Origin of the sequence: Intrasporangium sp. (assembly GCF_040414665.1) — a bacterium.
Lineage (GTDB): Bacteria > Actinomycetota > Actinomycetes > Actinomycetales > Dermatophilaceae > Intrasporangium.
Genome location: NZ_JBEDUL010000078.1, coordinates 1 through 56976 on the forward strand (window position 1 = coordinate 1; position 56976 = coordinate 56976).

The 56976-nt window shown below is 70.2% G+C and carries 54 protein-coding genes, 2 rRNA genes and 1 riboswitch (1 of these 57 only partly in view); of the genes, 33 read left to right on the plus strand and 23 right to left on the minus strand.

Annotated features, from left to right (window positions below; genetic code table 11):
• The 4 genes from ABF401_RS08815 to ABF401_RS08830 form a co-directional block, all read left to right on the plus strand.
• Nucleotides 1-385, plus strand: a 23S ribosomal RNA gene (locus ABF401_RS08815); the annotation flags it as partial.
• A gap of 72 nt (nt 386-457) precedes the next feature.
• Nucleotides 458-574, plus strand: a 5S ribosomal RNA gene (gene rrf, locus ABF401_RS08820).
• 90 nt (nt 575-664) lie between these two features.
• Complete coding sequence (locus ABF401_RS08825) at nt 665-1036, plus strand: cupin domain-containing protein (RefSeq protein WP_353509173.1); 372 nt, start codon at nt 665-667, stop codon at nt 1034-1036.
• Entirely contained in the window at nt 1033-2178 is a 1146-nt protein-coding gene (locus tag ABF401_RS08830) for an adenosine deaminase (protein ID WP_353509174.1), read from the plus strand. Before ABF401_RS08825 ends, ABF401_RS08830 begins: the two co-directional genes overlap by 4 nt.
• Before the next feature lie 7 nt (nt 2179-2185).
• On the opposite strand, the gene ABF401_RS08835 is transcribed toward ABF401_RS08830, so the two are convergent.
• The 7 genes from ABF401_RS08835 to ABF401_RS08865 all read right to left on the minus strand — a co-directional run bounded on the left by ABF401_RS08835 (nt 2186) and on the right by ABF401_RS08865 (nt 9631).
• The gene (locus tag ABF401_RS08835) at nt 2186-2857 is read right to left on the minus strand and encodes an aspartate/glutamate racemase family protein (RefSeq protein WP_353509223.1); all 672 of its coding nucleotides are present in this window, start codon (nt 2855-2857) and stop codon (nt 2186-2188) included.
• Between the two features lie 11 nt (nt 2858-2868).
• Entirely contained in the window at nt 2869-3624 is a 756-nt protein-coding gene (locus tag ABF401_RS08840; RefSeq protein ID WP_353509175.1) for a uridine kinase family protein, read from the minus strand.
• Nucleotides 3603-4490 carry an aldehyde dehydrogenase family protein gene (locus ABF401_RS08845; protein ID WP_353509176.1) on the minus strand — a complete coding sequence of 296 codons (888 nt, stop codon included), beginning with the start codon at nt 4488-4490 and terminating at the stop codon, nt 3603-3605. Before ABF401_RS08845 ends, ABF401_RS08840 begins: the two co-directional genes overlap by 22 nt.
• Nucleotides 4487-5962, minus strand: a complete 1476-nt coding sequence (locus tag ABF401_RS08850; protein WP_353509177.1) for an aldehyde dehydrogenase family protein — start codon at nt 5960-5962, stop codon at nt 4487-4489. The genes ABF401_RS08845 and ABF401_RS08850 overlap by 4 nt, the downstream gene beginning before the upstream one ends.
• A 16-nt stretch (nt 5963-5978) precedes the next feature.
• On the minus strand, nt 5979-6965 hold the full coding sequence (deoC, locus tag ABF401_RS08855) for a deoxyribose-phosphate aldolase (RefSeq protein WP_502908209.1): 987 nt from the start codon (nt 6963-6965) through the stop codon (nt 5979-5981).
• Nucleotides 6966-7109: 144 nt separating this feature from the next.
• Nucleotides 7110-8798 (minus strand): phospho-sugar mutase, encoded by a 1689-nt coding sequence (locus tag ABF401_RS08860; RefSeq protein ID WP_353509178.1) that lies wholly within the window; start codon nt 8796-8798, stop codon nt 7110-7112.
• A complete protein-coding gene (locus ABF401_RS08865; protein ID WP_353509179.1) occupies nt 8798-9631 on the minus strand; it encodes a purine-nucleoside phosphorylase in 834 nt (277 codons plus the stop codon). Before ABF401_RS08865 ends, ABF401_RS08860 begins: the two co-directional genes overlap by 1 nt.
• Nucleotides 9632-9738: 107 nt before the next feature.
• Between ABF401_RS08865 and ABF401_RS08870 the strand changes: the two genes are divergently transcribed.
• Nucleotides 9739-11139, plus strand: coding sequence for an NAD(P)H-quinone dehydrogenase (locus ABF401_RS08870; RefSeq protein WP_353509180.1), 1401 nt, complete (start codon nt 9739-9741; stop codon nt 11137-11139).
• A gap of 103 nt (nt 11140-11242) precedes the next feature.
• The gene (locus ABF401_RS08875) at nt 11243-11566 is read left to right on the plus strand and encodes an antitoxin (RefSeq protein ID WP_353509181.1); all 324 of its coding nucleotides are present in this window, start codon (nt 11243-11245) and stop codon (nt 11564-11566) included.
• Between the two features lie 48 nt (nt 11567-11614).
• Here the strand turns inward: ABF401_RS08875 and ABF401_RS08880 are convergent, their stop codons facing one another.
• Complete coding sequence (locus ABF401_RS08880; protein WP_353509182.1) at nt 11615-13411, minus strand: acetyl/propionyl/methylcrotonyl-CoA carboxylase subunit alpha; 1797 nt, start codon at nt 13409-13411, stop codon at nt 11615-11617.
• A gap of 105 nt (nt 13412-13516) precedes the next feature.
• On the opposite strand from ABF401_RS08880, the gene ABF401_RS08885 reads away from it, so the two are divergent.
• Nucleotides 13517-14044 (plus strand): DUF3806 domain-containing protein, encoded by a 528-nt coding sequence (locus ABF401_RS08885; RefSeq protein WP_353509183.1) that lies wholly within the window; start codon nt 13517-13519, stop codon nt 14042-14044.
• A 10-nt stretch (nt 14045-14054) separates the two neighbouring features.
• Nucleotides 14055-14921, plus strand: a complete 867-nt coding sequence (locus ABF401_RS08890; RefSeq protein ID WP_353509184.1) for a tryptophan 2,3-dioxygenase — start codon at nt 14055-14057, stop codon at nt 14919-14921.
• Between the two features lie 187 nt (nt 14922-15108).
• On the opposite strand, the gene ABF401_RS08895 is transcribed toward ABF401_RS08890, so the two are convergent.
• Genes ABF401_RS08895 through ABF401_RS08905 form a run of 3 tightly spaced genes read right to left on the minus strand, consistent with a single transcriptional unit; the run spans nt 15109 to nt 16901 of the window.
• Nucleotides 15109-15570, minus strand: coding sequence for a SufE family protein (locus ABF401_RS08895; RefSeq protein ID WP_353509185.1), 462 nt, complete (start codon nt 15568-15570; stop codon nt 15109-15111).
• The gene (locus ABF401_RS08900) at nt 15567-16457 is read right to left on the minus strand and encodes a sulfurtransferase (RefSeq protein WP_353509186.1); all 891 of its coding nucleotides are present in this window, start codon (nt 16455-16457) and stop codon (nt 15567-15569) included. Before ABF401_RS08900 ends, ABF401_RS08895 begins: the two co-directional genes overlap by 4 nt.
• Before the next feature lie 45 nt (nt 16458-16502).
• Entirely contained in the window at nt 16503-16901 is a 399-nt protein-coding gene (locus ABF401_RS08905) for a MerR family transcriptional regulator (RefSeq protein WP_353509187.1), read from the minus strand.
• A 105-nt stretch (nt 16902-17006) separates the two neighbouring features.
• On the opposite strand from ABF401_RS08905, the gene ABF401_RS08910 reads away from it, so the two are divergent.
• The 3 genes from ABF401_RS08910 to ABF401_RS08920 are packed head-to-tail and all read left to right on the plus strand — an operon-like array spanning nt 17007 to nt 21101.
• On the plus strand, nt 17007-18194 hold the full coding sequence (locus ABF401_RS08910) for an acyl-CoA dehydrogenase family protein (RefSeq protein ID WP_353509188.1): 1188 nt from the start codon (nt 17007-17009) through the stop codon (nt 18192-18194).
• 32 nt (nt 18195-18226) lie between these two features.
• The gene (locus ABF401_RS08915; RefSeq protein ID WP_353509189.1) at nt 18227-19840 is read left to right on the plus strand and encodes an acyl-CoA carboxylase subunit beta; all 1614 of its coding nucleotides are present in this window, start codon (nt 18227-18229) and stop codon (nt 19838-19840) included.
• Nucleotides 19794-21101, plus strand: a complete 1308-nt coding sequence (locus ABF401_RS08920) for a hypothetical protein (protein ID WP_353509190.1) — start codon at nt 19794-19796, stop codon at nt 21099-21101. The genes ABF401_RS08915 and ABF401_RS08920 overlap by 47 nt, the downstream gene beginning before the upstream one ends.
• 108 nt (nt 21102-21209) lie before the next feature.
• Here ABF401_RS08920 and ABF401_RS08925 read toward each other — a convergent pair whose 3' ends face one another.
• The 5 genes from ABF401_RS08925 to ABF401_RS08945 form a co-directional block, all read right to left on the minus strand.
• Nucleotides 21210-21863, minus strand: coding sequence for a nucleoside triphosphate pyrophosphatase (locus ABF401_RS08925; protein ID WP_353509191.1), 654 nt, complete (start codon nt 21861-21863; stop codon nt 21210-21212).
• A gap of 75 nt (nt 21864-21938) precedes the next feature.
• The gene (locus ABF401_RS08930; protein WP_353509225.1) at nt 21939-23561 is read right to left on the minus strand and encodes a DUF885 domain-containing protein; all 1623 of its coding nucleotides are present in this window, start codon (nt 23559-23561) and stop codon (nt 21939-21941) included.
• A gap of 146 nt (nt 23562-23707) precedes the next feature.
• Nucleotides 23708-25375, minus strand: coding sequence for a Stk1 family PASTA domain-containing Ser/Thr kinase (gene pknB, locus ABF401_RS08935; RefSeq protein WP_353509192.1), 1668 nt, complete (start codon nt 25373-25375; stop codon nt 23708-23710).
• A 129-nt stretch (nt 25376-25504) separates the two neighbouring features.
• Nucleotides 25505-25729 carry an acyl-CoA carboxylase subunit epsilon gene (locus ABF401_RS08940; protein WP_353509193.1) on the minus strand — a complete coding sequence of 75 codons (225 nt, stop codon included), beginning with the start codon at nt 25727-25729 and terminating at the stop codon, nt 25505-25507.
• A complete protein-coding gene (locus tag ABF401_RS08945; RefSeq protein WP_353509194.1) occupies nt 25726-27345 on the minus strand; it encodes an acyl-CoA carboxylase subunit beta in 1620 nt (539 codons plus the stop codon). The genes ABF401_RS08940 and ABF401_RS08945 overlap by 4 nt, the downstream gene beginning before the upstream one ends.
• A gap of 174 nt (nt 27346-27519) precedes the next feature.
• On the opposite strand from ABF401_RS08945, the gene ABF401_RS08950 reads away from it, so the two are divergent.
• From ABF401_RS08950 to purE, 8 genes are all read left to right on the plus strand, one after another.
• On the plus strand, nt 27520-28260 hold the full coding sequence (locus tag ABF401_RS08950) for a biotin--[acetyl-CoA-carboxylase] ligase (RefSeq protein WP_353509195.1): 741 nt from the start codon (nt 27520-27522) through the stop codon (nt 28258-28260).
• Nucleotides 28257-29390: an adenylate/guanylate cyclase domain-containing protein gene (locus ABF401_RS08955; protein ID WP_353509196.1), complete on the plus strand. Its 1134-nt coding sequence runs from the start codon at nt 28257-28259 to the stop codon at nt 29388-29390. The genes ABF401_RS08950 and ABF401_RS08955 overlap by 4 nt, the downstream gene beginning before the upstream one ends.
• Before the next feature lie 39 nt (nt 29391-29429).
• Nucleotides 29430-30254, plus strand: a complete 825-nt coding sequence (locus ABF401_RS08960; RefSeq protein WP_353509197.1) for an enoyl-CoA hydratase/isomerase family protein — start codon at nt 29430-29432, stop codon at nt 30252-30254.
• Nucleotides 30255-30689: 435 nt separating this feature from the next.
• Nucleotides 30690-31370 (plus strand): response regulator transcription factor, encoded by a 681-nt coding sequence (locus ABF401_RS08965; RefSeq protein WP_353509198.1) that lies wholly within the window; start codon nt 30690-30692, stop codon nt 31368-31370.
• Nucleotides 31371-31372: 2 nt separating this feature from the next.
• Nucleotides 31373-32401 carry a sensor histidine kinase gene (locus tag ABF401_RS08970; protein ID WP_353509199.1) on the plus strand — a complete coding sequence of 343 codons (1029 nt, stop codon included), beginning with the start codon at nt 31373-31375 and terminating at the stop codon, nt 32399-32401.
• A gap of 39 nt (nt 32402-32440) precedes the next feature.
• Complete coding sequence (locus ABF401_RS08975) at nt 32441-33064, plus strand: GtrA family protein (protein ID WP_353509200.1); 624 nt, start codon at nt 32441-32443, stop codon at nt 33062-33064.
• Between the two features lie 11 nt (nt 33065-33075).
• On the plus strand, nt 33076-34269 hold the full coding sequence (locus ABF401_RS08980) for a 5-(carboxyamino)imidazole ribonucleotide synthase (RefSeq protein WP_353509201.1): 1194 nt from the start codon (nt 33076-33078) through the stop codon (nt 34267-34269).
• A 37-nt stretch (nt 34270-34306) separates the two neighbouring features.
• Nucleotides 34307-34837: a 5-(carboxyamino)imidazole ribonucleotide mutase gene (gene purE / locus ABF401_RS08985; RefSeq protein ID WP_353509202.1), complete on the plus strand. Its 531-nt coding sequence runs from the start codon at nt 34307-34309 to the stop codon at nt 34835-34837.
• A 1-nt stretch (nt 34838) separates the two neighbouring features.
• On the opposite strand, the gene ABF401_RS08990 is transcribed toward purE, so the two are convergent.
• Nucleotides 34839-35297 carry a CoA-binding protein gene (locus ABF401_RS08990; RefSeq protein ID WP_353509203.1) on the minus strand — a complete coding sequence of 153 codons (459 nt, stop codon included), beginning with the start codon at nt 35295-35297 and terminating at the stop codon, nt 34839-34841.
• Nucleotides 35298-35357: 60 nt separating this feature from the next.
• On the opposite strand from ABF401_RS08990, the gene ABF401_RS08995 reads away from it, so the two are divergent.
• A complete protein-coding gene (locus ABF401_RS08995) occupies nt 35358-36392 on the plus strand; it encodes an LLM class F420-dependent oxidoreductase (protein WP_353509204.1) in 1035 nt (344 codons plus the stop codon).
• Between the two features lie 3 nt (nt 36393-36395).
• Here ABF401_RS08995 and ABF401_RS09000 read toward each other — a convergent pair whose 3' ends face one another.
• The 4 genes from ABF401_RS09000 to ABF401_RS09015 are packed head-to-tail and all read right to left on the minus strand — an operon-like array spanning nt 36396 to nt 39206.
• On the minus strand, nt 36396-37217 hold the full coding sequence (locus tag ABF401_RS09000; protein WP_353509205.1) for an SDR family oxidoreductase: 822 nt from the start codon (nt 37215-37217) through the stop codon (nt 36396-36398).
• A gap of 3 nt (nt 37218-37220) precedes the next feature.
• Entirely contained in the window at nt 37221-37967 is a 747-nt protein-coding gene (locus tag ABF401_RS09005) for an acylneuraminate cytidylyltransferase family protein (RefSeq protein ID WP_353509206.1), read from the minus strand.
• A complete protein-coding gene (locus ABF401_RS09010; RefSeq protein ID WP_353509207.1) occupies nt 37964-38980 on the minus strand; it encodes a Gfo/Idh/MocA family protein in 1017 nt (338 codons plus the stop codon). The genes ABF401_RS09005 and ABF401_RS09010 overlap by 4 nt, the downstream gene beginning before the upstream one ends.
• Before the next feature lie 52 nt (nt 38981-39032).
• Nucleotides 39033-39206, minus strand: coding sequence for a hypothetical protein (locus ABF401_RS09015; protein WP_353509208.1), 174 nt, complete (start codon nt 39204-39206; stop codon nt 39033-39035).
• A gap of 95 nt (nt 39207-39301) precedes the next feature.
• Between ABF401_RS09015 and ABF401_RS09020 the strand changes: the two genes are divergently transcribed.
• Nucleotides 39302-39919, plus strand: coding sequence for a TetR/AcrR family transcriptional regulator (locus tag ABF401_RS09020; protein WP_353509209.1), 618 nt, complete (start codon nt 39302-39304; stop codon nt 39917-39919).
• Here the strand turns inward: ABF401_RS09020 and ABF401_RS09025 are convergent.
• Nucleotides 39861-40703 (minus strand): alpha/beta hydrolase, encoded by an 843-nt coding sequence (locus tag ABF401_RS09025; protein WP_353509210.1) that lies wholly within the window; start codon nt 40701-40703, stop codon nt 39861-39863. The two genes, ABF401_RS09020 and ABF401_RS09025, sit on opposite strands and share 59 nt — an antisense overlap.
• 103 nt (nt 40704-40806) lie before the next feature.
• Here ABF401_RS09025 and ABF401_RS09030 point away from each other — a divergent pair, with 103 nt between their 5' ends.
• The 10 genes from ABF401_RS09030 (at nt 40807) to ABF401_RS09075 (ending at nt 53222) form a co-directional block, all read left to right on the plus strand.
• Nucleotides 40807-42234, plus strand: a complete 1428-nt coding sequence (locus tag ABF401_RS09030; RefSeq protein ID WP_353509211.1) for a lipopolysaccharide biosynthesis protein — start codon at nt 40807-40809, stop codon at nt 42232-42234.
• Between the two features lie 106 nt (nt 42235-42340).
• Complete coding sequence (locus ABF401_RS09035; RefSeq protein ID WP_353509212.1) at nt 42341-43756, plus strand: hypothetical protein; 1416 nt, start codon at nt 42341-42343, stop codon at nt 43754-43756.
• A complete protein-coding gene (locus ABF401_RS09040) occupies nt 43749-44540 on the plus strand; it encodes a PglD-related sugar-binding protein (RefSeq protein WP_353509226.1) in 792 nt (263 codons plus the stop codon). The genes ABF401_RS09035 and ABF401_RS09040 overlap by 8 nt, the downstream gene beginning before the upstream one ends.
• A complete protein-coding gene (locus tag ABF401_RS09045; protein WP_353509213.1) occupies nt 44537-45574 on the plus strand; it encodes an N-acetylneuraminate synthase family protein in 1038 nt (345 codons plus the stop codon). Before ABF401_RS09040 ends, ABF401_RS09045 begins: the two co-directional genes overlap by 4 nt.
• Nucleotides 45574-46770, plus strand: coding sequence for a UDP-N-acetylglucosamine 2-epimerase (neuC, locus tag ABF401_RS09050; protein ID WP_353509214.1), 1197 nt, complete (start codon nt 45574-45576; stop codon nt 46768-46770). The genes ABF401_RS09045 and neuC overlap by 1 nt, the downstream gene beginning before the upstream one ends.
• Nucleotides 46767-47822: a sugar phosphate nucleotidyltransferase gene (locus tag ABF401_RS09055; RefSeq protein ID WP_353509215.1), complete on the plus strand. Its 1056-nt coding sequence runs from the start codon at nt 46767-46769 to the stop codon at nt 47820-47822. Before neuC ends, ABF401_RS09055 begins: the two co-directional genes overlap by 4 nt.
• Before the next feature lie 63 nt (nt 47823-47885).
• Nucleotides 47886-48923: an SDR family NAD(P)-dependent oxidoreductase gene (locus tag ABF401_RS09060; RefSeq protein WP_353509216.1), complete on the plus strand. Its 1038-nt coding sequence runs from the start codon at nt 47886-47888 to the stop codon at nt 48921-48923.
• Entirely contained in the window at nt 48920-50143 is a 1224-nt protein-coding gene (locus ABF401_RS09065) for a DegT/DnrJ/EryC1/StrS family aminotransferase (RefSeq protein ID WP_353509217.1), read from the plus strand. The genes ABF401_RS09060 and ABF401_RS09065 overlap by 4 nt, the downstream gene beginning before the upstream one ends.
• Nucleotides 50144-50182: 39 nt before the next feature.
• Complete coding sequence (locus tag ABF401_RS09070; RefSeq protein ID WP_353509218.1) at nt 50183-52057, plus strand: Na+/H+ antiporter; 1875 nt, start codon at nt 50183-50185, stop codon at nt 52055-52057.
• Between the two features lie 31 nt (nt 52058-52088).
• Entirely contained in the window at nt 52089-53222 is a 1134-nt protein-coding gene (locus ABF401_RS09075; RefSeq protein ID WP_353509219.1) for a pyridoxal-phosphate-dependent aminotransferase family protein, read from the plus strand.
• 187 nt (nt 53223-53409) lie between these two features.
• On the opposite strand, the gene ABF401_RS09080 is transcribed toward ABF401_RS09075, so the two are convergent.
• Complete coding sequence (locus tag ABF401_RS09080; RefSeq protein WP_353509220.1) at nt 53410-54732, minus strand: bifunctional o-acetylhomoserine/o-acetylserine sulfhydrylase; 1323 nt, start codon at nt 54730-54732, stop codon at nt 53410-53412.
• Between the two features lie 15 nt (nt 54733-54747).
• Nucleotides 54748-54863: riboswitch (SAM riboswitch) on the minus strand.
• Between the two features lie 146 nt (nt 54864-55009).
• Between ABF401_RS09080 and ABF401_RS09085 the strand changes: the two genes are divergently transcribed.
• Nucleotides 55010-56173, plus strand: a complete 1164-nt coding sequence (locus ABF401_RS09085; RefSeq protein WP_353509221.1) for an acyl-CoA dehydrogenase family protein — start codon at nt 55010-55012, stop codon at nt 56171-56173.
• Nucleotides 56170-56976, plus strand: partial view of a glycosyltransferase family 2 protein gene (locus tag ABF401_RS09090; RefSeq protein ID WP_502908210.1) — the 5' portion only. It continues 216 nt past the right edge of the window; only the first 807 of its 1023 coding nucleotides appear in the window; the start codon lies at nt 56170-56172; its stop codon lies beyond the right edge, outside the window. The genes ABF401_RS09085 and ABF401_RS09090 overlap by 4 nt, the downstream gene beginning before the upstream one ends.

The following is a 56976-nucleotide window of genomic DNA, read 5'->3' on the forward strand; positions in this document are numbered from 1 at the left end:
GCATCCTGGGGCTGGAGTAGGTCCCAAGGGTTGGGCTGTTCGCCCATTAAAGCGGTACGCGAGCTGGGTTTAGAACGTCGTGAGACAGTTCGGTCCCTATCCGCTGTGCGCGTAGGAAACTTGAGAAGGGCTATCCCTAGTACGAGAGGACCGGGATGGACGAACCTCTGGTGTGTCAGTTGTTCTGCCAAGAGCACGGCTGATTAGCTACGTTCGGAAGTGATAACCGCTGAAAGCATCTAAGCGGGAAGCACGCTTCAAGATGAGGTTTCCATGGGCTTCGGCCCGAGAGGCTCCCAGCTAGACTACTGGGTTGATAGGCCAGATGTGGAAGTGCAGTAATGCATGCAGCTGACTGGTACTAATAAGCCGATAACTTGACATCACAAAGATGCTACGCGTCCACTGTGTGGTTCCCGAGATACGGTCGGGAACCCGATTGAAATCTCCATAGAGTTTCGGCTGTCATAGCGAAGGGGAAACGCCCGGCTCCATTCCGAACCCGGAAGCTAAGCCCTTCAGCGCCGATGGTACTGCACTGGTGACGGTGTGGGAGAGTAGGACGCAGCCGGACAACTTCTTTGAAACGCCCCATCGACTTCGGTCGATGGGGCGTTTCGCATGCCCTCCTCAGGGACCCGCACGCCGGGCTAAAGTTGGCGTCGTGCCCGAACTCATCTCTTCCCCGACCCGAATCCCAGTGCCCGGCGGCAAGCTCATCGAGGAGCACGTCGGTGCGGTCAACACGCCGGATGCCAGGCTGCAGGCCTCGGTCTCGGTCGCCCACATGAAAGCACCATCCGGCTGGTCGGAGCCCTACCAGACCCCGGACTTCGATGAGATCACCATCGTCCTGAGCGGCCTGGTGCTCGTCGACCACGATGGCGGCAGGCTGGAGGTCAACGCCGGGCAGACGGTCGTGGCGCGGGGCGGCGAGCGTATCCGCTACTCCTGCGGGCCTGACGGAGCCGAGTACGTCGCGGTGTGCCTACCCGCCTTCGCCGAGGCCGCGGCGCACCGAGAGGAGATCGCGTGACGCCTGAGACCGCACAGGCGGCCCCCAAGGTTCTCCTCCACGACCACCTCGATGGTGGCCTCCGTCCGCAGACGATCATCGACCTTGCTGAGGAGGTGGGCTACGGAGGGCTTCCGACCGACGACGCCGACTCGTGTCGCACCTGGTTCCGGCAGAGCGCCGACTCGGGCTCGCTGCCGCTCTATCTCGAGACCTTCGACCACACCCTCGCCGTCATGCAGACGGAAGCCGGCCTGCGTCGGGTGGCCCGGGAGTGCGTGGAGGACCTGGCTGCGGATGGGGTCGTCTACGCGGAGAGCCGGTATGCGCCCGAGCAGCATCTGACTCAGGGGCTGTCCCTCGAGGACGTCATCCAGTGCGTCAACACCGGCTTTCGGGAAGGCGAGGCGCTGGTCGCCGCGAGGGGTGGCCAGATCCGAGTCACGGCGCTCCTCACGGCCATGCGTCACGCCGCCAAGTCGACCGAGATAGCCGAGCTCGCCGTCCGATACCGCGATGATGGCGTCTCCGGCTTCGACATCGCCGGCGCCGAGGCCGGCTATCCGCCCACCCGTCACCTCGACGCCTTCGAGTACCTGCGGCGCGAGAACTCTCACTTCACCATCCATGCGGGCGAGGGGTTCGGCCTTCCGTCGATCTGGGAGGCGATTCAGTGGTGCGGCGCGGACCGCCTCGGGCACGGCGTCCGGATCGTCGACGACATCACCATCGAGGGCCGCCCCTTCGCCGAATGGCTGGACTCCCGGAAGCACGACCCGCGGGCCCTCGTCGATGTCGACCTCGAGGGGGTCACCCTCGGACGGCTGGCCGCGTACGTCCGGGACACCCGGATTCCGCTCGAGATGTGCCCGAGCAGCAACGTCCAGACCTCGGCTGCCCTGTCGATCGCGCTGCATCCGATCACATTGCTCAAGCGGCTGCGCTTCCGCGTGACCCTCAACACCGACAATCGCCTCATGAGCGACACGTCGATGTCGAAGGAGGCCCTGCTCCTGGCCCAGCAGGCCGACTGGGACCTCGCCGACCTCAGATGGGTCACCATCAATGCGATGAAGTCCGCGTTCATCCCGTTCGACCAGCGACTGGCCATCATCGAGGACGTGATCAAGCCCGGCTACCGGGAGCTGGGCCACCCGGTCTGAGCCCCGTTCACAAGGCTGCGGCGACTGCGGCCTCGACGTGCAGGCGCGTCGTCGGGAAGACGGGCACGGGCGAGTCGTCCTGACCGACGAGCAGCTCGATCTCGGTGCAGCCGAGAATGATGCCCTCCGCGCCGGCGTCCACGAGCCTGCCGATGACTCCGCGGAAGACCTCGCGCGAGGGCTCGGTGACCATGCCGACGCACAGCTCGTCATAGATGATGCGGTGCACCTCGGCGCGGTCGCCAGCCCCGGGCACGAGCACGGAAAGCCCGTGGGCCTCGAGGCGATCTCGCAGGAACGGCTGCTCCATGGTGTAGCCCGTGGCCAGCAGCCCCACGTGCCGCAGGCCGGCTGCCCGCACCGCGGCTGCCGTGACGTCGGCGATGTGCACGAACGGGAGGTCCGTCGCGGCAGTGATCTCATCGGCGACCCTGTGCATCGTGTTCGTGCACAGGACGAGCAGTTCGGCCCCACCACGCTCCAGCCCGCGCGCAGCTTCGGCGAGCAGCTGCCCCGCTGCAGTCCAGTCACCGGTGGCCTGCAGCCGCTCCACCTCCGCGAAGTCAACCGAGTGAAGCAGGATCCGCGCAGAGGCGAGCCCGCCGAAACGGTCACGCACGATCTCGTTGGCGAGCCGGTAGTACTGCGAAGTCGACTCCCAGCTCATCCCGCCGAGCATGCCGATCAGTCTCACCGGCTCGCCCCTCCCGCGACGAGGGCTCGTACCTGCGACTCCGCCTCGCGCGGAGTGACGCATCGGGCGCCGTGGGCCTGTGCCTGGGCGATGATGGCCGGCTCGGCCCGGAAGAGCGCGATGCCGCGTCGGACCAGAATGTGCGGAGGCTTGCGCCGCTCCGCGAGATCACGTGCCAGCCTCAGCACGAAGGTGACCCACCGCCATCGACGCACGCAGAGGGCGTCCGCAAGAAGACCCTCTGCCGCAAGCGGTTCCGTGAGCCGCGCGGCGAAGAGACCCTCGGCGAGGACGAAGTCGTCAGGAGCACAGGTGACGACGTGGCGTCCGGTGACCCGGGAGGCGCCGATGTCGTAGATCGGCACCTCGACCGAGCCGGCGTCGACGAGGGTACTCAGGGCCGCAACCGCCGAATGGACGTTCCACGAGTCGATGTGGTCCCAGTCCGGGATCCCCAGGGCCGATCTCGGCAGGCCCGGATCGTCGACCTCGCGGTAGAAGTCATTGAGGCGCACGACCGGCCAGCCGAGCGCGTCCCTGAGCCGGTTGGACAGCCGGCTCTTCCCGGCGCCGCTGGGGCCCGTGACGAGAATGACCCGTCGGCGGGTGCCAGACGCGTCACTGGGCCGTATGCCGCTGGGCTGGCTTCCGACACCACGTGACCACTCATCCCCCTTGGGTCCCGCCGCGCCCCCGTTCTCACCGGCAGTCCTCGGCGTGCCGGGCCCGGTCACAGGCCCTTGGGGTGCCACACCGTCTTCGTCTCGACGAAGGCGCGGATGCGGCCAAGGCCCGGATCCGTGGCCCAGTCGGGCTCGATGGCGACGCCAGCCGCGACCTCGGGACGCAGCACGCGCTTGAGGTTGCCGGCGGCCTCGGCCTCGAGAGCTCCCCACTCGAGCCCATCGGCGCCCGCCGCTCCGGTGAGGTCGATGGCGTTGACGTCACGGTGCGAGGCGAGCCACGGCGCGACCTCCTGCGTCTTGGCAGTGATGAGGTTGACGACGCCCCCAGGCACGTCCGAGGTGGCGAGGACCTCGCCAAAGGTGATGGCCGGCAGGGGGCGCGCCGCGGACGTGACGACGACCGCGGTGTTGCCCGTTGCCACGACGGGAGCAACGACGGAGACCAGGCCGAGCAGCGAAGAGGACTGTGGCGCAAGGATGCCCACGACACCCGTCGGCTCGGGGGCGGATACGTTGAAGAACGGACCGGCCACCGGGTTGAGATTGCCGAGGACCTGCGCGATCTTGTCCGTCCATCCGGCGTACCAGACGAGGCGGTCGACCGACGCGTCCACCACGGCGCCCGCGGCGCGCGCGCTCAGTCCCTCTCCGGCCGCCACCTCGTCGACGAACTGGGCTCTACGCCCCTCGAGCACTTCGGCCACCCGGTAGAGCACCTGGCCCCGGTTGTAGGCGGTCGCCCCCGCCCAGCCGGACAACGCGCCGCGCGCAGCGACGACGGCGTCGCGGACGTCCTTGCGGGAGCCCATCGATGCGTTGGCGAGAAAGTCGCCCTTCGCCGACACGACCTCATAGGAGCGACCTGACTCGCTGCGGGGAAACTTGCCGCCGATGTAGAGCTTGTACGTCTTTCGGACGTCGAGGCGGGTCATCGGGCGGCTCCCGTCGTCAGGGCTGCGGGCGTCGTCCTCACATAGGCGTCGAGGCCGTGGCGGCCTCCCTCGCGCCCGTAGCCGGACTCCTTGTACCCGCCGAACGGCGAGCTCGGGTCGAAGCGGTTGAAGGTGTTGGCCCAGACGACGCCGGCTCGCAGCTGGTCGGCCATCCAGAGGATCCGGGAGCCCTTCTCGGTCCAGACTCCCGCCGAGAGTCCGTAGGAGGTGTTGTTCGCCTTGGCGACCGCCTCCTGCGGGGTGCGGAACGTCAGCACCGACAGCACCGGTCCGAAGATCTCCTCGGTCGCGACGCGGTGGGTCTGGGAGACACCGGTCAGGACCGTGGGTGGGAACCAGTAGCCCCGCGTCGGAAGGGTGCACTCAGGGCTCCAGCGCTCCGCCCCCTCGGCCACTCCGGCCTCGACGAGAGAGGTGATCCGGTCGAGCTGGACCTTGCTGTTGATGGCGCCGAGGTCGCTGTTCTTGTCCATCGGGTCCCCGACGCGCAGCGTCTGGAGGCGGCGCTTGAGTCGGGCGACGACCGCGTCGTGGACGCTCTCCTGAACGAGCAGCCTCGATCCGGCACAGCACACCTGGCCCTGGTTGAAGAAGATGCCGTTGACGATGCCCTCGATCGCCTGGTCGATCGGTGCGTCGTCGAAGACGACGTTGGCGGCCTTGCCGCCGAGCTCGAGGGTCGCCTTCTTCGACGTGCCGGCGATGCGACGCGCGATGGCCTTGCCCACCTCGGTGGAGCCGGTGAAGGCGATCTTGTCGACGTCGGGGTGGTCGACGATGGCCTCGCCCGTGCTCCCGTCCCCCGTGATGATGTTGACGACCCCGGGGGGCAGGTCGGCCTGCTGGCACACCTCGGCGAACAGGAGCGCGGTCAGCGGCGTCGTTTCGGCCGGCTTGAGCACGACGGTGTTGCCGGTCGCGAGTGCTGGCGCGATCTTCCAGGCGAGCATGAGGAGCGGGAAGTTCCACGGGATGATCTGTCCGACCACGCCGTACGGTCGGGTCACGGTGCCGGGGGAACCAAGCCCAGCGGCATACGACAGCTTGTCGGCCCAGCCGGCGTGGTAGAAGAAGTGCGCTGCCGCGGTGGGGATGTCGACGTCGCGGGTCTCCTTGATGGGCTTGCCGTTGTCGAGCGTCTCGAGAACGGCGAACTCGCGGGAGCGCTCCTGCAGGATGCGGGCGATCCGGAAGAGGTACTTGCCGCGCTCGGCGCCGCTGATCCGGCCCCACGGGCCGTCGAAGGCGCGGCGGGCGGCGGCGACGGCCTTGTCGACGTCCTTGCGGCCGGCCTGGCTGACCTCCGCGAGGACCGTCTCGTCGGCCGGGTTGATCGTCTCGAAGGTGTCCTTCGGGCGCGTGAAGGAGCCGTCGATGTAGAGGCCGTACGACTTCTCGAGGGTGACGATCCCGCGCGACTCAGGGGCCGGCGCGTACTCGAACGTTGCCATCAGTACTGTCTCCCGGTCAGTCGAGCGTCACGTAGTCGGCGCCGGAGTAGGCCCCCGTCGCGAGCTTCTGTCGCTGCAGCAGCAGGTCGTTGAGCAGGCTCGAGGCGCCGAAGCGGAACCATTCCGGTGTCATCCAGTCATCGCCGGCGATCTCGTTGACGACGACGAGGTACTTGATCGCGTCCTTGGAGGTGCGGATCCCGCCCGCCGGCTTGACGCCGACCTGGACGCCGGTGAGGTCACGCCAGTCGCGGACAGCCTCGAGCATGAGGAGGGTCACGGGAAGGGTGGCGGCGGGGGAGACCTTGCCCGTCGAGGTCTTGATGAAGTCGCCTCCGGCCAACATCGACAGGTAGGAGGCGCGCCGGACGTTGTCGTAGGTCACGAGCTCGCCTGTCTCCATGATGACCTTGAGGTGCGCCTCGCCGCAGGCCTGCTTGATCTCGGCAATCTGGCTGAAGACGGTGAGGTAGTCGCCCGAGAGAAAGGCTCCGCGGTCGATGACCATGTCGATCTCGTCGGCGCCGGCCTGGACGGCGGCGCGAGTGTCGGCCAGCTTGACCTCCATGGAGGCCCGTCCCGACGGGAAGGCCGTGGCTACCGCAGCCACGTGAATCCCGCTGTCGCCCAAGGCTTCTTTCGCCGTGGCCACCATGTCGCCGTAGACGCAGATCGCTGCCGGGGTGGGAGTCGTCGGGTCGAGCGGGTCCGGGACGCGCGCCTTCGCGCAGAGCGAGCGGACCTTGCCGACGGTGTCGGCGCCCTCGAGGGTCGTCAGGTCGATCATGCTGATCGCCGTGTCGATGGCCCACGCCTTGGCCGTCGTCTTGATCGAGCGGGTCCCGAGCGACGCCGCGCGTGCCTCGCAGCCCACCTGGTCGACGCCGGACAGGCCGTGCAGCCACGAGGTGAGCGCGTGGTTGGTCAGGCGCGAGACCCCGAGGAGCTCGCGCGCCTGGGCGGTGAGCTCCTGCGCGCTGCGTGTCGTGGTGCTGACTGTCACCCGGCGAGTCTACCCACGGCCCGAATCCCGCGACTCAGTCCGCGACCGAACCCCCTGCGCAACACACCGAGCAGTCGACAAGTCGCTACGGAAATAACCCCAAGGAGTTGTCGACTGCTCGGTGTGTTGCGGGGGGCGGGGAGGTCAGCGGAGGGCGGTGAGGCGCTCGAACTCGGCCCGGATCGCCGCCAGCCGGTCCGCTGCGGCCGCTCGGGACGCAGCGAGGTCGCCAGCGGCTGGGACGGGCTCGATCACCTCGAGGTAGACCTTGACCTTCGGCTCGGTGCCACTAGGACGGACGATGATCCGCGACTCGTCAGCGAGATAGTAGCGCAGGCCTTCCGTGGGAGGGAGCCCACCGTCACCGGCCGAGAGGTCGTCCACGCGCGTGACCGCGGTGCCGGCCACCGAGGTCGGCGGCGCGTGACGCAGCTGGCGCATGACCGCCTCGGTCTCGGTCAGGTCCGAGACGCGCACCGAGAACGAGTCCGTCGCGTGGACGCCGTGGACGAGGGCGAGGTCGTCCAGGACGTCGGTGAGATGCCGGCCCTCCGCCTTGAGGGTCGCCGCCAGCTCGGCGAGCAGCAGCGCCGCACTGACGCCGTCCTTGTCCCGAACGAGGTGGGGCGCGACGCAGTAGCCGAGAGCCTCCTCGTAGCCGTAGCGCAGCCCGTCGACGCGCGAGATCCACTTGAAGCCGGTCAGGGTCTCCTCGTGCCGGATCCCCGCGGCCCTGGCGATCGCGGCGAGCAGGCGTGAGGACACGATGGAGTTCGCGAACACGTCACCGCGCTGGACCCCACGGTCCACGATGTGCGCCCCGAGGAGTGCGCCGACCTCGTCACCACGCAGCATCCGCCAGTCGCCGAAGCCAGGGTCGAGCACCGCTGCCGCGCACCGATCGGCGTCGGGGTCGTTGGCGATGACGAGGTCGCAGCGCTGGGTCCGAGCCTGGTTGAGGGCGAGGTCGATGGCGCCCTTCTCCTCGGGGTTCGGGAAGGCGACGGTCGGGAAGTCGGGATCCGGGACGGCTTGCTCGTCGACGGGCGTCGGCAGCTCGAACCCTGCCTGGAGGAACGCCGCTGCAACAGTGCCGTGCCCGACCCCGTGCAGACTCGTGTGCACGCAGTGGAGGTCACGGGGTGAGTCGGGGTCGACGACGGTGACGACCGCGTCGACGTAGTCCTGCACGAGGCCCTCACCGAGGGTCTCCCACCCGTCGGGGGCGAGGGGAACGCTCGCCACCGACGGAACGGCGGCGATGTGAGCTGCGATCTGGGCGTCCGCCGGCGGCACGATCTGGCTGCCGTCGCCGAGGTAGACCTTGTAGCCGTTGTCCTGGGGCGGGTTGTGGCTGGCCGTGACCATGACGCCTGCGTCGGCGCCGAGGTGCCGGATTGCGAAGGCGAGCACCGGTGTGGGCAGGGGTTTGGGCAGGAGCAGAGCGCGCCCGCCTGCTGCGACGACGACCGATGCGGTGTCGCGGGCGAAGACGTCGGAGTTGTAGCGGGCGTCGAAGCCGATGACGACGAGGGGGTCGTCACCGGCTTGCCCCTCGGACCTGAGGTAGGCGATGAGCCCGGCTGCCGCGCGGATGACGACGCTGCGGTTCATCCGGTTGGGACCGGCCCCGAGGGCGCCACGCAGCCCGGCGGTGCCGAACTCGAGCATGCCGGAGAAGCGGTCGGCCAGCTCGTCCCTGGCCCGGTCCGAGCCGGCCTCAACCCCGCCGATGAGGGAGTCGAGCTCGCCTCGCGTCGTCGCGTCGGGGTCGTCGTCACGCCAGGCCCGCGCTGCGGCGATCAGGTCGGCAGAGGTGTTGGTCGCGGTCATCAGAGGCGCCTCACGATGGTGGAGAGCAGGTCGGCGCAGCGGCCGGACGCCGCCTGACCCGCCTCGAGCACCTCGTCGTGGCTGAGCGGCTTGTCACTGATCCCGGCCGCGAGGTTGGTGACGAGGGAGATGCCGAGCACCTCGAGACCGACCTGCCGTGCCGCGATCGCTTCCAGTCCGGTCGACATTCCGACGAGGTCGCCGCCGAGGATCTTGGCCATGCGGACCTCTGCCGGAGTCTCGTACTGCGGTCCGCGGAACTGGACGTAGACGCCCTCCTCGAGCGTGGGGTCGACCTCGCGCGCGATCTCCCGCAGACGCGGCGAGTAGAGGTCGGTGACGTCGACGAAGTTCGGGCCCTCGATCGGTGACTGCGCCGAGAGGTTGATGTGGTCGCGGATGAGGACCGTCGTGCCCGGCTGCCACTGCGGATTGAGCCCGCCGCAGCCGTTGGTGAGGATGATCGTCGAGCATCCGGCGGCGTGGGCCGTCCTCACGGCGTGGACGACCGGGCGGACGCCCCGACCCTCGTAGAAGTGGGTCCGCGAGCCATAGACGAGGGCGCGTCGCCCCGTGTCGCCGATGGCGACCGACTGCATCGTCCTCGAGTGCCCCTCGACCGCCGCTGCGTAGAAGCCGGGGACGTCGGCATTGTCCACCGTGGCGACCGTCTCGCCGATGAGGTCGCCTGCCTGTCGCCAGCCGGAGCCGAGGACGAGGGCCACGTCGTGACGAGCGGCTCCCGTCCGCTCCGCGATGACGGCTGCAGCCTGCTTGGCCACCTCGAACGGGTCGGTGGCAGGGTCATTGAGTTCGAAGGACGCAGTGCTCACGCTGCGACTCTAGCGACGTCCCCGGCGCGGCGGCTCGAAGCGGGAGGCCACGTCGGGCTGGCAGCCGACTCAGCGGCATACGGCCTCGTCGGTGGTTGGATGAGCAGGTGATCACGCGAGAGACGACGGTTGTCATCATCGGTGGCGGCCCCGGCGGCTACGAGGCGGCGCTCGTCGGTGCGCAGCTCGGCGCGAACGTCACCATCATCGAGAGGCTCGGGGTCGGTGGCGCTGCGGTGCTCACGGACTGCGTGCCGAGCAAGGCCCTGATCGCAACCGCCGACTACATGTCCGACTTCGAGGTTGCGGGCGGGCTCGGCGTCCGCCTCACCGACGACGAGGGAGATGTCGTCGACGACGTCGTCGCCCAGCCGCAGACCGTCAACGAGCGGATCCTCGCGCTGGCAGCGGCCCAGAGTGCCGACATCCACGACGGCCTCGAGCGCGCCGGCGTGCGGATCATCAGCGGGACGGCACGTCTTGCGGCGCGAGACCGGGTCTTCGCGGAGACCGACTCAGGGTCGGAGGAGATCGCTGCGGACGTCGTCCTCGTCGCGACGGGAGCGACTCCACGGGTCCTGCCGACTGCCGTCCCGGACGGGGAGCGCATCCTGACCTGGCAGCAGATCTACTCCCTCACCGAGCTGCCGGAGCGCATCGTCGTCATCGGCTCTGGTGTCACGGGTGCCGAACTCGCCCAGGCCTTCCTCGGTCTCGGCTCCGAGGTCGTGCTCGTCTCGTCGCGGGACCGGGTGCTCCCGGGGGAGGACGCCGACGCGGCGACAGTGATCGAAGAGGTCTTCCGCAAGCGCGGGATGGAGGTGCTCAGCCGGTCCCGCGCGGCGGGGGTGGAGCGGACTCCCTCGGGGGTCGTCGTGCGCCTCGAGGACGGCCGCACGGTCGAGGGTAGCCATGCCCTGCTCGCCGTCGGTTCCATCCCGGCGACGGGTGGCATCGGCCTCGAGGAGCTGGGTGTCGGGCTGAGCGAGTCGGGGCACGTCCAGGTCGACCGGGTGTCTCGGACGTCCGTGCCGGGAATCTATGCGGCCGGGGACTGCACCGGCGTGCTGCCACTCGCCTCCGTCGCGGCGATGCAGGGCCGGATCGCCATGTGGCACGCCCTGGGGGCCGCCGTCGCGCCGCTCAACGTCCGCGGGGTCGCGGCCACCATCTTCACCGAGCCCGAGATCGCCACGGTCGGCATCGGACAGGTCGCTGCCGACGAGACCCCTGACGTCCAGTCGGTGACGCTCCCGCTCTCGCGCAACCCGCGGGCGAAGATGCAGGGCATCACCGACGGCTTCGTCAAGCTCTTCTGCCGCACCGGCTACGGGACGGTGCTTGGCGGGGTCGTCGTCGCGCCGAAGGCCTCGGAGCTGATCCACCCCGTCGCCCTGGCCGTGCAGAACCGGCTCAACGTCGACCAGGTGGCGAGCACCATCACCGTCTATCCGTCCCTGTCCGGCTCCATCGCGGAGGCGGCCCGGCAGCTGCATCAGCCGGAGTGAGGCCGCGGGGGCCGTCTCCTTTCAGCCGCGTCGCAACCGCCCCTGAGGTGTGCCAGAGGCGTAGCGTCGGGACAGCAGGGGTACTCATCACCAGGGGAGAACCATGAGCAGCTGGATCGACAAGGCGAAGGACTTCATCAAGGGCAACCCGGACAAGGCGAGGGACGCCCTGGAGAAGGCAGAAGACGTGGCCAGCGAGCGGACCGGCGGCGCCTACGCCGAATACATCGACCAGAGTTCCGATCTGGTCAGCGAGAAGCTGGGGCTGCCTCCCGAGACCGAGGTCACACCTGCGCCCGTGCCAGCTCCTGAACCGGCACCCGACCCCGCTCCTGGGCCCGCTCCCAGTGGCGGCGCCACTCCGGACCTGCCGTCCGACGGCGGGACCACCTTGGGCGACCCGCCGCCCGCAGCACCGTCACGCTGACCCGATCCGGTTGGGGTCCGCACGGAGTCGGGGGATGGATGGAGGGCCTCAGGCCTCTGCGGCGTCCTTGATCTCGGCGAGGACGGAGCCGGACGTGACGGTCTCGCCGACGGCCGCCTTGAGGCCGGTGACGACCCCGGACTTGTGGGCGTTGATCGGCTGCTCCATCTTCATCGCCTCGAGCACGATGACGAGGTCGCCCTCCGCGACCGTCGCGCCCTCCTCGACAGCGAGCTTGACGATGGTGCCCTGCATCGGCGCGGTGAGTGAGTCGCCCGAGGCTGCGGCACCGCCCCTGCTGCCACCGGAGCGCTTCGGCGCCTTCTTCTTCGCCGTCCCGGCACCGCCACCCCCACCGAGGGACAGCCCACCCGGCAGAGACACCTCGAGGCGCTTGCCGCCGACCTCGACGACGATCGTCTGGCGCTCAGCCACGTCCTCTTCCGCGCCGTCAGCGGAAGCAGGCCCAGCGGCATACGGCTCGATGGTGTTGTCGAACTCCGTCTCGATCCAGCGGGTGTGCACGGTGAACGGCGACCCGTCCGAGGGAGCGAACGCCTCGTCCGCGACCACGGCGCGGTGGAACTCCGTGACGGTCGGCATCCCCTCGATGACGAGCTCGCCGAGCGCGCGTCGCGCCCGCTCGATGGCCTGGCTGCGGTCGCGGCCGGTGACGATGAGCTTGGCGATCATCGAGTCGAAGGCGCCGGCCACGGTGTCGCCCTCGACGAGGCCGGCGTCCCAACGCACGCCGGGCCCCTGCGGGACGACCATGCGCGTCACCGTGCCCGGTGCCGGCAGGAAGCCGCGCCCGGCGTCCTCACCGTTGATCCGGAACTCGATCGAGTGCGCATGGGGCTCGGGGTCGGTGAACGTCAGCGGCTCACCGCTCGCGATCCGGAACTGCTCGCGGACGAGGTCGATGCCGGTGACCTCCTCGGTGACCGGGTGCTCGACCTGGAGACGCGTGTTGACCTCGAGGAAGCTGATCCCGCCGTCCTGACCGACGAGGAACTCGCACGTGCCGGCGCCGACGTAGCCCGCCTCGCGCAGGATCGCCTTCGAGGCGCGGACCAGCTCGGTGTGCTGCGACTCCGAGATGAACGGGGCGGGCGCCTCCTCGACGAGCTTCTGGTTGCGGCGCTGGAGCGAGCAGTCCCGGGTCGACACGACGACGACGTTGCCGTGGTGGTCGGCCAGGCACTGGGTCTCGACATGGCGCGGCTTGTCGAGGAAGCGCTCGACGAAGCACTCGCCGCGGCCGAACGCCGTCACGGCCTCGCGCACGGCGGAGTCGTAGAGGTCGGGGATCTCCTCGATGGTGCGGGCCACCTTGAGCCCGCGGCCCCCGCCGCCGTAGGCCGCCTTGATCGCGACCGGCAGCCCGTGCTCCGTCGCGAAGGCCACCACCTCGTCCGGTCCCGACACCGGGTCGTTGGTGCCGGGGACGAGTGGAGCGTTGGCCTTCGTCGCGATGTGCCGGGCCTTGACCTTGTCGCCCAGGGCGTCGATGGCATCGGGCCCCGGGCCGATCCAGGTGAGGCCCGCGTCGATCACGGCCTGCGCGAAGTGGGCGTTCTCTGCGAGGAAGCCGTAACCGGGGTGGACCGCGTCCGCGCCCGACTGCTTCGCGATGTCGATCAGCTTCTCCTGGGCCAGGTAGCTGTCGGCCGGGGTGGCCCCACCCAGCGCGTAGGCCTCGTCCGCGACCTTGACGTGCAGCGCGTCCCGGTCCGGCTCCGCGTAGACCGCCACCGACCCGATGCCTGAGTCCTTGCAGGCTCGCGCGATGCGCACTGCGATCTCACCACGGTTAGCGATCAGGACCTTGCTGATGGAAGCCATGCGTCGGACTTTAGCGCCTCGGTGTCGCCGCAAAATCTGCCGTCCGGGGCATTCCTCGCCATCGTGTAGTGAGGTCTGGCACATACCGGGGCGTACGTTGGCGGCATGGGTCTCTTCTCGCGCAGGAGCACGGAGAAGCGCGCTGAGACGGACGGTGAACCCGGAAGGGGAGCCACCCCCGTCGAGGCATCACCGGTCGAGCTGCCGGAGGACGGCCGCCCCGTGTCGGCGCCTCTGTCAGAGGTGGAGCGATCGCGGATCGCTCGCGGCCTCGACGCGCTCGCCGCACGAGGCATCGACGTCGACGACCTCGCGGCGATCGGTGCGGCCTACGACCTCGCGTTCGCCGACGCGCGGGGCGGGTCGGGCCAGGGCGCCGCGGAGGCCGTCGAGCTCTTCGGCGTCGCCATCGGCGAGCACCTTGCCCGCCACAGCGCGCGCCGCTGGGGCGTCGTCACCGATGTCTTCGGCACCGACCTCGGCCTCACGGACGCGGGCGGCGACACCGTCATCGTTCCCCACAACCTCGTCAGCGCTCGCTGGATGAGAAGAGAGACGGGCTGGATCCCGGGCGTCGTCGGGCACCTCGTGACACTCCGTCCCGCGCCCGTGCGTCCACGGGATGAGACCTAGGATTCCGACCATGAGCGCCAACGCTGCTGACTCGCGGAGCAAACGTGACCTGGAGGGCGGGATCCAGCGGGACTTCCGACGCAGGCTGTCGTACGGGGACTACCTGCACCTGGACCGGCTGCTCTCCGCACAGGTACCGCTCAGCGATCCTCCCCAGCACGACGAGCTGCTCTTCATCATCCAGCACCAGACCTCGGAGCTGTGGCTCAAGCTGCTCGTCCACGAGCTGCGCTCTGCCAGAGCGCTGCTCGGCCAGGACGACCTGGCCCCGGCACTCAAACGGCTCGCCCGTGTCAAGCACGTCCAGCACACGCTCACTGACCAGTGGTCCGTGCTCGCGACGCTGACACCGAGCGAGTACGCCGAGATCCGCCCCTTCCTCGCGACGAGCTCCGGCTTCCAGTCGGCGCAGTACCGCGAGGTGGAGTTCCTCCTCGGCAACAAGAACGCCGACATGGTCGAGGTCTTCGGCCACGATCCGAAGGCGCAGTCCGAGCTGCGGACCCTACTTCACGAACCGAGCCTCTACGACGGCTTCCTCGCTTACCTCGCTCGCCGCGGTTATGCCGTGCCGGAGGCGCTGCTGAACCGCGACTGGTCGCAGCCCTACGTCCACCACGAGGGCCTCGTCGACGTCTTCGCCGAGGTCTACGCCGCCCCGCACGACCACTGGGGCGTCTACGAGACGTGCGAGGAGCTCGTCGACGTCGAGGACAACTTCCAGCAGTGGCGGTTCCGGCACCTGCAGGTGGTCCAACGCACCATCGGGCAGAAGACGGGCACGGGCGGCTCGACCGGCGTGGACTTCCTGCGCCGCGCCCTCGACCTGACCTTCTTCCCCGAGCTCTACGAGGTGCGCACCCGCATCGGCTCCTGACCGTCCCGGCTGCGTCCCGCTCCCCACTCGACGACTCAGTCCCGGTCGAGTGTGCGCTTCGTGCCCGGCGGCAACTGCACACTCCACGAACGGGTGTCGCGGGGCTGGTCCAAGATCCCGTGGTATGCCGCTGAGCTCGCTCTCGCACGAAAGCGCGCTCAGCGGCATACCACCTACTTCGTCCTCGTCAGCTGGTCTTGGCGCGCACCTGACGCTTGATGCGGGCGAGCATCGCCGCCATGCCGCGCAGCCGCAGCGGGGAGACGGCCTCGGCCAGCCCGAACCGCATGGGCACGTCGTCCGGGACGGCCAGGACCTCCGCCGCGGTGAGGCCGTCGAGTCCCTCGTGGAGGATGCCGGCGAAACCTCGGGTCGTCGGCGACTCCGAGGGTGCGTCGAAGAAGAGGTGGACGCTGCGACCGGTCAGCGATTCACCATCGTCGACCTCGACGATGAGGAACAGCGGCGTCTGGCACTCGTCGACCCGCTCGAGCTTGTCGAGCTGGCCCTGGTACCGCTCCGGCAGGTCCGGCAGCTCGTCGCTGAACTCCAGCAGGAGCTGCAGCTTGAGGTCGTTGGTCGCCGACCGGAAGTCGTCAGCGATCTCGGCCAACGACGTGGGGAGTCCGGAAAGCTCGGTGCTCGTCACCGCTCGATGGGCACGCGCACGGCGTTGCCCCACTCCGTCCAGGAACCGTCGTAGTTGCGCACCGACTGGAAGCCGAGCAGGTGGGTGAGGACGAACCAGGTGTGCGACGAGCGCTCCCCGATGCGGCAGTAGGCGACGACGTCGTCGTCGGGCGCGAGGCCCTGCTCGCGAAGGTAGATGTCCTCGAGCGCCTCGCGGGACTTGAAGGTCCCGTCGTCGTTGGCGGCGCGGGCCCACGGAACCGACTTCGCGCCGGGGATGTGGCCGCCGCGCATCGCCCCCTCCTGGGGGTAGTCGGGCATGTGGAGCAGCTCGCCGGAGTACTCGCCGGGGGAGCGGACATCGACCATCGGCTTGCCGATGTGGTCCAGGACCTCCTCCTTGAAGGCGCGGATGGGCGCGTCGTCGCGCTCGGCGACCGGGTAGCTCGCCGGCTTCGGCGTCGGGACGTCCCGCGTCAGCTCGCGACCCTCGGCGATCCACTTGGCCCGGCCGCCGTCGAGGAGCCGGACGTCGTCGTGTCCGAACAGGCTGAGGACCCACAGCGCGTAGGCCGCCCACCAGTTCGACTTGTCGCCGTAGATGACGACCGTCGTGTCGCGTGAGATGCCGCGTGAACCCATGACCTCGGCGAACCGGGCCCCGTCGACGTAGTCCCGCGAAACGGGGTCGTTGAGGTCGAGGTGCCAGTCGATCTTGAGGGCTCCGGGGATGTGGCCGGTGTCGTAGAGCAGGACGTCCTCGTCCGACTCGAGCAGGGCGATGCCGTCGGGACCGCCGATCCGGCCCTCCTCGATCTGCTCGGCGAGCCATTCCGTGGTGACCAGCCGCTCGGGGTGCGCGTAGGCCGCGATCTTGGTCTCCGCGGTCGTGTCTTCGACAGTCATGCTGTCCATGGTGTCACGGCTGGCCGAACGCAAGACATGGGGTGGTCATAACGTCGAGTTTTGGCCGAGGCGGTCCAGATCGGCTTGGCAGCGCCGCTCGAACTCGCCGAGCTCGGCGATCGCGTCCTGGACGTCCTTGAGTCGCTGCTCGAGGTCGGACCGCCGCACGTCGATCTGGCCGAGCACGTACTCGAGCTGGGCGCGGCGGCCCCGCGGCGCGTCGAACAGGTCGATGATGGTGCGGATCTCCTCGAGCGGGAAGCCGAGCCGCTTGCCGCGCAGAATGAGGTTCAGGCGCGTCCGGTCGCGCCGGTGGTAGATGCGCTGGGTCCCGCGCCGCTCAGGGGTGATGAGGCCGAGGTCCTCGTAGTGGCGAATGGCGCGATGCGTCACGCCGAACTCGTCGGCGATCTGGGCGATGGTCCAGGTCGGGCCACTTGTCATGGACTTGATAATGCTTTACGTTTACGTAAGCGTCAACTGTCAGGGGCTCTGCCCCCGACTGCCCCGAAAGACCCGCGTGACCGGGTGGTCGTGGAAGGAGCAGGCATGTTCGAGCTGAGCCAGGAGCACGAGGACTTCCGCAAGGTGGTCCGCGACTTCGCCGAGAAGGAGGTCGCGCCCAACATCGCGAAGTGGGATGCGGAGAGCCACTTCCCGACCGACCTCGTTCCCAAGATGGGCGAGCTCGGCCTGTTCGGGCTCGTCGTGCCGGAGCAGTACGGCGGCAGCGCCGGCGCAGGGCAGGGCGACTTCACCAGCCTCTGCGTGGCCATCGAGGAGCTCGGCCGCGTCGACCAGTCGATCGGGATCACCCTGTCCGCGGGAGTCGGGCTCGGCATCAACCCGATCCTCACCTACGGCAACGACGAGCAGAAGCGGCGCTTCCTGCCCGACCTCGTGGCGGGCCGTGCGCTGGCAGGCTTCGGCCTCACGGAGCCCGAGGCCGGCTCGGACGCGGCCGCAACGAGGACACGCGCCGCCCGGGACGGCCATGAGTGGGTCATCAACGGCGCCAAGGCGTTCATCACCAACTCCGGCACCGACATCACGTCAGTCGTGACGGTGACGGCCCGGACCGGGACGAACGAGGACGGCACCGCCCAGATCTCCGCGATCCTGGTCCCGTCAAGCACGCCGGGGTTCACCGTGGAGCCCGCCTACCACAAGCTCGGCTGGCACGTCTCCGACACGCACGGCCTCACGTTCGAGGACTGCCGGGTCCCTCTCGAGAACCTGCTCGGCGACGAGGGCGAGGGGTTCAAGCAGTTCCTCAAGACCCTCGACGACGGCCGGATCGCCATCTCCGCGCTCGCGGTCGGCTGCGCGCAGGCCTGTCTCGAGCTCGCCACCGACTACGCCAAGACCCGCATGGCCTTCGGCCGGCCCATCGGCGTCAACCAGGGCGTCTCCTTCCAGCTCGCCGACCTCGCCGTCATGGTCGAGGCTGCCCGCACCTTGACCTACAAGGCCGCGTGGCTCAAGGACGAGCTCCACGAGGGCCGCCGCTCCGTCAAGGAGGTCAAGCACGCCGCCGCGATCGCCAAGCTCTACTCGACGGAGGCGGCCGTCTCGGCCACCCGCATCGCCACCCAGGTCTTCGGTGGCAACGGCTTCATGGAGGAGTTTCCCGTGGCGCGTTTCTACCGGGACGCCAAGATCCTCGAGATCGGCGAGGGTACCTCCGAGGTCCAGCGCATGCTCATCGCGCGCGGGCTCGGCCTCCCGCAGTCCTGAGCTCGTGCGATTCAACAGGCAGGATGAGCCGTATGCCGCTGAGTGACCTCCCAGCCCAAGGCCCCTTCGCGACGGACTCCGTCCGGGACGGCGTCCATGACGACGAGCGCGTCGCCGACGTCCGGGCCCGCCTCAACGCGGCCTGGCACGCGTCGGAGCTGGCCCCGGAGAAGGCCCGGGCGAAGCTCGACGCACAGGGCAAGATCTACGTCCGCGACCGGATCGGGTTGCTCTTCGACGAGGGCTCCTTCGTCGAGGACGGCCGCTACGCCAACGCGTTGCAGCGGGGGCTGCCGGCCGATGGCGTGGTGACCGGCCGGGGGACCGTGGATGGCCGGCCGGCAGTAGTCATCGCGAACGACCCGACCGTCAAGGCGGGCTCCTGGGGCAGCCGCACGGTCGAGAAGATCGTCCGCGCCACGGAGATGGCCCTGCGCGAGGAGCTGCCCGTCTTCTGGTTCGTCGACTCCGCCGGGGCGCGGATCACCGACCAGGTCGAGATGTTCCCCGGACGCCGCGGAGCCGGCCGGATCTTCCACAACCAGGTGGCGCTCTCGGGCAAGGTGCCGCAGATCTGCTGCCTCTTCGGTCCCTCGGCCGCGGGCGGGGCCTACATCCCGAGCTTCTGTGACGTCATCATCATGGTCGAGGGCAACGCCTCGATGTACCTCGGCAGCCCGCGGATGGCCGAGATGGTCGTGGGGGAGAAGGTCACCCTCGAGGAGATGGGCGGCGCTCGGATGCACTGCACGGTCTCCGGGGTCGGCGACCTGCTCGCTGAGGACGACGTCGAGGCGATCGAGCTGGCCAAGCTGTACTTCTCGTACGTGCCGGGCACGTGGCGTGACCAGCCGCCGAGCTACCACGCCGAGGAGCCGTCGGCGCCGCTGACGAGGCACACCGTCCCGGAGCGCGAGTCCGTGCCCTTCGACATCCACACCGTCATCGACGGACTCGTCGACGAGGACTCGTTCTTCGAGCTCAAGCCGCTCTGGGCGGGCGAGCTCGTCATCGGCTTCGGCCGGATGGCCGGTGAGACGGTCGGCATCGTGGCGAACAACTCGATGGTCAAGGGCGGCGTCCTCTTCACGGACAGTGCCGACAAGGCCGCCCGCTTCATCTGGCTCTGCGACGCCTTCTCCATCCCGCTCGTCTACCTCGCGGACGTCCCGGGCTTCATGATCGGCTCGGAGGTGGAGCGAGGAGGGATCATCCGGCACGGAGCCAAGATGGTCAGCGCGGTGTCCTCCGCGACCGTGCCCCAGTTCTGCGTTGTCGTCCGCAAGGCGTACGGAGCCGGTCTCTACGCCATGGCCGGACCGGGCTTCGGTCCGGACGCGACGATCGCCCTGCCGACGGCCCGGATCGCCGTGATGGGACCGGAGGCCGCGGTCAACGCGGTGTATGCGAACAAGATCGCGGAGGTCGAGGCGGCGGACGGCCCAGAGGCACGCGACGCGTTCGTGGCCGCGCGTCGCGCCGAGTACGAGGAGGACGTGGACATCGAGCGGCTGGCCGCCGATCTCGTCCTGGACTCGATCATCGAGGCGGACCAGTTGCGTGCGGACCTCGTTCGCAGGCTGGCTTATGCTGCCCGGCGTGACCGTCACTTCAGCGAACGACGCCGCTCAGTCCCGCCGGTCTGAGCCGCGGCTGGCCGAGCGGCTCGAGCGCGTCGACCACGAGGCCGAGGCGGGCCAGCCCTGGTGGCGCCGCTTCGGGTTCTGGTTCCCGATCGCGGTCTACGCAATCTCGCGGATCTACGTCCTCGTCGCCGGCATCCTGCTGGCGAAGGGTCAGATCGCGTTGCCCATCGGGCTGGAGCGCATCCGCATCTCGTACCCGCTGCCGGCCGACCCGGGCTACCTCGCCGCGATGACGAACTGGGACGGCCAGTGGTACCGCGTCATCGCCGAGGCGGGCTATCCACGGGTCCTGCCCCGCGTCGGCCACGGCGGGATCGACATGAACCCCTGGGCGTTCTTCCCGGTCTTCCCGCTCACCGTCCGGGCGATCATGACGGTCACCGGACTGCCGTTCGTCGTCGTCGCTCCGCTGCTCTCGACGCTCGTCGGTTTCGTCGCGATCTTCCTGCTCTTCAAGCTCATCGACGAAGCCGTCGGTCGCTGGGAGGCCATCGTTGCGGTCGTGGCGACCTGCTTCTACATCGCCTCGCCGGTGTTCTCGGCCGCCTACACCGAGTCGGCTGCCCTGCTCCTCGTCGTGGCGATCCTGATGCTGCTGCGGGCCAGGCGGTACTGGTGGGTCGCCGTCCTGCTCGTCGTGCTGTCCCTGACGCGGAACGTCGTCATCGCCATGGTGCCGGTCATCATCGCCCACGCCGTCGTCCGCTGGCGCCAGGACGACGAAGGCCCTCACCCGGTCCGCCTCCGCTGGGGGATGGCGGCGCTGGCGGCCTGGGCGGGAGCGCTCACCCTGCTCTGGCCGACGATCGTCTCGGTCGTGACGCAGACCCCGGACGCCTACAACCAGACCATGCTCGCCTGGAACATCCAGACGAAGGTCAAGCTCTACATGTGGTGGAACCTGCTCTACACCTACTGGGGTGTCATCGGGCAGGGCCTCGGCATCCTCGCCGTGGCGGCCTTCACCTGGTTCATGCTCTCGAAGCACTCGTGGCGCTGGGGGCCCGAGATCTGGGGCTGGGCGGGGGCCTACCCCGGCTACATCCTCCTCGTGACGAGCACGACGCCGAGCCGGGTCCGTTACGCCCTGCTGGCCTTCCCGATGACGCTCATCATCGCGTGGTTCCTCAAGCTGAAGTGGTGGAGCCGGTGGCGCTACTGGATCCTCGCGGGGATCGTCGTCGTCGGCGCCGTCCAGATGTGGTGGTGGCTCGAGCACTACCTCATCATCAAGAACCTGGCTGACGACCTCTACCCCTAGCCGACACGACGCACCACACCGAGCAGTAGCCAAGTGGCCGCGGCTATTTTCGCCGGGTGTTGACCAGTGCTCGGTGTGTTGCGGGGTCGGAGGTCGGGTCGGGGGCGGTCAGGGGGTGACGATGTCGAACCAGCCGATTCCGGCGTCGGCCAGCAGCTCTCGCAGCAGCGGCAGCGACAACCCGACCACGTTGTGGTGATCCCCCTCGATCCCGGCGACGAAGGGTCCACCGAGGCCGTCAATGGTGAACGCCCCGGCCACCTTCAGCGGCTCGCCCGTGGCGACGTAGGCGTCGATCTCCTCGTCGGAGACCCGGGCGAAGTGCACCGTCGTCGAGGCCACCGCCCCGATCGTCGCACCGCCGGAGTCGCGGTCGTCGACGAGCCAGTGGCCGGTGTGCAGGAACCCGGTCCGCCCGCGCATCCGACGCCATCGGGTCACCGCCTCGGCCGGGCTGGCCGGCTTGCCGTGCACCTCGCCGTCGAGCTGGAGCACGGAGTCGCAGCCGAGCACCAGTGCGGGCGACTCGTTGCGGCTCGCCACGTCCTCGGCCTTCGCGCGCGCCAGGACCAGGGCGATGTCGACGGCCCCGAGCGGTCCGTACCGGTCGAGGGCCTCGGCCACGACGAGGTCCTCGTCGACCTCGCTCACCACGACCGTGGGCTCCACTCCCGCGCCCCTCAGGGTCTTCAGCCGCGCCGGCGACGCGGAACCGAGCACGAGCGGGACGGGGCGGTCGGGCGGCAGCGGGCTCAGCGGCATACGACGGAATGTACGGCACGGACAGCGAGACGGCGCCGCCTCCGCGAAGGGGGCGACGCCGTCAGCGTCAAGCGGTCAGAACTCCCCGAGCACGGCTGCGCGCAAGGTGTCCAGACCCACGCCGCCGATGTCGAGCGCCCGGCGGTGGAATGCCTTGAGGTCGAAGGCATCTCCCTCACGCCGTTTGACCTCGTCGCGCAGCTGGAGCCAGAGGCGCTCGCCGACCTTGTAGGCGGGAGCCTGACCCGGCCAGCCCAGGTAGCGGTTCAGCTCGAAGCGCAGCGTCCTCTCGTCCATGAAGCCGTAGCGGGTCAGGTACGTCCACGCCTTGTCGTAGTCCCACGCACCTCCGCCGACCTCCTCGGGGGCCTCGAAGCCGCAGTGCACGCCGATGTCGATGACGACCCGGGCAGCGCGAAGCGACTGTCCCCCAAGCCAGCCCATGCGGTTGCCCGGGTCGTCCATGTAACCGAGCTCGGCCATGAGGCGCTCCGCGTAGAGCGCCCAGCCCTCGGCATGGCCCGACGTGAACGAGTCGAGGCGGCGCCACTTGTTCAGCAGCGCGGACCGGTAGACCGTCTGTGCGATCTGCAGGTGGTGGCCCGGGACGCCTTCGTGGTAGACGGTCGTCAGCTCGTTCCACGTCTGGAACTCGGTCTTGCCCTTGGGGACGCTCCACCACATCCGTCCGGGCCGGCTGAAGTCGTCGCTGGGACCGGTGTAGTAGATGCCGCCGGTCTGCGTGGGAGCGATCATGCACTCGATCCGCTGGACCGGCTCCGGGATGTCGAAGTGGACGTCCTTGAGGTTGCGGATCACCTCGTCAGCGCGTTCCTGCATCCACGCCTGGAGCGCGTCGGTGCCGTGGAGCTGGTAGGTCGGGTCGGCATCGAGGATCTCGACGGCCCGCTGGACGCTCGCCCCGGGCTCGAGGCCCTCCGCGATCTCCTTCATCTGGGCGTGGAGGCTGGCTACCTCGCGCTGCCCCCATGCGTAGGTCTCCTCGAGGTCGACGGCTGCGCCGAGGAACGAGCGCGACTCGAGCGTGTAACGCTCCCGCCCGCAGGCGTCGGCCTCCGGGGCGTGCGGGAGCAGTTCACGCTCCAGCCAGTCCGCCATGGTGCCGTATGCCGCTGACGCCGCCTTCGCGGCGGCACTGAGCTCGGTCTTGGCGTTGCCGTCGAGAGGGCCGACCGCCGTCTCCGCGCGGGCGACCAGCGTGGCGAAGTAGCCGTCGTCTGCCGTCAGGTCGCGAGACTGCTCGGCGCAGGCGACAACCTGGCGTCGGGGCGAGACCAGGCCCCGCTCCCGGGCTGACAGGAGCGACTCCCGGTAGCCCTCGAGGGCCGCTGGAATGCGGGACATGCGGACCGCGAAGGTGTGCCAGTGGGCCTCCGACTCGTGCGGCATGAGGTCGAAGATGTCGCGCACGAGCTGCAGCGGGGAGGCCAGGACGTTGAGGGCCATCTCGTCGAGCCCGGCAGCGTGTCGCTGCTCGGCCAGCTCCAGGCGGTCGGTGAGCGCGGCAATGGTCACCCGGTCGACGTCGTCCGTCGGCGTGGCTGTCGCCAGCTCTGCGAGCGTCGACCGCCGCAGCTCGCTGTGGGCGGCGTGCCCGGCAGGGGAGAAGTCGTCGAGCTCGTCCTCGCGACCCGGCACGCCCAGATAGGTGGCCTGGATCGGGCTGAGCTCGACCATCGCGTCGAGGTACTTCTCGGCGAGGCGGTCGACATCGGTCTGGGGGCGCGTCGTGGGCGCCTCGGTGGTGGTGGTGTCAGTCACCGACCGAACGTATCCCAGCCCGTGGCCCCAGGACACCAGGAATCTCTTGGGGTAGCGCCGCCCTAGTCGTTCTGGTTGTCGGGCTTCTTCTTGCCCTTCTTGTCGTTGCCGGTGCCGTTTCCTGAGTCACCGGAGTTGCCGGAGTTGCCGGAGTTGCCCGAGTCACGGGACGCACCAGCCGAGACGACGAGGACGACGACGCCATCGCTGGCGGGCTCGCCCGATGCCGGCCAGCTGCCGACGACGGTGCCCGGTGCCTCAGCCGACGGGATGGGGGCGGTGCTGTACCGCAGGCTCGCGCGCTTGAGAATCGTCGTGGCGTCGTCGGCCGTCGCGCCCGCCAGGCCCTCGGGAACCACGACCGGCTCGACCCCACCGGGCAGCTGGCCGCGACTGACGACGAGGACCGCGGTCTGGCCGCGATCCATGACCTCGCCCTGCTTGGGGAAGGTGCCGATGACCTGTCCCTCGGGGGCGCCCGACCGGACGAGCACCCACCAGACCCTGAGGCCACGCGCCTTGAGGTCCTCGACGACATCGGCTCGTTCCCGACCGACGGCATCGCGAGGCATCGCGGGACCCTCGGGAGTGTCCGGTTCCTGGCTGGTTGGCTGCTCCTGGGACGTGGTCGTGGGCGACGCGACAGGCTGGTTGACCGGCTCGTCCCCACGGTTCAGCGCCAGCGTTGCCGCCGCCGCGATGGCGACCGCTGCCAGCGTGGCGACGACCCAGCGCACACGGGAACGGCCGCTGTGCGACGTGCCTTCGGTGCGGCTCCGCTGCGCGGCACGTGTCGCCTCAGCGCGGTCGTGGGGGACAGCGGCCCTGGGGCTGGCCAGGGCGTGCGTGGCCGCGGGAAGGACGCTGGTGGCCGAGTGCTGAGCCGGCTGCGAGAGCGCGGCCGTCGGTGCACTGTGGCTGGGGCGGGCCGTGGCGACCTGTCGCAGCGCGGCCGCCATGGCCCCGACATCCGGGAACCGGTCGCGAGGGTCCATGGCCGTCGCCCGGGCCACGACCTCGTCGAGAGCGATGGGGAGGTCCGGGGCGAGGGAGCTCGGTCGGGGGACCTCGCTGTCGAGGTGGCGCAGTGCGACGGTGACCGGGGAGTCGCCGTCGAAGGGCACGCTGCCCGTGAGCATCTGGAAGAGGAGGACGCCGACGGAGTACTGGTCGGAGGCCTCGTTCGCGGGCTCACCACGCACCATCTCGGGCGAGACGTACTGCGCCGTCCCCATGATCGTCCCGGTCTCCGTCAGGGACGAGCCGCCGAGCGCCCTGGCGATCCCGAAGTCGGTCACCTTGACCGCGCCTTGCGGCGTGATGATGACGTTGCTCGGCTTGATGTCGCGGTGGACGAAGCCGGCCTCGTGTGCGGCGCCCAGGGCGTCGCACACCTGGGCGGTCATCCGGGCGGCCTCCTGGGCCGGGATCCGGCCCCGCTCGGCCAGCACCTTGGCCAGGTCGCGGCCCTCCACGAGCTCCATGACGATGAAGTGGGTCGCCCCGTCCTGGCCGTAGTCGAGGATCCGCGCCACCGACGGGTGCGTGAGTCGCGCCGACATCAACGCCTCGCGGCGGAACCGCTCGACGAAGTCGCCAGAGTCGGCGAGCTCCTCGCGCAGCAGCTTGACGGCGACCCTTCGATGAAGGCGCGTGTCCATGGCGACATGGACCTCGCCCATGCCGCCGGCAGCGATGCGGGACTCCAGCTCGTAGCGATTTGCAAGCATCACGACGTCTTCAGTGGTACGGCAGGCACAAGGAGAGAGGCTAGACCACTCCGGGCCAAGACGGGGCATCAGGAACGCGGCCTGTGCCGGAGCGGGGCGCTGTGGCCGCTGTGGCCGCTGTGTCGGTGGTCAACGCCGGGGCAGCGAGCTCGACGCCCAGCCACCGCGGCGGGCCGACGGGCCGACGAGACGCCACGACGGGTCGGACCACGGGGAGGGACGCCGCGGCCGGGTCTCGGTGCCGCTGCCGCCGACAACCGCCAGAAGGGCGGTCAGCGCCGCCACCTCCTCCGGAGTGGCGGTGCCGCGCTCGATCCGGATCGCCACCGGGTTCGTCGGGTTGTGGGCGGTCACAGCGGGATGTTCCCGTGCTTCTTGGGCGGCAGCGTGTCGCGCTTGCTGCGCAGGGCCCGCAGCGCCCTCGTGACGTTCATCCGCGTGTTCGACGGCGAGATGACGGTGTCGATGTAGCCGCGTTCTGCCGCGATGTACGGGTTGGCGAGGGTCTCCTCGTAGTGCGTGATGAGCTCTTGGCGCTTGGCCTCGACGTCGCCGCCCTCGGCGGCCACGGCCGCGAGCTCCTTGCGATAGAGGATGTTGACGGCTCCCTGCGCCCCCATCACGGCGATCTGCCCGGTCGGCCAGGACAGGTTGATGTCGGCGCCGAGGTGCTTGGACCCCATGACGTCGTACGCGCCGCCGTAGGCCTTCCGCGTGATGACCGTCACCTTCGGGACCGTCGCCTCCGCGTAGGCGTAGATCAGCTTGGCACCGCGGCGGATGATGCCGTCCCACTCCTGGGACGTGCCGGGCAGGAAGCCGGGAACGTCGACGAAGGTCAGCACCGGCACGTTGAAGCAGTCGCAGGTGCGGACGAACCGGGCGGCCTTCTCGGAGGCATCGATGTCGAGCGTCCCGGCGAACTGCATCGGCTGGTTGGCGACGACGCCGATGGACATCCCGTCGATGCGGGCGAACCCGGTGATGATGTTCGGCGCGAACAATGGCTGCACCTCGAGGAACTCCCCATCGTCCACGACGTGGGAGATGACCTCGCTCATGTCGTACGGGACGTTGGGCGAGTCGGGGATGCACGTGTCGAGCCACCGGTCGCCGTCGGTGACGGTGAGGTCGGCCTCGCCCTCGTCGTAGGACGGCGGCGTCTCGAGGTTGTTGCTCGGCAGGTAGGACAGCAGCGCCTTGACGTAGTCGATGGCGTCCTGCTCGTCGGTGCCCATGTAGTGCGCCACGCCCGACTTGCTGTTGTGCGTCTTGGCACCGCCGAGCTCCTCGAAGCCGACGTCCTCGCCGGTGACCGTCTTGATGACGTCCGGACCGGTGATGAACATGTGGCTGGTCTGGTCGACCATGACGGTGAAGTCGGTGATGGCCGGGGAGTAGACCGCGCCGCCCGCGCACGGCCCCATGATGAGGCTGATCTGCGGGATGACGCCGGATGCGCGGACGTTGCGGTAGAAGATCTCGCCGTAGAGGCCGAGCGAGACCACGCCCTCCTGGATCCTCGCACCGCCGGAGTCGTTGAGGCCGATCACCGGGCAGCCGATCTTCATCGCGAAGTCCATGACCTTGACGATCTTCTCGCCGAAGACCTCGCCCAGCGAGCCGCCGAAGACGGTGAAGTCCTGCGCGAAGATGGCCACCTGCCGGCCGTCGATCATCCCGTAGCCCGTGACGACGCCATCGCCGTACGGCCGGTTGCTCTCCTGCCCGAACTGGTTGCTCCGATGCCGGGCGTACTTGTCCATCTCGATGAAGGTGCCCTCATCGAGGAGCATCTCGATGCGCTCCCGCGCCGTCTTCTTCCCCCGCTTGTGCTGCTTGTCGACCGCCCGCTCCGACCCGGCGTGGGCGACTTCGGCGACCCGACGCTTGAGGTCCGCGAGCTTCCCGGCCGTCGTCGACAGGTCGATGGTCTGCTGCGCCTCAGCGGCCGCCTGCTCCGATGCCATGGCGAGCACTCTAGTCTTGGGGAAGTGCGCGAATCGCTCCGTCCCGACCGCATCCGTGCGGCATTGGTCACGTCTGGTCAGCCGTGGCAGTCGGTCGAGTTCCATCCCTCGATCGTCTCGACGAACAGCCGCGCCTCCGAGATCGTGAGCACGTGTGCCGACACACGGGGAGCCATGACCGCCGTGATCCCAGCAGGGTATGCCGCTGAGTCAGTTCCGGACGCAACGCCGCTGTGGCGCATCGTCCTCACGGACGACCAGACGGGTGGGCGGGGTCGGCTGGGACGGTCGTGGGAGGTGCCCCCCCGGGCCTCGATCGCCGTGTCGGCAGTCGTCCCGGCGCCCGACCCCGGGATGCTGGCGTGGGTGTCCCTGCTGGCCGGGGTGGCGCTGGTCCGTGCGGTCACGGCGGTGACGACCTCCGCGGGAACACCCGTCGAGACCCGGCTCAAGTGGCCCAATGACCTCCTCGTCCCGGCCGATGCCGATCGGAAGGTCGCCGGAATCCTCTGCGAGCTCACTGGATGGGGGCAGGGCCGGCATGCCGTCGTCGTCGGTGCTGGAGTCAACGTGGACCAGCGCCGTGACGAGCTCCCCGTGCACACGGCGACGTCGCTGCGCCTCGCCGGAGCGGAGATCCGCCGCGAGGACCTCATCATCGCCTACCTGCGTGAACTACCCGCCGTGCTGCGTGACGCGTCGGCGCGCGATGAGTACCGCCGGTTGTGCGCGACCCCGGGCTCCCAGGTGCGGGTCCACCTGCCGTCCGGCGCTGTCGTCGAAGGACGGGCCACGCGGGTCGACGACTCCGGCGCCCTCGTCGTCGAGGTCGCCGGAGGGGAGCAGGCCTTCTCCGCGGGCGACGTGGTCCACGTCCGCCCGGGCCGGAGCACGGCTGGCATGATCGGGACATGACGGAGGCAGGCGGGACGGGGGACCGTGGATCCCGGCCCGACGGTGCCGCAGCCGATTCGGCCCCGCCATCCGAGCCCTTCGACGCGGACCTCGACGCCAAGGAGGTGACCGAGAGGCTGCTCGGGCGGCCCCTCGAGCTGCGGCGGCGTGACGTCACGCGCGAGGCGGGTGTCTCGCTCCGGTCGGCCCAGAAGTTCTGGCGTGCCCTGGGCTTCCCCGTCGTCTACACCGATGACGAGCTGTTCACCGCGTCCGACGTGGACGCCCTGCGGACCGTGGCCGGCATCGTTCGCGAGGGAAGCGTCGACGAGGCGCTGGCTCTCGCCATGACGCGTGCCGTGGCCCGCTCGGCCGACCGGCTCGCCGTGTGGCAGGCCCAGCTCGTCGCCGAGGCCGTCGAGACCGAGATGTCGCTCGCCCGAAGCGCCGACGCCAACCCGGGTGCGGGGGCCGAGACGAGGGTCGTGCCCTCCTTCGAGACCGCGACGGAGACGGCGCACCGCATGGCAGAGCTCGCCGACCGCTTCGAGCCGCTGCTCGTCTACGCGTGGCGGCGGCACCTGAGCGCCGCCATCTCGCGCATGCTCGCCGATGCCGACCCGGAGAGCTACGGCCTGGTCAAGATGCGCTCCGTCGGTTTCGCGGACCTCGTGAACTTCACGTCCCTGGTGCGCAAGATGTCCGAGCGCGACCTCGCCCGTCTCGTCCACCGGTTCGAGCGACTCTCCTCGGACGTCATCACGGCGCACGGCGGACGCCTCATCAAGACGGTGGGCGACGAGGTGCTCTTCACCACCGTCCAGGCCGCCCCGGCGGCCGCCATCGCGCTCGATCTCATCGAGACCATCTCGCAGGACGACGTCCTGCCCGAGGTCCGGTGCGGCATGGCCCGCGGGCCGATCGTCTCGAGCCTGGGGGACGTCTTCGGCACGACCGTCAACCGCGCCTCCCGTCTCACCGCCGTCGCCCAGAGCGGAACCGTGCTCGTCGATGCCACCATGGCGCGCGAGCTCGCCACCCTCTCGGGCTTCCGGCTCACGGGCCAGCGCCGTCGGATCCTGCGAGGTGTCGGACCCGTGTCGCCCTCGCTCCTGCGCCGCGCCTCGGCGGAGGGCCGCGGAGCCACCTGAGCCAGTAACAAGCGCCCACCCCCACCAAGGAGCCCCCGCGTGACCCAGCCTGAGCCGACGCCCACCCCGAGCCGGAACCTTGTGCGTATCGAGCGTTTCGACGAGCCGGCCCTGGTCCACGTTGCCGAGCTCGTGCTCGACCGGCCCGAGGCGCTCAACGCTGTCTCCACCGCCATGGCCGAGGCGATCCGCGAGGCCACCCACCAGCTCGCCGGCGACGACACGGTCCGCTGCGTCGTGCTGACCTCGAGCCACGAGAAGGCGTTCTGCGTCGGTGCCGACCTCAAGGAACGCAACACCCTGACCGATGCCGAGCTCGTGCAGCAGCGACCGCTGGCCCGCTCGGCCTACGGCGGCGTGCTCGCCCTCCCGATGCCCGTGGTCGCGGCCGTGGACGGCTTCGCCCTCGGCGGCGGCTTCGAGCTCGCCCTTTCGTGCGACATCATCGTCGCGGGCGAGGGAGCGCTCGTCGGGCTGCCCGAGGTCGGCGTCGGCGTGATCCCGGGCGGCGGCGGCACCCAGCTGCTCGTCCGGCGCATCGGCTGGTCCCGGGCGGCGCGGATGATCTTCACCGCGGCCAAGCTGCCGGCCGCGGAGGCCCTCGCGATGGCGGCGGTCGACGAAGTCGTCGCGTCAGGCGCGGCCCGAGGCCGGGCGCTCGACCTCGCCCAGGGCATCGCCGCGAACTCGCCGGTCGGGCTGCGCAACGCGAAGCGAGCGATGCGCCTCGGCGCAGACGTCGATCTCGCGTCAGGACTCGAGATCGAGGACGCCTGCTGGCGGGCCACCGCCTTCTCCGGCGACCGCCGTGAAGGCGTTGCCGCGTTCGCGGAGAAGCGCACTCCCAACTGGCCGGGTCGCTGAGTCCGGTTGCTCGAGTGTGCAGTCCGCGCCGGCGCGGGGACTTCGTCGAGTGTGCAGTCCGCGCCGGGCTGGGTCTTCGTCGAGTGTGCAGTTTGCGACGACGGCAACTGCACACTCGACGTGAGGGGGGAGCCGGCTCAGCGGCATACGGCCTGATGGGTTGGTGGAGTGTGCAGTCCGCGCCGGGGGCTGGGACTTCGTCGAGTGTGCAGTTTGAGACGACAGCAACTGCACACTCGACGTGAGGGGGGAACCACGAAGGCGCGCTCTGGGCACTCGACTGGCCGGGGCGGCCCTCGTGTCCGAGCATGCGACACATGCCGCGATGGACACGCCGGTGGCATAAAGGGGCGATATCGGTAGGCTGCGGGTCATTCGGTGCCCGCGGGCCGCCCACGCCATTGGCCCCACAACACGGCGACTGAGGACGGTGACATGACGCGAGTGCTGCTGGCCGAGGATGATCCAGCGATCTCCGAGCCACTCGCACGTGCCCTCCGCCGGGAGGGCTACGACGTCGACGTCCGCGAGGACGGAGCCGCGGCGCTCGACGGAGCCAAGGACAACCCGGACCTCGTCCTGCTCGACCTCGGACTTCCCAAGATCGACGGGCTCGAGGTCTGCCGTCGCCTTCGGGCCGAGGGCAGAAGCATCCCGGTCCTCATCCTCACGGCGCGAGCCGACGAGGTCGACACCGTGGTGGGCCTCGACGCCGGGGCCGACGACTACGTCACCAAACCGTTCCGGCTCGCCGAGCTGCTCGCCCGGGTCCGTGCGCTCCTGCGCCGGACCCCAGTCGATGTGCCAGCCGACACCGGTGACCTCGTCCGGATCGACTCGGACGGACGCCGCGCCTGGTTCAAGGGCGAGGAGCTGCAGCTGACCGCCAAGGAGTTCGACCTGCTCCGCGTCCTCGTTCGCGAGCAGGGCAAGGTCGTCTCGCGCGAGCAGCTCATGCGGGAGATCTGGGACACCTCGTGGTTCGGCTCGACGAAGACCCTCGACATGCACATCTCGGTGCTGCGCCGCAAGCTCGGTGACGACGCGACGTCCCCGCAGTACATTGCCACCGTGCGCGGCGTCGGCTTCCGGTTCGAACGGCCCCGGCCAGAGTGACCGTGCGGCGCGCACTCGACCGGGTGACGCTCGTCACGGCAGCGACCACGGCGGGAGTGGCCGCCGCCGGGACGACCGGCGTCGTCGCCTACGTCGTGACCAGTCGGGCCGACGTCATCCGCGAGTGGCTCGCCACGGATCCATCGGTCGGCATCGTGGGCTTTGCGGGCGCGGCGGCGATCGTGTGCCTCGCCGGCCTGGCCCTCGGCCACCTCGCCAGCCTTCCGCTCCGGCGGCTGCTCGAGCGGTCCGCGACCGCACTGGCCCAGCTGTCCGACCGCTTCGCCAACGGAGAGGCGCGGCTCGAGCCCCTGCACTCCGGCATCGAGCAGCTCGACCACGTGTCCGACGTCATCTCGCGGCGCGCCCATGACATGACCCGCTCGCTCGCCGCCGAGCGCGACTTCGCCTCCGATGCCTCGCACCAGCTGCGCACCCCGCTGACCGCCCTGCTCATGCGCCTCGAGGAGATCGCCGAGACGGACGACGTCGTGGCCATCAAGGAAGAGGCCAACATCGCCATCGCCCAAGTGGAGCGACTCACCCGGGTCGTCGACGACCTTCTGGGTCGCTCCCGAGGCGCCAACGGGCCGGCGCCCGCCGTGTCGCTCGACTCCGTCATCGCCGCCCTCCAACGCGAGTGGCAGCCGGCCTTCGAGCAGGCGAGGCGGTCGGTGCGGGTCCGCGGTGAGCGTGGCCTCTTCGTCAGGTCGACCCCGGTCGCTCTCTCACAGGTCCTCTCGACCCTCCTCGAGAACTCCCTCGCGCACGGCCGCGGCACGGTCGACGTCCACGCCCGACGATCGGGACCGTCGGTCATCGTCGAGGTCAGCGACCAGGGCGAGGGAGTACCCCCTGCGATGGCACCGCACATCTTCGAGCGGTCGGTCAGCAGCGGGCGCGGGCGCGGCACCGGGCTCGGGCTGGCTCTCGCGCGCGACCTCGCCGAGGCCAACGGGGGACGACTCGACCTCGTGCAGGCCCAACCGGCCCGCTTCGCCCTCTTTCTCTCGGAGGCCGAGACCGGCTGAGCCGGGGATGACGGGGCCCGCGCGGGTTACCCTTCGCTGGTGAGACGGTTGCGGGAGTACCTGTTCGTGCGCCACCGGCACAACTGGTTGCTGCTGTTCCGCTTCGCGCTGGTGGGGGCGTCCGGCGTGGTCGTCAACCTGACCACCCTCGTGCTCGTCAAGCGGCTCGGGCCCGACCCGGACGACCCGATCATCGGTCTGCCGTTCACCGACTACAACGTCCGGTGGTACCACGTCTACTCGACGATCGCCTTCCTCGTTGCCAACCTGTGGAACTTCCAGCTCAACCGGTCCTGGACGTTCGGTAAGGGACAGCACAAGTCCTGGTGGCGCGAGTACTGGCCGTTCGTGACGGTCGGCCTGCTCGGTCAGCTCGTCGGGCTCCTGCTGCTCACGCTGCTCATGCACCCCGGCTCACCGCTGGCGCTGCCCACCTCGATCCTCGACGACTCCACCGGGCTGCGGACCCGCCTCTACTGGGCGCAGCTGATCGTCATCGCCGTCGTCACCCCCATCACCTTCGTCCTCAACAAGCTGTGGACCTTCGCTGCGGTGCGCACGCGACACCGCGAGCTGGCCGACCCCGCTCACACCGAGGCCGTGCTCCACGAGCCGGCGCTGCCCCCGGTGGACGAGGAGTCGACCGAGCCCGCGGCCCACTAGGCTGGGGCGCCGTGACCGAGCCGAAACGCGCCCCCGGAGGCTTCCCCATCGTCGGCGTCGTGGGTGGTGGCCAGCTGGCCCGCATGATGCAGGGACCCGCGATCGAGCTCGGCGTCCAGCTCTCCGTCCTGGCAGAGGACGAAGTCGCCTCCGCCGCGCTCGTCGTCCCGTCCTCCCCGGTCGGACAGCACACCGAGCTCGACCACGTCCTGGACTTCGCCCGATCGTGCGACGTCGTCACCTTCGACCACGAGCACGTGCCGCAGCAGGTGCTGCTCGCCCTCGAGGCGGAGGGCGTCGTCATGCACCCGAGCCGTGCGGCCCTCCGGTTCGCGCAGGACAAGCTCGCGATGCGCGCGCAGTTGACCGAGCTCGGCATCGCCTGTCCACGGTGGGCCGTCGCTCGCGAGGCAGCCGACGTGGAGCGGTTCGGCGAGGAGGTCGGCTGGCCGATCATCGTCAAGACGCCCCGGGGCGGCTACGACGGCAAGGGCGTCATCCTCGCCTCCTCGTCCGAGGACGCGGCCGGCTGGCTCGCGCACGTCGGGGAGCCGGGCCCCATGTCCGACGGCCTCCTCCTCGAGGAGAGGGTCGACTTCACCCGCGAGCTCGCCGCCCTCGTGGCGCGCAGCCCATCGGGTCAGGCCGCCGCGTGGCCCGTCGTCGAGACCGTCCAGACCCAAGGCATCTGCACCGAGGTGCTCGCGCCGGCTCCAGAGCTCGACCCTGAGCTCGCCTCCGTCGCAACCGAGGCGGCACTACGGATCGCCGGCGAGCTCGACGTCACCGGCGTCCTGGCCGTCGAGATGTTCGAGGTGCCCCGTCAGGACGGTCGTCTCGACTACGTCGTCAACGAGCTCGCCATGCGGCCACACAACAGCGGCCACTGGTCGATGGACGGTGCCATCACCGGTCAGTTCGAGCAGCACCTGCGCGCGGTGCTCGACCTGCCCCTCGGCGACCCACGTCCACGGGCGCCGTGGACGGCCATGGCCAACGTCCTGGGTGGGGACTATCCCGACCTGTATCCCGCCTACCGGCACGTCATGGCCCGGGACCCCGCAGCCAAGGTCCACATGTACGGCAAGGGAGTCCGCCCCGGTCGGAAGCTGGGTCACGTCAACGTCAGCGGCGCGGACCTGGCCGACGCACGCGAGCGGGCGAGGCACGCGGCCGACTACCTCCAGGGAGCGATCACCGAATGAACCGAACGATGTGGGGATGAAGGGCGACTGAGGCACGATGGCCGAGCAGATCAGCAAGCCCCTCGTCGGGCTCGTCATGGGCAGTGACAGCGACTGGCCCGTCATGCGCGAGGCTGCAGCAGTCTTGGGGGAGTTCACGATTCCCTACGAGGCTGACGTCGTCTCGGCGCACCGGATGGCGGAGGAGATGATCGCCTACGGCAAGGAGGCGGCCGGCCGCGGGCTGCGCGTCATCGTCGCGGGCGCCGGGGGTGCGGCCCACCTGCCCGGCATGCTCGCCGCAGTGACGCCGCTCCCGGTGATCGGCGTGCCGGTGCCGCTCAGGTACCTCGACGGCATGGACTCGCTCCTGTCGATCGTCCAGATGCCGGCCGGCGTCCCGGTTGCCACGGTCTCCATCGGAGGCGCCCGCAACGCGGGACTCCTTGCCGCGCGGATCGTCGGGACCTCCGACGATGACCTCGGCCGGGCCGTGCGCGAGCGCATGAGCACCTTCCAGGCGGCGCTCCGGGACCAGGCTCACGCCAAGGGCGCGTCCCTGCGAGAAGAGGTCGCCAAGGGTGTCTGAGTCACCCTGAGATCGCCCCGGCGCCGTCGCCGGGCACGATGCGGGGCCACTCGATCTTGGGACACGTGTCCATGACGACGGCAAGCCCGGCCTCGGTCGCCCGCGCCGCGGCCTTCTCGTCGATGACACCGAGCTGGAGCCACAGCGCGCCGATGCCGAGGCGATCCTTCTCGGCGATCGCCTCGTCGACACAGTCGCCGACGAGGGCGCTGTTGACATAGAAGTTGACGACGCGGACGGTCGTCCCATCGGGGATGTCAGCGAGTCGGGCCCGGCCCGGGAAGCCGTGGACGGTGGCCGCGCTGGGATGGACGGGGATGAGATTCATGCCGAGCTCTCGGGCCAGCCAGAGCGACACCCGGTACGCCGTGCGGTTCGGGTTGTCGCCCAAACCGACGACGGCCCAGGTCGCCGGGGTGTGCAGCAGGTCCCTGATGACGGCCGGGTCGTTGTGGTGCATGGCTCCATCCTCACACGCGCGGACCACCGGGGTCGCCCCGGCGATGACAGGATGAAGGACATGAGATTCGGACTATTCATTCCGCAGGGCTGGCGCATGGACCTGGTCGGCATCGATCCGGCCCAGCAGTGGGAGGCCATGGCCGGCCTGGCGAGCTACGCGGACGATGGGGACACCTTCGAGTCGATCTGGGTGTATGACCACTTCCACACCGTCCCGGTCGTCTCGGACGAGGCGACCCACGAGGCGTGGACGCTCATGAGTGCCCTCGCCGCATCGACCACGCGCATCAGGCTGGGCCAGATGTGCACGTGCGTCAGCTACCGCAACCCCGCCTACCTCGCGAAGGTGGCGGCCACGGTCGACGTCATCTCCGGCGGTCGCCTGGAGATGGGCATCGGTGGCGGCTGGTACGAGAAGGAGTGGCGGGCCTATGGCTACGGTTTCCCGTCCGCCGGGGAGCGCCTGGGTCGGCTCCGGGAGGGCGTGCAGATCTTCCGCGACATGTGGACGACCGGGTCGGCGACGCTGGACGGCAAGCACTACCAGGTCGAGGGAGCGCGCTGCGCACCCCGGCCCCTTCAGGGCACGTCGGTCCCCGGCTCGGAGGCCAACGGCATCCCGATCTGGGTCGCGGGCGGTGGCGAGAAGGTGACGCTGCGGATCGCGGCGCAGTATGCCGACTACACGAACTTCTACGACGACGCGGAGACCTTCTCGCGCAAGAGCGACGTCCTGCGGGAGCACTGCCGGGCGGTCGGCAGGGACTTCGACTCGATCGTGCGGACGGGCGACTTCAACGTCGTCATCGGCGAGACCGAGGCGGACGTCGAGGACCGGCTCCGGTTCCACGCCGACCTGCTCCGCCGCGGTGGCGTACCCGACGCTCGCATCGAGCGGCAGATCGACAACCTCCGCACGCAGCCCGCGGTGGGCACTCCGGAACAGGTCGTCGAGGTCATGCAGGACATGGAGCGGCGCGGCATGGGCTACGGGATCCTCTACTTCCAGGAGGCCGCGCACGACCGATCCGGCATCGAGCTCTTCGAGAACACCGTTGCCCGAGAGCTGCGGGGCAGCCCGGCACCCGCATGACGGCTACCAGGCGGTCCAGCCTCCGTCGACGGCGATGACCTGCCCGGTCACGTAGGCGGCCGCGTCCGAGGCCAGCCAGGTCACCACGCCACGGAGGTCGTCCTCGGTGGCCATCCGCCCCAGCGGCGTGAGTCGTTCGTAACGAGAGACGAACGCCTCGTCCTGGCCCCGCGCGATCCCACCGGGGGCGACGGCGTTGACCCTGATGTCGGGAGCGAGGACCGTGGCGAGGTAGCGCGTCAGCTGGGCCAGCCCACCCTTCGAGGCCGCATAGGCAGCGGGGTTGCCCATCCGTGTCCCCTCGTAGAGCGCGAGATTGGGTCCGACGAGGCCGTAGATGCTCGAGACGTTGATGACGCTGCCGTGCCCGTCGGAGCGCAACAGCGGCGCGAGCTGGCGGGTCAGCGAGAACGGCGCGGTGAGGTTGAGGGCGAGGGCCATCGCGAAGGCCTCGTCGGTCTGCTCCTCAAACGGGACGGCGTAGCCCGGGACTCCGGAGGTGCCGGTGAAGGCGGCGTTGTTGACGAGGACGTCGCAGGACCCCATCTCGTGGATCGTCGCCACGACACGCGAGATTCCCTGTGGTTCAAGGAGGTTGCCTGCCAGAGCGACGTGGCCGCCGCCATGGAGCGAGTCCACCGTCTCGGCGCACGCTGCCTCGTCGAGGTCGACGACGACGACATGGGCGCCGGCATCGGCCAGCGTCGCCGACACCACCGACCCGAGCGGGCCGGCGCCACCGGTGACGACTGCGGTGCGGCCGCCGAGGTCAGCCAGCCGAGCGAGTCCCGAGCGGTTGGCGTGGTGGTGACGCGGCTCGTCCATCTGTCACTTCCCTTCGATCCAGGGCAGCTCGATGATGCCGGCCCCGATGAGCGCCTCGATGAGGCGGAACTCGTACGCATCGTCGATCGAGAACGCCTGTGACTCGGGGATCTCCGCACCGGCATGTCGTCCCTCGTCGAACCACGATGACTCGAGGCGGCGGACGAACTCGGCGCGCCACAGGTAGAAGTTCCCGTTGATCCGCAGGAAGCGCTCGACGTCCTGCCGGCGCGTCACCCCCGTCCCCGCCCCGAAGTAGCGTTCGAGGGCGCCGTCAGCCGACCCGGCACCACGCACGCCGACCCATACCGGGTTGAACGTCGGCTCGGACACACTGATGACGCCGTCGAGGCCGTCAGTGGCGAAGAGCCGGTCGGCCGCAGCGGTCAGCTGCTGGGGGACGCGCGCGGGGGAGGTGGGGTCGAGAAGGAGCACAGCGGCATACGGCTGGCCTTCGTCCTGCTCGCACCACTCGAGGGCGTGGCGCACGACGGGTGCCATCGGGGTGTCGTCTGCGGCGAGCGCTGCTGGTCGCAGGAAGGGCGCCTCGCCGCCGTGGTCACGCGCTACTGCAGCGATCTGCTCCGAGTCCGTCGACACGACGCAGCGCGTGACCGCAGGGGTCATCGCTGCGGCGCGGATGCTGTGAGCGATGAGGGGGAGACCCGCGAGAGGTCGAGTGTTCTTGCCGGGCAGGCCTTTCGAGCCGCCGCGGGCGGGGATGACCGCGAGGATGCGCGGCCGCGTCACGACAGTTCCTTGGCGCGGTCGCACAGTTCCAGCGTCGCGAGCCCTTCCGCGAGGGTGGCCGGTGCTCCTGCCGTATGCCGCTGAGCCGGCTTGGCATCAGGCGTCAGCTCGAGTGCCGCGCGGGCTTGTGTGGCCATGACGGCGTCGCGGTCCAGGTCGGCCGGGAAGGTCGTCGTCGTCGGGCGTCCCGTCGTGTCGAGGTGGGTGACGGTCGCGGTCGTCACGTCCCAGTCCAGGACGCCGTCAGGGCCACGGACCGTGATCCCGCGGGCCGCGGGCCGGGTGACGTAGTCGAGGCGACAGGTCACCGTGGCCGTGTCGGTGCACCAGAGCAGGGTGGCGGCCTGCTCCGCCTCGATGTCGAGGGGGCCGGCGTGCTCGAGGTGGGCGCCGAGCAGGGTGGGGCGACCGAGCAGGACCTCGGCGTAGTCGAGCTCGTGGACGAGGTCACGGAGCACACCGCCCTCGTCCAGCCGCGCGGAGTACGACTCCCGGTAGTCCCGGTCCGGGCGCCAGTCGGGCAGCCAGGACTGACAGCGAACGTGCGCGGACACTGGAGCGCCGATGTCGCGGACGACGCTGGCCAGGTGTCGGAAGGCCTCGTGGGCTCGCAGCGGAGCGGCGACCCAGACGTCGGAAGCGCGCGGGTGGGTGGCGAGGGCGTCGGCCAGGAGACGAGTCGGTGCGACGGGCTTCTCGACGAGGACCCGTACTGCCCCGGCATCGAGCGCCTCAATGGCGTCCGCGACGTGGCGACCCGTGTCCGTGGCGATGACGACGAGGTCGGCCGAGGCCAGGGCTGCCGGGCCGGACGAGTCGTTCAGCGTCTGAACTGCTGAGCCACTCGTGGGCGGATCGGGTAGGGGCGCCGGGCGGGGTCGGACCGGCCAGAGCGCCACGTCGGCACCGAGGCGGGTGAGGACGCGCGCGTGGCGCTGCCCGATTGACCCGACGCCACGGACGACGACGCGCGGAGTCACCGACAGGCGGTCGATCTCGTCGCGCTCGGGCACGAGAGCACCCTCTCACGCACCAGAGCGGATCGGGTGCAGGTCCAGGTCGTCGTCAGCGGTGCGTGAGCTCCCGATCAGGACCCGGCCGATTCGGCTCGGTGGACGCCGGTGATTCTCCGGGCACCTTGACCGGCTCTGGTCTGGTGCCGTCCACCACGCCTGCGACGAACCAGAAGGTCACGAACAGGATGAGCAGGGCTCCGGCAACGAGCGGGTCGATGGTCATTGGTTCCTCCTGGTGCATGTCGATGGATGCTTGCGGATTTCGCTACATTGGGTGTAGCGAAAATAGTCGCCGGACTATTCCCCCGGAGGTTGGCGATGCACCAGGGCCCCGGCCGTCCCCGGAACCCAGCAGTGGGCGAGCGGATCCTTCAGGCCGCGCTGGACCTGCTTCGGGGGAGGGGTCCCGGCGCCCTCACCATCGATGCGGTCTCGGCTCGATCCGGCGTGGCACGCACGACCATCTACCGGCGGTTCCCGGACCGTCGGGCGCTCATCGCGGCGACGCTCGACGAGCTGGTCGAGGTGTCGACGCCGGCGCCCGACCTACCGATGGAGGAGAAGCTCAGGTGGGTCCTCGCCGAGGTGCGCCGCCTGGTCGAGGACCGCCTGGGTCGCGGAGGGACAGCCGCAGTCATGGCCGAGTCCGACCCCGACTTCACCACGGCGCTCCGGCACGTCCTGCGGGACCGGTTGGACACCGTTCGGGCGGACATCCAGTCCGACGTGGACAGCGGCGCCCTCGACCGAAGCGTGGATCCGGGGGCGCTGGTCGGACTGCTCCTCGGTGCGTACCTCGCCGCGGTCCTCCAGGACGGGCAAGCGGCCGAGGAGTGGGAGGACAGCACGGTTCAGCTGCTCCTCCGCGGCGCGGACGTCAGGCCACCCGACGCGCCAGGCGCAGGACGGCGTCCGCGACGGCAGGGCCGAACATGACCGGGTCGTTGTGGTCGGCCCCGGGGAGGACGATGCGTTCGACGAGGACGGGCGCCGCGTCGGCCACTCGTGCGCTCAGCTGGGGCGGCACGACGGAATCGCGGTCCCCGTAGATCACCGTCGTGGGAACCGAACTGCTCGCCAGCCGCTGGATCACCTCGAACCGGTCCCTCAGGACCAGCCGCACCGGCAGCCACGGGAAGTGGCGGGCCCCGACGTCGGCGAGCTCGGTGAACGGCGACCGCAGCACGAGGCCAGCGGGCGGCGTCCGTGCCTGCAGGGCGGCGGCCACGCCGGTACCCAAGGACTCTCCGACGTAGATGGTCCGGTTCGGTGGGAAGCCCAGCTCCGTCAGCGCCTGCACAGCGGCGTCGGCGTCAGCGCTGAGCCCCTCCTCACTCGGCGATCCGGGGTTGCCGGCATAACCGCGGTAGTCCATGAGCAACACCGCAAGGCCGCGTCGGCTCAGCTCTCTCGCCAGCCCGGCCCTCCCTGCGCGGTTGCCGCCGTTGCCGGGTGCCAGGAGGACGGCCAGGTCCAGCTGCGCGTCCCCGCCCGCCGGGACGAACCAGGCACCGAGCTCGAGGCCGTCCGACGTGTGCAGGGTGACATCACGAGCTCCGTCGATCACCCGACCTGCGGGTGGAACCGGTGACGAGTCCGGGAAGTAGATGAGCCGACGCTGCAGCCCGGCCATCACGCCGATCGCCACACCGATCACCACACCCACGACGAGGAAGACGAGCAGGATCCGGCGCCCCAACGAGCGGTCCCGCCTGACCATGACCCATCGTGTCCCCTTCCGCCACGCTTCTGCCACCCTGGCAAACCGTCATCTCGGCGGTGTCGAGACGCTTGACGCGATGGGCGATGGATAGGTTCGACGTGTGACTGGGCAAGGCGACGGGGTGGCGGCAACGCCGGCGCAGGGCGCTGCCCATGGGTCGCTCGGCTCGCACTCGGTCGTCTACCTCGTCGGGACCGCCCTGCAGGGGTTGGGCATCCTGCTCATCCTGCCGTTCGCGACGCGGCTGCTCGGGGACGTGGAGTACGGCAAGGTGGCCACCGCGCTCGTCGTCATCCAGATGATCGGGACCATCGCGGCAGCCGGGCTGCCCCAGGTGATCCTGCGGGAGTACCACCGCGGTCCTGATGGTCCGACAGCCGGCCGGGCGCTCGCCGGGACCATGACCCTGTTCGCCGTCGGCATCGCCGTGCTGGGAATCGCTCTCGGTGCGGGTCTCTCGGCAGCCGGCAGGGTCGACCTCCGCGTCTTCATCCTCGTGGTCGTCGCCTCGGCTGCGCTGACCACCGTCGTTGCCGGGCAGTCCTTGTCGCGGGCCAGGCTACGGCCCTTCGAGTTCCTCGCGCTGGCGGTCGCCGCCACAGTCGTCGCCCATCTGGCTGGCTTGCTCGCCGCCAAGGGCGACCGCGCGGGACTGACCTATCTCACCGCCTACACCGTGGCGCTCGTCCTGGCGGCGGTCGTCGCCATTGCCATCGGGCGACCACTGCTGCCGACCGCTGCACGCGAGCGGACTCGGGCGGGACTCCGGCTCGCCGCGCCGCTCCTGCCCCAGGCAGTGGCGATGCTCGGCCTGCTCATGGGCGACGTCCTGCTCGTCAACGTCCTCCTGGGGCAGGCCGCCGCGGGCGCCTACCAGGTCGCGCTCCAGCTGGCCAACATGCCCTTCGTCCTCGCGGTCGCGCTCTTCAACGCCTGGGGCCCGCTCGTCCTGTCGCACCCGCTGGGGGACCGCTGGCGCTGGACCGCACGGACCGGCACGTCCCTTGTCGTCGTCGTCGGCGTGGGCGCGGCAGGCGTCGCGCTCCTCGGGCCGTGGCTCGTCCGCGTCATGGCGCCGGGCTTCCCGCAGCGCTCGATGTCGGTCTCGCTCGGGCTCATCGCCATCGTGTCCGTGGCCTACATGGTCTACCAGGGCGCGTCTCTTGCCGTTCTTGACCACGAGCGCACCGGGCGCCTGGCCATCGCCGCCGCGATCGCGGTCGTCGTCCTCGTCGCCGCGGCCGCCTGGCTGAGCGACCCGGCGGGAATCGCGGGAGTGGCCTCGGCCAAGGCCGTCGCCTACGTCGTGCTCATGGCGGTCACGGTCCAGGCCGCACGGACCCTGACACCTCTCCGGTTCGACCCGCGGCTCTGGGTCGCGGGTGCCGCCGCCGCGGCGCTCTGCGTGGCCGGGGCCCTCCTGCCCAGCACCGGGACGGGCGCGCTCGTCCGCCTGGTGCTCGTGGTGGCCCTGGCCGCGGTCGCCGTGGCCCTCGCGCCACGCGTCCTGCGCAGCATGCGCGGCTAGGATGACGACCGCCGGAAACCCGGCCGCCCGCTGACCGAGCGCACCCAGGGGAGTGAGCTCAGCGGCATACGGCATCGAATCACGACAAGCTGAGGAGCACGCCTTCGTGGTGACACCGCTGGTCCACATGGGACTCGGCTACGACGATCTGCTCGTGCCCGCCCTCGTGCATGCGGGGTTCGACACGAAGGACCTGATCCTCGTTGTCCGCACCGACGCCAACCTCGCGTGGACCCGACGCCACGCGCCCCTCGCCACGACGGTGCGGCTGCCCTACGCCGCCGCCCGCAAGGCCAACGTCGTCAGCGGCCTCGCTCCCCATGCTGCGCTCAAACGGGCCTGCGCCGGCGTCGGGCTCGACGTCCTCGACCTGCTCGTCAGCGAGCGAGCCCTGCGCCGCAACCGGGTCGACACGGCGATGAACTTCCTCAACCTCGCGTCGGAGCACCTCGAGCAGGCGATCGCCGGGCGGGGTCCCGTCCTCGCGCTCACCGAGTTCACGGTGACGTCCGAGCTGCTCACGGCCGGGCTCGTCATGCACCACGGCGGACTCGCGACGTGGCCCCGGGGCATCCGGCTTCCCTCCGACCGCTTCGGGCTCATCGGGGCCCCCCAAGGGATCACGCTGTTCGAGCGGCCGGTGGAGGACCCCGGGGCTGTGGATGCAGGCACGCGGTTCATCGACACGTGGCGCACCGAGCAGGGCCGGCCGATGGGCTACGCCCGCAACCTCGAGGTCGAGTCCGGCCAGGAAGTCTGGCGCCTGGCGACCGACCGGGTGCGCGAGTTCGCCGTCGACCGGGGCGCGAACCTGCAGCTGCCCAAGCCCAGCGACTACGCCCGGCTCCCGTGGCTCAACCCGCTCAAGGCGCGGCTCAACCTGCGCGAGTACCAGTCCCGGCGCTGGGACCCCTTGCCGGACCGCTTCGTCTTCCTGCCGCTGCAGGTGCAGCCGGAGTCGAGCATCGACGTCATGGGCCAGGAGTGGCGCGACCAGGCCTACACCGCCCGGGTGCTCGCAGATGTCTTGGCCCCGTTGGGAATCGGAGTCGCAGTCAAGGAGCACGCTCATTTCATGTGGCGTCGGGACCCGGACTACTGGCCGCAGTTCGACGTCCACCCGAACATCGCGACGATCGACCCGTTCGCCGACTCCCGCGAGCTGATGCAACAGGCCGTCTTCACCGTGACCGCCACCGGCACCGTGGGGTTGGAGGCCGGGCTGCTCGGGCTGCCGGTCATCACGGGGGCGGAGATGCCGTGGAGCCGGCTCGGCAACGTGCTCCGGCTCGCCACGCCCGACGACCTCGTCGGGTTCGTCGAGGCGCGTGGCTGGGAAGGGCTGCGCGCCACGCAGGCCGAGATCGACGAGTGGTTCGTCACCTCGTATGTCCGAAACTCGTGGAAGGGCCTGGTCCTCGACCCACCGCGGGTGCCTGCCGTGCTGGAGCCGCAAAACATCCGCCGCATCGGTGACGCCTTCGCCGAGGCCGCCGGCACGCTCGGGGGCCGTGATGGATGAGATGCCGTATGCCGCTGGGCTTGGCCCGCGGTCTGCTGACGGTGTGCGTGTGGCCGGGTGGGTCGTCTTCGGGGCCGGTGGGCACGCGCGCTCGGTCGTCGACGTGCTCGAGCGGCTCGGCGAGTCCGTGGTGGCCGTTGTCGGTGAAGCCGGCGGGCGGGCTTGGCACGTCGACGTGCTCGCGGACGAGGAGGAGGCCCTGGAGCGTGTCGTGAGAGAAGGCCTGCGAGCGGCCGTCGCCATCGGCGCGCCCGAGCCACGACTGGCCTTGCTCCCCCGCCTGGGCGCCCAACCCTCTGAGTCGAGTGTGCAGAACGTGCCGGCGCGAAGTGCACACTCGAGTGAGGGTGGGCCGGCGCGAAGTGCACACTCGAGTGAGGGTGGGCCGGACGTCTCGTCGAGAGTGCAGTTCGCGCCGGCTGTCGTCGCCGTCTCGGCGACGGTGGCCCCTGACGTGCAGCTCGGGGCTGGGTCCGTCGTCCTCGAGCACGCGCATGTCGGCCCCGCCGCCCGGCTGGGGGCCGGCGTCATCGTCAACACGGGCGCCATCGTCGAGCACGACTGCGTCGTCGGCGACGGTGGGCACATCGCTCCGGGAGCCGTGCTCCTCGGATCAGCGTCAGTGGGGGCGGCCTGCCTCGTCGGGTCCGGAGCCCGCATCCTGCCCGGCGTCACGGTGGGGTCCGACGTGACGATCGGAGCCGGGGCCGTCGTCACGCGTGACGTCCCTGACGGGGTGACGATCACCGGAGTCCCTGCACGTGCTGAGAGCGTGCACCGATGAGGCCAGTCACCATCGCGGCTGTGGAGATCCCGACCGCCGAGGACGTCTACGTCATCGCCGAGGCTGGCGTGAACCACAACGGCGACCTCGACCTCGCCCACCGGTTGGTCGACATCGCGGCATCGTCCGGCGCGGACGCCGTGAAGTTCCAGACCTTCTCGCCGGACAAGCTCGTCTCGTCGGCCGCCGCGACGACGCCCTACCAGCGCGATCGCGGCGGCTCGTCCGACCAGCGCTCGCTCCTCGAGTCGCTCACCCTGCCGGAGACCGCGTGGGCCGAGCTGCGCGACCATGCGACCGACTCGGGGATCACGTTCCTGTCGACGCCTTTCGACCTGGACAGCGCGGAGCTGCTCGTGGGGCTCGGCCTCCCGGCTCTCAAGGTCAGCTCCGGGGAGCTGACGAACCTGCCCTACCTGGAGCAGCTCTCGACCCTTGGGGTGACCCTGCTCGTGTCGACCGGGATGGGCACGGCCGACGAGGTGGCCCGGGCGGTCGAGGCCTGCCGTGAGGCGCCCGGCCTCATCCTCTTCCACTGCGTCTCGGCGTATCCCGCCCCCATCGAGGAGTGCAACCTGCGGGCGATCCCGGCGATGGCCGCGGCCCATGGCCACCCGGTCGGCTGGTCCGACCACACGCCGGGCCTGACGACGGCGCTGGGCGCCGTGGCCCTCGGCGCGCCGATCCTCGAGAAGCACTTCACAGCGGACCGGACCCTTCCCGGGCCCGACCACGCGGCGAGCCTGGAGCCGGACGCCCTGGCCGAGTACGTCTTCGCGACGAAGCAGCTCGCCCGGGCGCTCGGCGACGGCGTCAAGCGGCGGATGCCCTCCGAGGAGGAGAACGCCACGCTCGTGCGCCGGTCCTGGCATGCCGCCGTCGACCTGCCCGTGGGGACCATCCTCGACGGTGCGCACCTGGCGCTGCTGCGACCCGAGGGCGGCATCAGCCCGGGCGCGGACATCCGGGGCCGCGTCGTCGTTCGACCCGTCCCTGCGGGGGCGCCCGTCACCGACTCCGACCTGGACGCCTGATGGCCACGACGCGCACCGTGGCCGTCTTCGTCGGCACGCGGGCCGACCTCGGCCCCCTGACGCCCGTCATCGAGGCGCTGGCCGACGCACCCGACGTCGACCTTCACCTGCTCACCGGGGTCATGTACGGCGCGGACGACCTCGACCGTGCCCTTCCGGGGGTCTCCGCATCGGGTGCCGTGGTGCACGGGCTGGCGGAGCCGATGAGCGTCGTCTCCGTCGAGGCGCAGCTGGAGCACGGAGCCCGGCTCTCCGTCGCCGTCGGCGGGGCGCTGGAGGAGATCGGGGCCGAGGTCCTCGTCGTCCTCGGGGACCGTTGGGAGCTGCTCTACGTCGTGCCCCCGGCCGTCCTTCTCGGGGTGCCGATCGTGCATCTCCACGGCGGCGAGGTGACCGAGGGCGCCGTCGACGAGCGGGTCCGCCACGCGGTGACCAAGCTCGCGGACGAGCACTGCGTCGCCTCGCCGGACGCCGCGCGGCGACTCAGGCAGCTGGGGGAGCCGAGGGAGCGCATCCACGTCACCGGCGCACCGGGGCTCGACCGGCTCGCCGCGGCACCAGCCCTGGGGGACGACGCGCTGGCCGGTCTGCTCGGGATCGACCGCGTCGAGCGGCCCGTCGCGCTCTTCACCTACCACCCGCCGACCGCCCAGACCGGAGCCCCCGTCGGAGACTGGGCTCGCGAGGCCGCCGAGGCGACGCTCGCCGTGTGCGGGACGGTCATCGCCACGCATCCGGGGATGGACGAGGGGCGGGACGACATCGTCGCGGCCCTGTCGGCGCTCGCCGCGGCAGAGCCCCGGCTGCGACTCGTCACGGCCCTCGGGCGGGACTACCCAGCCGTCCTCAACGCGGTGGACGTCGTCGTCGGCAACTCGTCCTCGGGCGTCATCGAGGCAGCCACCCTGCACAAGCCGGCCGTCGACGTCGGCGACCGTCAGCGCGGCCGGCTGCGGGGCGACAACGTCATCCATGCCGAGGAGGGCCGGGCGGCGGTCGAGGAGGCGGTCCGCCTCGCGCTGTCCCCGGAGGGCAGGGCCAGGGCGGTCGCGACCGCCAACCCCTACGGCACCGGCGACGCGAGCCGTCGCATCCTCGATATCGTGCGAAGCGCCGGGTCGTCCGGCCGGGTCAAGCGCTTCTCCGACGTGGACGGAACCATGGTCGGAGAGCTCGACGAGGAGGTGAGGCAGTGAGCCAGCGGGAGCTGATGCGGGCAACTGCAGCGAGCACGGCCACACTCCGCGACGCCCTCCTCGTCATCGACCGGAGCGGCACCAGCGTGTGCCTGCTCGTCGACGATGCCGGGCGGCTCGCCGGGCTGCTCACCGACGGCGACCTGCGGCGGGCCATCCTGCGGGGCAGGAGCCTCGACGACCTCGCCCTTGACCACGCGACGAAGTCACCGCACACCGTGGCCGCCGGCTCGCCACGAGCGCTCGTCCTCGACCTGCTCGCCGCCCTGCACGTCTCGGCCGTGCCGGAGGTCGACGCAGAGGGCACACTCGTCGGGCTGCACACCCTGTCCGACGTCGTCGGCGCCAGGCCGCTGCCCAACGTCGCGGTGATCATGGCCGGCGGACGGGGAAGCCGTCTCGGCGACCTCACTGACGACACGCCGAAGCCCCTCATGACCGTCGCCGGGCGGTCGATCATCGAGTGGATCATCCTCGGCCTCGTCGGCGACGGCATCCGCGACATCCACGTCAGCGTCAACTACCTCGCCGACCGGATCGAGGAGCACCTCGGGGACGGATCGAGGCTCGGGTGCTCGGTGCGATACCTGCGTGAGGACCCCGAACGGCCCCTCGGTACGGCCGGATCCCTGACCCTGCTCCGTGCCGAGCGGCCCGACCTCGCGGATGCCGTGCTCGTCATGAACGGAGACCTCATGGTCCAGTTCGACGCCGTCGACCTGCTGCACACCCACGCCCGCACCGGCGCGACGCTGACGGTGGCGACCCGCAGCTACCAGCACGAGGTCCCCTTCGGCGTCGTCGAGGAGAGCGGGGGCCGGGTGACCGGGCTCCGCGAGAAGCCCACCCTCACCCTCGACATCAACGCCGCCGTCTACGCCATCGAGCCGCGGGCGCTCGCGTGGGTGCCCGAGGGTCGGGCGAGCGGGATGCCGGACCTCGTCGAGACCTGCCTCGAGAAGGGTGAGGTCGTCACGGCGTGGCACCTCGGCAGCGACTGGATCGACGTCGGCACCCCCAGCGACCTCGCCCGAGCGAAAGGTCAGGCGTGAGCGCCGCCGAGCTCAGCGGCATACGGCATGGTTGACGAAACCCAGGACAACGAAAAGGCCACTGTGACAATCGAACTGACCTCTCGGCCCATCGACGGATCCATCGCTGGCAAGACCGTGCTCGTCACCGGGTCCGATGGTTTCATCGGCAGCCACACCGTCGAGCGGCTGCTGGCTGACGGCGCGCAGGTGCGGGCATTCTGCCTCTACAACTCCAACGGTTCGATGGGATGGCTGGACCAGAGCGACGTCTTCGCGAAGGCGCTGCGGGACGGCCAGGCGGAGGTCGTCCTCGGCGACGTCCGCGACCCGGAGCACGTCGCCGCGTCCGTCGAGGGCGCCGACGTCGTCCTGCACCTCGCCGCGCTCATCGCCATCCCGTTCTCCTACGTGGCGCCGCGGTCCTACGTCGAGACGAACGTCATCGGCACTCTCAACGTCCTCGAGGCGGTGCGACGGCACGGCACGCCGCGGATGGTGAACACCTCCACCTCGGAGGTCTACGGCACGCCGGAGCAGGTGCCGATCACCGAGTCACACCCCTTGCGAGGGCAGTCGCCCTACTCGGCCACGAAGATCTCCGCGGACAAGCTGTGCGAGTCCTATGCGCTGTCCTTCGAGACGCCGGTCATGACGCTGCGCCCCTTCAACACGTTCGGTCCGCGCCAGTCGGCCCGGGCGGTCATCCCCACGGTCCTGTCGCAGCTGCTCGCCGGCGCGGACGAGGTTCGCCTCGGCGACGTGACCCCGAAGCGTGACTTCACCTTTGTCACCGACACCGCCGACGGCTTCGTCCGGGCGGCCCTCACCGACGTGGCGCCGGGCACGACGATCCAGCTCGGCACCGGGCGGACCGTGTCGATCGGTGAGGTCGTCGACCTGTGCCGGACGGTGACGGGCAGCACGGCCGAGATCGTCACCGAGCAGGCACGGATCCGCCCGGAGGGGTCCGAGGTGCAGGTCCTCCTGTCGGATCCAGGGCGCGCCAACGAGGTGCTCGGCTGGGCGCCTGCGGTGTCGCTCGAGGAGGGGCTGGCCCGGACGGCCGAGTGGCTCCGCCCCCGAGTCGACCTCGAGACGGCTGCGAGGTACCACCGGTGACCCCGCCGATGACGCCCCCGATGACCGGGCGGCTCGAGGCAGGCGGGGGAGCGGGCGAGACGCACGCCCCCGGTGCGCGCGTCGCGGGGATGATCCCGCTCGCCGTGCCGAACATCGGCGCGCTCGAGCGCCACTACGTCGTCGAGGCCGTGGAGTCGGGCTACGTGTCGTCCGTGGGTCCCTTCGTGGCCGAGTTCGAGGACCGTTTCGCCCACCGGGTGGGGGCGCGGCACGCCGTCGCCTGTGCCACTGGGACGGCAGCGATCCACATCGGTCTCGTCCTGCTCGGGGTGGAGCGCGGCGACGAGGTGTTCTGCTCGGACTTCACCTTCGTCGGGTCGGTCAACCCGATCGCCTACCTCGGTGCCCGGCCCGTGTTCGTCGACTCGGAGACGCGGACGTGGAACCTCGACCCGGCGCTCCTCGCGGCCGAGCTCGACCGCCGCGCGTCGGCAGGGGAGCCACTGCCCACGGTGGTCGAGGTCGTCCACGTGCTCGGCCAGCCGGCCGACCTGGAGCCCATCGTCGACGCATGCGAGCGCCACGGGATCGCCATTCTCGAGGACGCGGCGGAGTCGCTCGGAGCCGGCTGGTCGGCGGGCCGGTACTCCGGGAAGCACACCGGGACTGTCGGTCGGGTCGGTTGCTTCTCCTTCAACGGCAACAAGATCGCGACGACGGGTGGTGGCGGCATGATCGTCACCGACGACGACGAGCTCGCGGCGCGGGCACGGCACCTGACGACGCAGGCGAAGGTGCCCGATGTGGGCTACCTCCACGACGAGGTGGGCTACAACTACCGCCTGACCAACATCGCGGCGGGTCTGGGGCTCGCGCAGCTGGAGCGGCTGGACGACTTCGTGGCCGCGAAGCACCGCATCGCGGCGCGCTACGACGAGGCGCTCCGGGGGCTGCCCCTCAACCTGCCGCCGCGTGTGACCGGACTCGACGCGACGTACTGGCTCTACTCCGTCCTCGTCGAGGAGGCAGACGGCCGCGGCCGGGACGAGCTGCTCGCCCACCTCGAGCACCATGGGGTCGGCGCGAGGGCACTGTGGCGGCCGCTGCACGCACAGCCGCCCTTTGCCGACGCGCCGGTGCTGGGCGGTCGGGTCGGCGACGACCTGTTCCGCCGGGGGCTCTCGCTGCCCTGTGCCACCGACCTCACGGACCGCGACCAGTCCCGGGTCATCGACGCCATGCACTCGTTCTTCGCCTGACCGGCGCTGCGGCAGATTGCGCTGCGGCAGGATGGCGCTGTGGAGATCGCCATCGGGCTGCTCGCAGTGGCTGCCACGGTTCTCGTCGGAGCCTGGGCGTCGGAACGAACCGGACTGCCCACGCCGCTCGTCCTCATCCTCGTCGGGATCATCGGTTCCTACCTGCCGTTCGTCCCCGAGGTGGCCCTGAGCCCCGAGGTCGTGCTCTTCGGCGTGCTGCCCCCGCTGCTCTATGCCGCCGCCATCCAGACCTCGCTCGTCGACTTCCGCGCCAACCGGGCAGCGATTCTCATGCTCTCGGTCGGGCTCGTCCTGTTCACGGCCCTCGGCGTCGGCGTCTTCCTGTGGTGGCTCCTCGGCCTTCCCTTCGGGGTTGCCTTCGCTGTCGGCGCGATCGTGGCCCCGCCCGATGCCGTCGCGGCAACCGCCGTCGGCCGACAGATCGGGCTGCCCCGGCGGATCGTCTCGATCCTGGAGGGGGAGTCGCTCGTCAACGATGCAACCGCGCTCGTGTCGCTGCGCACGGCGCTCGCCGCAGCGGGCCTCGTCGCGAGCTCTGTGGGCGAGGTGACCTTCGGCGCTGTCGTGGTCGACTTCCTCCGAGCGGCTCTCGGCGGGGTCGCGGTCGGACTGCTCGTCGCCGTCATCGTCGACCAGGTCCGCAGGCGGATCAGCAACGACGCGACCTTCGACACCGTGCTGTCCTTCATGGCGCCGTTCGCCGCGTACGTCCCGGCCGAGAACCTGCACGCATCGGGCGTCATCGCCGTCGTCACGACGGGACTCGTGCTCGGGCACAAGTCACCCCGATCCCAGCCCGGCGCGTCGCGTCTCTCGGAGCGGATCAACTGGCGCTCGGTCCAGTTCCTGCTCGAGAACGCGGTCTTCCTCCTCATCGGCCTCCAGGCCTTCTACGTCCTCGACCGGGTGCGCGCGTCGGAGCTGTCCACCGGCACGATCACAGCCGCAGCGCTCGGCACCCTCGTCCTCGTGCTCCTGCTCCGTCCGGCCTGGGTGTTCCCCTTCAAGGCTCTGTCCCGGCGCCACCATCCGGAGCGCGGACGCTGGGCGGCGGCGGCGGTCATCTCGTGGGCGGGCATGCGTGGCGTGGTCACCCTCGCCGCCGCGCAGCTGCTGCCTGCCGCGACGCCACACCGTGACGTGCTCATCCTCATCGCGGTGGTCGTCACCATCGGGACACTGCTCCTCCAGGGAACGACGCTGCCGGCCCTCGCCCGGCGCCTCGGGGTCCGGGGCCCCAACCCACGAGAGGACGCCCTGCAGGCCGCGACCATCATGTCGGCCGCGACCCGCGCCGGCCTCGCCGTGCTCGACTCGGAGACGAACATCGACGACGAGACCAGGAAGGCGTTGCGCGAGCGGTCCGAGGACCGGCTCAACCAGCTGTGGGAGCGGCTCGGGCGCAGGGGCGCCGACGTGTCGGAAACGCCGAGCGAGCAGTACCGCCGGGTGCGGATGGAGATGCTCGACGCGGAGCGGGAAACCGTCCTCGTCCTGCGTGACGAGGGCCGGGCGGACCACGAGGTGCTCCGAGTCGTGCTGGCGGCCCTCGACCTCGAGGAGACGATGCTCGACCGCGTCGAGGACCACGAGGAGCGAATACGCGAGCAGATGCTGCCGGTGGAGGCGATCGACGCGCCGTGCGAGCACCTCGAGGACGCCGGTCTGACGACGGACGTCGCCCTGCCCGGAGCGTGCGCCGAGTGCCATGTGGCCGGCACGTCGTGGGTGCACCTTCGGCTCTGCTTGGAGTGCGGCCACGTCGGCTGCTGCAACTCGTCCTCGGGCCGGCACGCCGACGCACACTTCCGGGAGACGGGACACCCGGTGATGCGGAGCATCGAGCCGGGTGAGTCGTGGCGCTGGTGCTACGTCGACGAGCTGCTCGGCTGACTGTGAGGGTGGCTGACCGTAGGTTGGGGTCATGGAACTCCCTCGCGCCGATGTCGACCCCGGCGGCCTCCTCGAGTACTCGGTCGTCTTCACGGACCGCTCCCTCAACCACATGTCCCAGCGGTTCATCCGCGCGATGCAGGACGTCGTTGACGTGCTGCGGACGACCTACCGCGCGGGCAGCGTCGCGGTCGTCCCCGGCGGCGGAACCGTCGCGATGGAGTCAGTGGCCCGGCAGCTCATCACCGGCCGTCGGGCCCTCGTCATCCGCAACGGGTTCTTCTCGTACCGCTGGTCGCAGATCCTGGAGACCGGCTCGGTCACGAGCGACGTCATCGTGTGCAAGGCACGCCCGGACGGACCGGCCCGTGACGCCGCGTGGACACCCCCTCCGGTGGACGAGGTGGTCGAGGCCATCCGGCGAGAGCGCCCGGCCGTCGTCCTCGCCGCGCACGTCGAGACGGCATCGGGGCTGCTGCTGCCGGACGCGTACGTGCGGGCGGTCGGGGCAGCGACCCATGAGGTCGGTGGCCTGTTCGTGCTCGACGCCATCGCATCGGGCGCGCTGTGGGTCGACATGCAGGGGGCCGACGTGGACGTCCTCATCAGTGCGCCGCAGAAGGGCTGGAGCGGAACCCCGGGTGCCGGCTACGTCATGCTCGGCGATCGCGGTCGGGCGGCCGTGGAGGCGTCCCGGACGACGAGCTTCGCCCTCGACCTGGGCAGGTGGCTGTCGATCACGGACGGCTACGTGGAGGGCCGGGCCGCCTACCACCTGACGATGCCCACCGACGCGCTGGCGCGCAATGCGGCCACGATGCGGGAGACCGAGGAGCGCGGGTTGGAATCCTTGCGCGCGGCCCAGCTCGATCTCGGCAGCAAGGTGCGGGGGCTGCTCGCCGGACGGGGCTTCCGCTCGGTCGCGGCCGAGGGCTTCGAGGCGCCGGGCGTCGTCGTCGTCCACACGGACGACCCCGGCCTGCAGTCCGGCGCCACGTTCCGGCAGGTCGGCATCCAGGCCGCAGCCGGGGTGCCGCTCATGTGCGACGAGCCGGCCGACTTCTCCACGTTCCGCATCGGCCTGTTCGGCCTGGACAAGCTGGCCGACGTCGACGGCACCGTCGCGCGGCTGGCAGCGGCACTGGACCGGCTACCGGTTGGCTGAACCCGGCCACGCGCCGGCCTGGCGAGGTCGCGAGCCGGCCCAGCGGCATACGGCAAGAAGGGCCCTCGCCTCTCACGCGCGGTGCAGGTCGGGTCGCATCCGGTGTCGCAAGGGCGACACCGGATGCGACCCGGAGCGCGACCTACCGGTGCGTGACTTTGGCGACCGGCCGGGACGCTCGACTGGGTCAGGCCTTGGCGGCGGCGAAGCCCTGCTCGAGGTCGGCGATGATGTCGTCGATGTGCTCGATCCCGACGGACAGGCGCACGAGCCCGGGCGTCACGCCCGCCGCGAGCCGGTCGGAGTCCGGGCCCTGCGAGTGCGTCGTCGACGCGGGGTGGATGACGAGCGAGCGGACGTCACCGATGTTGGCGACGTGGCTGTGCAGCGTCAGGCCCTCGACGAACTTCTTCCCGGCCTCGAGACCGCCTGCGATCTCGAAGGACAGGACGGCGCCGGCGCCCCGCGGCAGGTACTTCTCCGCGAGGTCGTGGTTGGGGCTGTCCGGCAGCGACGCCCAGATGACCCGCTCGACCTGGTCGTGGCCCTGGAGGAACGCGGCCACCTGGTGCGCGTTCTCGAGGTGCCGGTCGATGCGCAGGCTGAGCGTCTCGATGCCCTGCCCGATGAGGAACGCGCTGAACGGCGAGATGGCGTTGCCGAGGTCTCGGAGCAGCTGGACGCGAGCCTTGAGGATGAAGGCCAGGTTGACCCCGAAGGCCCCGTCCTTGCCGAGGTCGCGCGCGTAGACGAGGCCGTGGTAGCTCGGGTCGGGGGTGTTGTAGTTCGGGAACCGCTCCGGGTCGGCGCCGAAGTCGAAGTTGCCGGAGTCGACGATGGCCCCGGCGATCGTCGTCCCGTGACCGCCGAGGTACTTCGTCGCGGCGTGCACGACGATGTCGGCGCCGTATTCGATGGGGCGCAGCAGGTAGGGCGTCGCGATGGTGTTGTCGACGACGAGCGGCACACCGATCTCGTGGGCGACGGCAGCGACCGCCTCGATGTCGAGGATCTCCGACTTCGGGTTGGCGATCGTCTCGCCGAAGAAGAGCTTCGTGTTGGGTCGGGCGGCGGCACGCCAGGACTCCGCATCGGCGGTGTCCTCGACGAAGGTCACCTCGATGCCGAGCTTGGGCAGGGTGTTCTCGAAGAGGTTGTACGTGCCGCCGTAGAGCGCCGGGCTCGCGACGACGTGGTCACCGGCCTGCGCGATGTTGATGATGGCGAAGAACGTCGCGGACATCCCCGAGCTGAGCAGGAGCGCCCCGACGCCGCCCTCGAGCGAGGCGAGGCGCTTCTCGATGGCGTCCTGCGTGGGGTTCATGATCCGCGTGTAGATGTTGCCGAGCTCCGAGAGTGCGAAGAGGTTCTTCGCGTGCTCGGTGTCGTTGAAGACGTAGGACGTCGTCTGGTAGATCGGCAGCGCGCGGGCGCCCGTCGCCGGGTCGGCCTGCTCCTGTCCCACGTGGATCTGCCGCGTCTCGAAGGACCAGTTGGGGGTGTCACTCATGGCGTGCTTTCCTCACACTCGCGCTTGCGCGCCGGCGGTCGCCGGCGGCCAGGTCCTCACCCGGGGCACCCCGCCGCGTAGCGAGGGTTGCCGGTCAGCGAGCCGGGGCCGTGACGCTGACACTCATGACCTTCGCCGGGATGGTATGCCGCTGGGCTCGCTCCCAGCGTGCGTGTCCTCATGGTGGACGGCTGCGTCACAGCCGGGCCCGGTGGCCCGGTGGCGTCAATCACGTGGACGTCCTACTAATTGTGTCCCGCGGGTAGCATGGCCGACTGTGACGAGCACTGACTTCGACCTGTTCCGGACCAGCGAGGACCACGAGGCACTCCGCGAGGCGGTGCGCGCGGTTGCCGAGGACAAGATCGCCCCCTTCGCCGCCGCCGTCGACGAGGAGGCGCGCTACCCGCAGGAGGCGCACGATGCCCTCGTGGCATCGGACTTCTTCGCACCCCACGTGCCGGAGGAGTACGACGGTGTGGGCGCCGATGCCCTTGCGACGTGCATCGTCATCGAGGAGGTGGCCCGCGTCGATGCGTCCGCCAGCCTCATCCCCGCGGTCAACAAGCTCGGCTCGCTACCGCTCATCCTTGCGGCCACCGAGGACGTCAAGCGGAGGTACCTGCCGCCGCTCGCCCACGGTGAGACGACGTTCTCCTACGGACTGTCCGAGCGGGAGGCCGGCTCCGACACCGCGTCGATGAAGTGCCGCGCGAGGCAGGAGGGCGAGGACTGGGTCCTCAACGGGCAGAAGTCGTGGATCACCAACGCAGGCGTCTCGGAGTACTACACGGTTCTCGCGGTCACCGACCCCGACGGCCCGCGCGGCAACAACGTCACCGCCTTCGTCGTCGAGAAGTCCGACGAGGGCTTCACGTTCGGGGAGAAGGAGCGCAAGCTCGGGATCAAGGGCAGCCCCACCCGCGAGCTGCACTTCGACAACGTCCGTATCCCGGGCGACCGGATCGTCGGCGAGGTCGGCGACGGCCTCAAGATCGCGCTGCGCACGCTCGACCACACGCGCGTGACGATCGGGGCGCAGGCGATCGGGATCGCCCAGGGCGCGCTCGACCAGGCCATCGCCTACGTCAAGGAGCGCAAGCAGTTCGGCAAGCACATCGCCGACTTCCAGGGCATCCAGTTCATGCTCGCGGACATGGCGATGGAGGTCGAGGCGGCCCGGCAGATGGTCTACGTCGCGGCGGCCAAGTCCGAGCGTGGGGACAGGGACCTGTCCTTCTTCGGTGCGGCGGCCAAGTGCTATGCCTCCGACGTCGCGATGAAGGTGACGACGGACGCGGTCCAGCTGCTCGGTGGCGCCGGCTACACGAAGGACTTCCCGCTCGAGCGCATGATGCGAGACGCCAAGATCACACAGATCTACGAGGGCACCAACCAGATCCAGCGCATCGTCATGGCGCGTCAGCTGCTCAAGATGTGACCGGTAGTCTGCCTGCGACCGCCAGCCCCCGAGTCCGAAGCGGACGACCCGTGCACGAAGTTCCTTCCGTCAGTGTCATCTTGCCCATCCTCAACGAGGAGCGGCACCTCGCCGAAGCCGTCGCCATGGTGCTCGCGCAGGACTACACCGGACCCCTGGAGGTGGTCCTCGCGCTGGGGCCCTCGAGCGATCGCACCGACGAGGTCGCGGCGCGACTCGCGGCCGAGGACCCACGCGTTCACACCGTGCCGAACCCGAGTGGTCGCACTCCTGACGCGCTGAACGCAGCGATCGCTGCTGCCAGCGGGGACATCATCGTCCGGGTGGACGGCCACTCACACATCCCACCCGGCTACGTGTCCACGGCCGTCCGCGAGCTCGTGCGAGTCGGTGCCGACAACGTCGGTGGCATCATGGACGCGCAGGGAGTCACCGCGTTCGAGCGTGCCGTCGCCTGTGCGATGAGGAGCCGGATCGGCGTCGGCAACTCTGCCTTCCATGTCGGCGGAGCCGCCGGCGAGGCCGCAACGGTCTACTTGGGTGCCTTCCGGCGCGAGGCGCTCGAGAAGGTCGGTGGGTATGACGCGCACTTCGCCCGCGCCCAGGACTGGGAGATGAACCACCGGATCCGCGAGGCAGGAGGCAAGGTCTGGTTCACTCCCGAGCTGCGAGTCACGTATCGCCCTCGCAGCAGCGTCCGAGCCCTGGCCAAGCAGTACTTCCAGTACGGGCGCTGGCGACACGTCGTGGCTCGCCGGCACGAGGGCACGATCAACCCTCGTTACCTCGCACCACCCGCGATG

Coding starts and splice junctions, on each gene's coding strand:
- ABF401_RS08930 (WP_353509225.1), bottom strand. CDS start 23,561: ATGGTCGAGCTCAGCCCGATCCAGGCCACCTATCTGGGCGTGCCGGGT.
- ABF401_RS08850 (WP_353509177.1), bottom strand. CDS start 5,962: ATGGCAACGTTCGAGTACGCGCCGGCCCCTGAGTCGCGCGGGATCGTC.
- neuC (WP_353509214.1), top strand. CDS start 45,574: ATGGCCACGACGCGCACCGTGGCCGTCTTCGTCGGCACGCGGGCCGAC.
- ABF401_RS08955 (WP_353509196.1), top strand. CDS start 28,257: ATGACGGAGGCAGGCGGGACGGGGGACCGTGGATCCCGGCCCGACGGT.
- ABF401_RS09075 (WP_353509219.1), top strand. CDS start 52,089: ATGGAACTCCCTCGCGCCGATGTCGACCCCGGCGGCCTCCTCGAGTAC.
- ABF401_RS08915 (WP_353509189.1), top strand. CDS start 18,227: ATGCCGCTGAGTGACCTCCCAGCCCAAGGCCCCTTCGCGACGGACTCC.
- ABF401_RS08845 (WP_353509176.1), bottom strand. CDS start 4,490: ATGACCCGCCTCGACGTCCGAAAGACGTACAAGCTCTACATCGGCGGC.
- ABF401_RS09020 (WP_353509209.1), top strand. CDS start 39,302: ATGCACCAGGGCCCCGGCCGTCCCCGGAACCCAGCAGTGGGCGAGCGG.
- ABF401_RS08885 (WP_353509183.1), top strand. CDS start 13,517: ATGGGTCTCTTCTCGCGCAGGAGCACGGAGAAGCGCGCTGAGACGGAC.
- ABF401_RS08835 (WP_353509223.1), bottom strand. CDS start 2,857: ATGCTCGGCGGGATGAGCTGGGAGTCGACTTCGCAGTACTACCGGCTC.
- purE (WP_353509202.1), top strand. CDS start 34,307: ATGGCCGAGCAGATCAGCAAGCCCCTCGTCGGGCTCGTCATGGGCAGT.
- pknB (WP_353509192.1), bottom strand. CDS start 25,375: ATGCTTGCAAATCGCTACGAGCTGGAGTCCCGCATCGCTGCCGGCGGC.
- ABF401_RS08950 (WP_353509195.1), top strand. CDS start 27,520: ATGACCGCCGTGATCCCAGCAGGGTATGCCGCTGAGTCAGTTCCGGAC.
- ABF401_RS08905 (WP_353509187.1), bottom strand. CDS start 16,901: ATGACAAGTGGCCCGACCTGGACCATCGCCCAGATCGCCGACGAGTTC.
- ABF401_RS09080 (WP_353509220.1), bottom strand. CDS start 54,732: ATGAGTGACACCCCCAACTGGTCCTTCGAGACGCGGCAGATCCACGTG.
- ABF401_RS08860 (WP_353509178.1), bottom strand. CDS start 8,798: ATGACCGCGACCAACACCTCTGCCGACCTGATCGCCGCAGCGCGGGCC.
- ABF401_RS08890 (WP_353509184.1), top strand. CDS start 14,055: ATGAGCGCCAACGCTGCTGACTCGCGGAGCAAACGTGACCTGGAGGGC.
- ABF401_RS09045 (WP_353509213.1), top strand. CDS start 44,537: ATGAGGCCAGTCACCATCGCGGCTGTGGAGATCCCGACCGCCGAGGAC.
- ABF401_RS09015 (WP_353509208.1), bottom strand. CDS start 39,206: ATGACCATCGACCCGCTCGTTGCCGGAGCCCTGCTCATCCTGTTCGTG.
- ABF401_RS08945 (WP_353509194.1), bottom strand. CDS start 27,345: ATGGCATCGGAGCAGGCGGCCGCTGAGGCGCAGCAGACCATCGACCTG.
- ABF401_RS09040 (WP_353509226.1), top strand. CDS start 43,749: ATGGATGAGATGCCGTATGCCGCTGGGCTTGGCCCGCGGTCTGCTGAC.
- ABF401_RS08875 (WP_353509181.1), top strand. CDS start 11,243: ATGAGCAGCTGGATCGACAAGGCGAAGGACTTCATCAAGGGCAACCCG.
- ABF401_RS09025 (WP_353509210.1), bottom strand. CDS start 40,703: ATGGTCAGGCGGGACCGCTCGTTGGGGCGCCGGATCCTGCTCGTCTTC.
- ABF401_RS08900 (WP_353509186.1), bottom strand. CDS start 16,457: ATGACTGTCGAAGACACGACCGCGGAGACCAAGATCGCGGCCTACGCG.
- ABF401_RS08880 (WP_353509182.1), bottom strand. CDS start 13,411: ATGGCTTCCATCAGCAAGGTCCTGATCGCTAACCGTGGTGAGATCGCA.
- ABF401_RS08925 (WP_353509191.1), bottom strand. CDS start 21,863: ATGCCGCTGAGCCCGCTGCCGCCCGACCGCCCCGTCCCGCTCGTGCTC.
- ABF401_RS08990 (WP_353509203.1), bottom strand. CDS start 35,297: ATGCACCACAACGACCCGGCCGTCATCAGGGACCTGCTGCACACCCCG.
- ABF401_RS08910 (WP_353509188.1), top strand. CDS start 17,007: ATGTTCGAGCTGAGCCAGGAGCACGAGGACTTCCGCAAGGTGGTCCGC.
- ABF401_RS08965 (WP_353509198.1), top strand. CDS start 30,690: ATGACGCGAGTGCTGCTGGCCGAGGATGATCCAGCGATCTCCGAGCCA.
- ABF401_RS09000 (WP_353509205.1), bottom strand. CDS start 37,217: ATGGACGAGCCGCGTCACCACCACGCCAACCGCTCGGGACTCGCTCGG.
- ABF401_RS08995 (WP_353509204.1), top strand. CDS start 35,358: ATGAGATTCGGACTATTCATTCCGCAGGGCTGGCGCATGGACCTGGTC.